The organism is Fodinibius sp. SL11, assembly GCF_052060035.1.
Classification (GTDB): Bacteria; Bacteroidota; Rhodothermia; order Balneolales; family Balneolaceae; genus Fodinibius.
In genome coordinates, this window is the sequence record NZ_JBPOEA010000003.1 from 115,344 (window position 1) to 173,014 (window position 57,671).

Sequence of the window (57,671 nt, forward strand, 5' to 3'; positions counted from 1 at the left end):
CCGTCGTGATGAGTTTGATTTTCCTCCCATCGATAAAGAGCAGGCTTTTGATATCGTTGATGTGATGGAAGAGATAGCCGATAATCATGATGCTACGGTGGCTGAGGTTGCCCTTGCCTGGGTTCGTTTACAACAAGGGGTAACCAGTACTATTATAGGGGCAAAAAATATGAATCAGCTGACCGCTAATATTAAATCGGCAAATATTGCCCTTACGGATGATGAACTGCAAGAACTTGATGAGGTATCTTCAACTCCATCTCGATACCCATTTTGGATGGTTGATCGTCAGGATTCAAATCGTATCCCAAATACCCTTGAAGAATAGTTCAGGATAAAACTTAAAAGTACTGCAAAAGCCCGTCTTAACTGACGGGCTTTTTTATATTTACCTCCTTTCCATAGCAATAAAAGCTAACCACCTATAGAATTTTGTAGTAGGTTAACGTTCAAACCTTATTATTTGGGAACATTATTTTTAATCTACGTGATGCGTAATCAACCTCAATCATTTTGTCACATCTTGATAATTGGATCTTCAATTGATCTAAAGAACCCCAAATAGAGACTTGATTGCCAAACCAGTTATTCTAAAAAAAGCTAACGTACTCATCCTATAAATTGAACATCCTCAATTTATTAAAGGGCTAAAAGTTTTTTTATCCCCATGAAAACCACTATGTTAGCCGTGCCCAAAAGATGGCTATATGCGCCATAAATGGCTTTTTCTGATTTTTAGACTAACAGAATATTTCAACTAATCTACTGTAAGTCTACCATCACCTGTTTTTAACATTCCCACCTCTACGGGGCTAGTCAACAAAAAAGTTTAGTATTTCCTACAAATAGAACCTCACACGTATAAACCAATAACAAGAGTATATGAAAGAATTTTTCGCAAATTTCTTTGACAAATATGGTCTATCATTCATTATGGTAGCCAGTTATTTTGGCTCAGGATCAATTTTCATCGCCAGTCAAGCCGGCGTAGAATACGGTTATGTTCTCATATGGGCAGTTATTGGAGCTGTATTATTAGGCTTTATGGCACAGGATATGAGTGCCCGACTGGGTATCTTTGGAGATACGCTGATGTCATTCATCCGCCAAAAGCTGGGGAAAAAGGGTGCGCTGACCATAGCACTTTTTCTATCTGTCGGATGTATTGCATGGACCTTAGGCTTAACAGCAGCCGTGGGAAAAAGTTTTGAAATTCTTTCCGGTGGAGCTGTGACCTGGCAACCGCTTGCCATCGTCACCGGCATCTGTGCCATATTGGTAGGCATACTCAACTACTCCTATGTTGAGAAAGTAATGACCACCATGATGTTCTTACTGCTGATTCTTTACTTGGTAGTGGCCGGAGCCAGTCAGCCCTCATTAGTTGATACAATGGCCGGCTTTATTCCATCCATTCCTGATACCGGAGCCATGGTAATGGGAGCTGCCATACTGGGAACAACAGCCTTATGGCCCAACTTCTTTCTGGAATCCATCTTGGTAAAACAGAAAGGATGGAACTCCCAAAAGCATGTTAAGATGATGCGTACTGACCTCAGCATTGGCTATACCGTAGGCGGTCTTATTACACTGGCAATTATCATTGTCGCTGCCGCCGTACTTCGTCCAGCAGGATATACTGAACTTTCTTCATTTATAGCACCGGGCGAAGCCCTTGAAATTGTACTCGGCCAATGGGCGATGATCGTTTTTCTTGTTGGCGTTATTGCTGCAGCCTTTAATAGTATTGTACCCATTATGTGGACCATTCCCTTTATGATTCTTGAGGCACTCGATATCGATCACAAAGAAGGGAGCAGCAAAACATTTAAAATGATTTTTGCGGGGTCTATTGTAATTGGTATGTTTTCGCCACTCGTTTCTGAAATTACAGGGCTAAGCGTTGTTGAAATGGTGACGCTATTCCCTGCTTATAATGGCGTCTTCGGACTTCCTATCACAGCTACACTACTGTTCTGGGCAGTAAATGACAAAAATTTAATGGGGACTAAAACCAACAACTGGCGATTAAATATTGTCAATATCGTATTAGTACTCTTTTCAATATATATAGCTATTAATTCGGGTCAGGGAGTGCTTGAAGCTATCTTTGGCGGAATGCTTTCATAACAGTTTTACATTTAATGAGTCTACTCACAACATTTTTTATTGGGGGCACCTCTGTTAGCATCACCATACTTGTTTTGCTCATCGTCATTGCCCTCATTGGCGGGATCTGCATTACCACCATTGGACCCGGCGGCATTTTTGTGACCATTGCCCTTTTTGTCTTACTCCCACTTGAGCCCGGTACCGTAGCAGGCACTGCAAGTGCCATGTTTATTGCAACCGGAATTTTAGGAAGTCTGGGATATCTCAGATCAGGCCAGTTAAAAGGAAAGGTTGCCTTTAAAGCAGCAATGGTACTCAGCTTGACATCGGTAGCCGGGGCTTATGCCGGATCAGAAATCAATAAGCTTTTAGATACCGCAAGTTTTGCTGTCATTCTGGGACTTTTTGTCTTTATAACCGGACTCATCATTCTCTATCGTCAATACAACGAACTTGCCCCCGATAAACGCTTAGATATAGACAGCCCAAAAGGACTCATTTGGATGGGGACAGTAGGCGTTGCTGTAGGATTGCCCGGTGGATTGTTAGGTGTAGGCGGTCCTGTGTTAGCCGTACCTTTGCTTGTAGTTTTAGGAGCTCCCATGCTTCTTTCAGTTGCCTTAGCGCAGGTACAATCCATTTTTATTTCCGGGATGGCCACCGTAGGATATACGCTGCAGGGAGCCATAGACTGGACATTAGCCGGAATTTTGGTCGTTCCACTGTTAATCGGCACGGCTGCAGGCTGGTATATTGCTCAACGCATCCAAGTTAAAAGACTTAAAGTTGCTTTAGCACTTGTGTTGGTAGCGTTGGGTATTTACCTAATTAGCGGCGGTGCAACGCCCGGAGGCTAATTCTTATTAATCTCCTGTGGGATGAATGCCCTCACGGTCTACGCGACGCGTTATCATCTTAATGCTTTCAGGCTGTTCATTCTTGATTGTAAAAGCATCCGCCAAATAATTTTTTGAGGGTTCAATCAAGTTCTCATCATTCATGTAGCCGGTTACGATCGGCTGACCTTTTTCAACCTTTGATCCAATTTTGTGATGTAACTCAATTCCCGCTACCGGATCAATATCATCATCCTTCTTCTTCCGTCCGGCTCCCAACTCTAACGATGCCATCCCGATACCATAGGCATCGATTTCGGTAATATAACCCGATTGAGGAGCTTTATACTCAAACGAATATTCAGCGTGATCATACGCTGAAAAATCTTTCAACACGCTTGCATCGCCGCCCTGTTCTTCGGTAAGCTCCAGCCATTTATCAAAAGCCTGGCCATTTCCTACTGCTTTATGGCTCATCTGAATGCCCTCTTCTACCGTTTTGGCCATACCGCCCAGCATAATCATTGTACCGGCCAGCATATGGGTGACCTCCATTACGTCATCGGGACCATCCCCTTGCAAGCTCTCCATCGATTCTTCGACTTCAAGCCAGTTGCCAACCTTATACCCCAAAGGCTGATTCATATTGGTCAGGTAGGCCACCGTTTCTATTCCAAAATCTTCTCCTATCGCAACCAAAGTTTCGGCAAGCTTCTGAGCATCTTCATGCGTTTTCATAAAAGCTCCGGAACCAAACTTTACATCCAGAACCAAAGCATCAATACCTTCGGCTAATTTCTTACTCATGATACTTCCTGCTATTAACGGGATAGATTCTACCGTGGCCGTTACATCACGCAGGGCATACAATCGCTTATCGGCCGGAGCTACTTCTTCGGTCTGTCCCGCCATCACCATGCCACACTTGGCTAAAATCTCTTGATATCGCTCCAGCGTCATATCTACATTAAAGCCCGGTATGGATTCCATTTTATCGAGCGTACCTCCGGTGTGTCCTAATCCGCGACCGGAGATCATTGGTACCGGAACATCGTAGCTGGCAACAATAGGAGCCAAAATAAGTGAAAGCTTATCTCCCACGCCCCCTGTTGAATGTTTATCCACTTTTGTACCAGCGATATCACTTAAATCAAGTACACGCCCCGAATGCAGCATAGAATGAGTCAAAGCCGAAGCTTCATCCTCATCCATACCATTTAAAAAAGAAGCCATTAAAAAGGCACTCATTTGATAATCAGGAACTTCATCTTTTGTATATTCATCAATTAGATACGAAATTTCATCTCTGGTCAGTGGATTTCCATCTCTTTTTTTACGAATTAAGGAAACAATATTATACCCTTTAGTACTCATAAAAGAATGCTGTTAAATTAATTTCTTTAGATCAAATCTCTGATGATCAACGTTTTAGCCGATCAATATCTATATAAAATACACTCTTATCTACCTGAAAGTGTAAACTTACAACTTTTTGACCCTGCTCAAGGTTTTCCCCCCAAGGTTGAACAAGCAGATGCCATGCTTATTCGCACGGTGATCCCCATAAACAAACAGACGCTGCCAAATATTCCAAACCAATTAACATTTATCGGAACCGGATCTTCAGGAACTGACCATGTGGATTTACAATATCTTGCTGACCAGAGTATCCACTTTGCAGATGCCGCAGGCTGCAATGCCCGATCGGTCGCAGAATATGTTGCCACAGGACTCCTGTGTTGGTCAGAAAAACGGAACCAGGATTTATCAGACCTTTCGGTCGGCATTATTGGCGTTGGGCATGCGGGCACACATGTGGTCAATATCCTAAAAAAAATGGGATTACAAATAGTGCACTACGACCCGCCCCGTGAACAACGCGAAGCTGACTTTACCTCAGCCACACTGGATGAAGTACTGGCTTGTGATATTTTGTCCTTTCATACTCCACTCACCAAAAAAGGACCTCATCCTACCTTTCACTGGTTAGATAAGACAAAGCTGGCAGATACTACTTTTAACTTGATTATAAATGCAGCTCGCGGGGGCGTAGTGGATGAGAGTGCATTACTTAACGCCATGAAACAGGGCAAAATACGAGATATTATTATTGATGTCTGGGAGAATGAACCTGACATAAATCTACGCACTGCACAACAAACATTTATAAAAACGCCCCATATCGCCGGTTATTCGGTGCAGTCCAAGCAAAATGCTTCAAAATTTATTGCCGATGCATTAATTGATCATTTTAATTTAAAACGCCCTCACTCAACAAATGAACCTACAAAAAAAGTTTTTGAAAAAGATGTGAATGAATTTGAATCACTAAGTTCACTGCTGGAGGAGCTTCATCCTATTGAAGAATATGAAAAGCGATTATCCCATATTTTAAAAGAGAACCCAGACAACCGGGGAGAGTTTTTCAACAAGTTACGGGCAGAATTTCCATTGCGACAGCAGTTTACGCATATAAAACTACCTGCCTCGTATTTTAAACGTTACCCTATTCTTAGGGTACTGGGATTTTCCGAAATTAATTAACCCCAAAAAGCTGAAGGGCATTTTCATCAGTGACGGACTCTACTTTTTGGAGTGACATATCCATCACTTCGGCCAAACGCTCTGCGGTATATGTAACGAAGGCCGGCTCGTTTCGCTTTCCCCGCTTGGGATGTGGTGCAAGGTACGGAGCGTCGGTTTCAAGTATCATGTGCTCAATGGGCAGCTGGGCTACCGCCTGATCAACATTGGCATTGCGAAAGGTGAAAATGCCACCGATTCCCAGTTCCAATCCTAAATCCAATGCCCGTTTTCCTTCTTCTACGCTACCGGTAAAAGAATGCCAAACTCCGGACAGACGTCCATCTTGTTCTTGCTCAATAACATCCAGCAGATCAGTAGTACTATCACGATTATGCAGAACTATCGGCTTCTGCACGGCTTTTGCCACGCGGCAATGCATCCGAAGACTTTCTTGTTGCTCGGTTTTATAATCTTCACTCCAATAATAATCCAACCCAGTTTCACCCACCGCAACAAAATCATCTCGGCTGCAAAGTTCTAACAACGTATCTTTGTTGGTGCCCTTGCCTTCATTAATACTGGTGGGATGAATACCCGCCATTTTATGAAAAGCGATATCTGGATATTCAAACTGATCCATTTTCGGCAGTGAGTTGAGATCGATGGCGGGCAGAAAAATATGTGATACACCAGCTTCACTCGCTCGTTTTAAAACCGCATCAATATCATTTTCAAACTGATCGAGATAGAGGTGACAATGCGTATCAATCACGATTGTTGAAGGGCTGAATCAGTGTGGAAAGTGACAAGTCGTTCCATGGGATTTTTCACAAAAAGTCCCGGTTTGAGATTGTACTTAGCCAGAATCTCTTTTATCAGATCCTGATGAGCAAAAGCCACAGAGCCAATAAAACGTACTTCGTAATCGGTTGCATTGGTGTAATTCAATAAGATACGTGAGATAAAGCTTTCAAATCCCTCGTATAGTATTTCTTTCACAAAAGGATGATCAGCATGTTCACCTAAAAAAGCACCATATGAAGCTATGAATCTACTTTTTTGGTCTCCGTCATACAATCCTTTTGTAATATGATCGAGCGACATATTATAATTTTGCTCAAGGTCTTGCTTTAGATCATCGGGGATTTCAAAACGGAAATATTTATTAATCAGCTTCTTGCCGAAATATCCGGCACTCCCCTCATCCCCCAAGATAAATGCCAGTGAAGGAATATGTTCAACAACCTTTTCACCGTCGTATAAACACGAATTGGAACCGGTTCCAAGAATGCAAGCAATACCGGGCTCATTCCAGAAACAAGCGCGTGCGGCTCCGAACAAATCGTGGTAAACATGATTTTCAGCATCAATAAAACAAGACTCAAGCGCCTCTAAAACTAATTGGTCTTTTCCTTCACTGTCGCAGCCTGCACCATAAAAGAAAACCTTCTGAATGGGCTCACTGAGCTTGGGTAACAAGTCTTGATTAATAACTTTTTTGATACTATCGGTAGAATGGTAGTAGGGATTTAATCCCTCGGTAAAAAAAGTTTGGGTATTTTCATTTACCAGACACCATTCGGTTTTAGTAGCCCCACTATCAGCAATTAGAATACTCATCATCAAATTTCTTTTATTAATTTCGCGCTAAATCTAAGCAATTTAACCTTCATACAACAACTCTGATCCAAGATAGAGACTAACGCAAATTCTACCTATTATTAGCTGCGGTCTAAATGTATAAAAATACTTTTTCGGGATGAAACTTACCTATAGCAACTATCTTAAAATTGATGAACTTCTGGAACTGCAGCAGCTACAATCTGATCCGGAAGAACATGATGAGATGCTTTTTATAATTATCCACCAAACCTATGAGCTCTGGTTTAAGCAAATTCTACACGAAATGGAAAAGCTTCGTGAGGATCTAAAAGCCGGAAAAACCTGGGCAGCTGTTAAAACAATGAAACGTGTTTTAACCATTCTAAAAACGATGGTTGCCCAAATTGATATCCTGGAAACGATGACTCCACTGGAGTTTGAGAGCTTCCGTGGATTTTTGGATGAGGCCAGCGGATTCCAATCAGTGCAATTTCGTGAGGTTGAAATTATATGTGGACATCGATCCGAGCATATTCTTAAAGTTCACGAAAATCAGCCGCAATATGTTGATCGCATGAAAGAACGAATGGCTGAATCTACGCTTTGGGAGTGTTTTTGTGAATTTCTCCAGACAAAAGGATACAAAGTCAAAATGCCGGAGCGGAAACACAACAATGGGTTGCTCCATGATCCATCGGAAAAAAACCAAGAAATTTTACTCGATATCATGAACAACGATCAAGAAACGGCTATGCTCTGCGAGTTGTTTGTGGACTTTGATGAGGGTATGCAGGAATGGCGCTATCGCCACGTAAAAATGGTGGAACGAACGATTGGCAATAAAATGGGTACCGGTGGATCGAGTGGCGTTGATTATCTTCGCAAAACGCTGCACCAGCGAATCTTCCCGGATCTGTGGGAAATACGATCAGACATATAACCGAATAGCACATATATTTTGCTTCCATGGCTCACAATATAGATCAACTTGCTCAAAAACTTGCACCACATTATTCCCATTTTGATGTTAGCAACAGGCTTCTCTTTACTGGTCATTCGCACCAAGCTTGGCCCAACGTAGCCAGAGAAGGTCTACAGGAATCATTTGATTTAGCAGCATCTGATGTTGACAAAAAATGGAATGCGGCATTTAGTAAAGTTGAAAAGCTTCGCAGTTATTTGCGCAACTTTTACGATGATCCCAACGGGTTGTATTGTTTGGGCCAAAATACACATCAGCTTCTTGTTTCGTGGCTTTCCAGCTTTGATCTGCGGGAAAATCCGAAAATTATTACCACCGACAGTGAGTTTCATTCAATGGCGAGACAGCTGAAAAGACTTAAAGAAGAAGGACTTCAGGTCGCTTATGTTAATGGCCATGTTGATGACATAACCGAACAGATTAAAAGCCAGATGGATGAGAAGGTATCGGCTGTAATGCTGTCGCGTGTTTATTTTAACAGTGGCATTATTAATCAACATATTACCGAGATAGCTGAGCTCACTCGTTCGCATAACGTTCCACTTATCATTGATGATTATCACGGGACAAACGTCGTACCGCTTTCGCTTACCAACAAAAATCTTGCTGATTGTTATGTTCTAATTGGCGGATATAAATACTTGCAGTGGGGCGAAGGGAACTGCTTTTTGCGGTACCCCAACGACTGTAACTTGCGTCCGGCCGTCACAGGCTGGTTTGCTTCTTTTAGCAAGCTCGACGCATCAAAAGACAAAAAGAAAGTCTCTTATGAAGATCCTAACCAACGTTTTGCAAGCGGAACATTTGATCCCACATCGCAATTCAGAGCAGCTAAAGTTGTTGATTTCTTTGAAACCATGGGATTAACCCCTCATGTTCTTCATAAACAATACCAATCACAAATATCCCTATTACACGATGAGTTTTTGAAGCGGGATTTTAATTCCGAAGTAATCACCTTAAGCCACCAGCGTGCCGTTGAAGAAATAGGTGGATTCTTAGCATTACGATCGCCTTTTGCTCGAGCAATCCAAGCTAAACTAATGGAAAAGGGCGTTTTTACGGATGCACGCGGAGACATTTTGCGTTTTGGCGTGGCTCCTTACATTACGACTCAACAAATTGTTCAAGCAATGGATGAATTAGACAATGTGGTATCCCATATCAATCCATAATGTAAGGATTCCCGATCTTAACGATCTTACTTGGTAGGCTGTGACTAAAAACACAATAGTATTTCAAAAAGATATACTGACACTACGTTGTCATTATTATTTAATATATTGCCCCTGAAAACTCAAAAACCTAATTACTCTTTCATTTATGTCTGAAAACAAAGATCGCGAAAAGGCACTGGAAATGGCCATCGGCCAAATTGAAAAACAGCACGGCAAAGGGACTATCATGCGGCTTGGGGATGAAGCTACTCAAGATGTTCCCAGCATTTCTACCGGTTCCCTCATGGTAGATTATGCATTAGGAGTAGGCGGCGTTCCCCGCGGGCGCGTTACAGAAATTTACGGCCCCGAAGCCAGTGGTAAAACAACGTTGGCTCTCCATGTTATTGCTGAAGCACAAAAAGCTGGCGGCTATGCTGCTTTTGTTGATGCCGAGCACGCTTTTGACCCTCGTTATGCCAAAAATCTGGGAATTAATACGGATGAACTGCTTGTATCACAACCTGATAGCGGTGAACAAGCCCTTGAGATTACAGAAACTCTTATCCGTTCCGCAGCTCTTGACGTCATTGTTGTAGATTCTGTAGCTGCTCTTGTCCCCCGTGCAGAACTTGAAGGCGAAATGGGAGACTCACACATGGGTTTACAGGCCCGACTGATGTCTCAGGCCATGCGTAAAATTACCGGTATTATCAACAAAACACGCACATCGGTCATTTTCATTAATCAAATTCGTGAAAAGATCGGCGTTATGTTCGGTAATCCTGAAACGACTTCCGGCGGGCGTGCCCTGAAATTCTATTCTTCGGTTCGTCTTGACATTCGTCGCATTGGCTCGCTAAAAAAAGGCGACGACATGGTTGGGAATCGTACTAAAGTTAAAGTTGTCAAAAACAAAGTAGCTCCCCCTTTTAAAGAGGTTGAATTCAATATTATTTATGGCAAAGGAATTTCACGTATGGCCGAAATCCTCGATATGGCTGTTGAATTTGATATCATCGAAAAACGGGGAAGCTGGTACCGTTACGGTGGTGAGCCTATTGGCCAGGGAACCGACAATGCCATCGAATTCCTTGAATCTGATCCCGAACTTACTGAAAAGATTGAAAAGCAAGTTCGAGAGCAGATGAATCCTACCGAAGAGAATGAAAAAGCGGAAGAAAATGGGCAGGAAAAATCCGAAGAGGAAGATGCTGACAGCGACGATTAGTGATGCCTGATGAATCAGACCAGCAATTACCCGGGGCAATAAGCTCCATCAGCGTTCAAAAAAAGAATAAGGAGCGCTATTCTATCTTTATTGATGAGGAGTTTCTGATCGGTGTTTCCGAACAGACACTCCTCAAATTTAATCTGGCCAAGGGGGACACTGTAACGCATGCATTGCTCAGAAAAATTGAGCGTGAAGAAGGGCGATTTGCGGTAAAATCGTATCTGATGAAGCGGTTGGGTAGCCGGGACCATTCCCGAAAAGAACTGTTTACCAAAGCCATCCGCAAAGAGTATCCCCAAAATATTATCGAAAACGTGCTCGATGAATTGGAAGAGAAAGGCTATTTAAATGATGTTGCCTTTGCCGAAAAATTCACGAAAGATAAAAGTCATCTAAATAAATGGGGGCCTAATAAAATAAAGGCCCATCTGTATAAAAAGGGGATTTCGGGTGACGTTGCAGAACAGAGCATTCAAAAAGTATTTGAGGATAAAAATTTAAAGGAGCTTTTTTTACATTTGGTTTTAAAACGAAAAAGACGCTTTTTGAGAGAAGAAAATCCCTATAAAAGAAAGAAAAAGGTAGTTGATCATCTGGCCAGAAAGGGATATCGAGCCTCAAATATCTATACTCATATAGATGAGCTAATGAAAGCTATTGAGCAATGAAAAACATCACCCTTGAACGCGTTATTAAATCGGTGCTGGGACTTGCAGGGATTGCCGTAGTCGGCTACCTGCTGTTACGTTATAGCACTCTCGTAGGATACGCGATTATTGCTATGATATTTAGCTATATCCTTGACCCGCTGGTAAACCGGATGCAGTCGGCCGGCATGAATAGAACCTTTTCTATTACGCTCACATTAAGCTCACTGGTTCTTATTCTTGTTTGGATTTCGACCAATGTTATCCCCATTGTTGCAAACCAGATGGTAGAGCTGGCCAGCCAACTTAGCTTCCAAAACATCCAATCAATCACGCAAAAGATTGATACTCAGCTAACTCAAAAATTTACTTTTCTTCCCGAAGGAATTCTAAGTTCTAACTTGGCGACTGTTCTCCAGGAGCTTTTCGATGTGGGGGAAATTCCTTCTGCACTGAGCAACATCATCGGTATTTTTACAAATATTTTTTCCGCCGCACTCATTATTCCTTTTGCCACGTTTTTCTTCCTGAAAGACGGTACTAAAATCCGTCGCGATATACTGAAATTAGTCCCCAATAAATATTTTGAAACTACACTTAGCCTTATTGACAAAATTGAAAGTCGATTAGGCCTCTATTTCAGAAGCGTAATGTTACAAAGTCTCATTATCGCTTTAGCTTCTTGGATAGGACTTAGCATGGTAGGTCTGAACAATGCCCTTTCGGTAGGTATTGCTGTCGGCATTGCCAATACAATCCCCTATTTTGGACCTATCATCGGATACATACTATCAATAGTGGTATCCATTATTGAAGTAGGAAATTTCTCCCTTGTACTGCCTTGCGTACTGGCCATTCTTGGCGTACAAATCCTCGATAATGTTGTACTCCAACCCATCATCTTTTCTCGATCAGCTGATATGCATCCGGTAGCCATTTTATTCATCATCATGATTGGTGCCGAAACTGCCGGAATTCTCGGCATGTTAGTTGCTATTCCTATCGCTACTATCATTAAGATTACTTTTAACCAGATTAGCTGGAGCTTTAATAATTATTACGTTTTTAGAGTAGGTAATTCTCCAGAAGCAGAATAAGCAATTTCAAATCGACTCTTAATCTGTCTGCTTTTTTATTTATCTTTGCAGAAAATTGATAACCATTTATTGGCCCCACTGTCTTGATCAACATTGTTGTCTTTGCCTCGGGATCGGGCACAAATTTTCAAGCTATCATTGATGCTGTCGAAAGCGGCCAGATTAATGGCCGTATCACTGGCCTTATCACAAATAAAAAAGAAATACAAGCCATTGATCGTGCTCAAAAACACAACATTGCTCACAAGTATTTAACCCCTTCTAACTTTTCATCCCATTCGAATTATGTTACAACATTGCTCAATCAACTTGAGGAATGGGACACCCAGCTCATTGCCCTGGCCGGTTATATGATCAAAGTTCCACCACAAATAATTGAAACATACAAAAATCGCATTGTCAACATTCATCCTTCTTTACTGCCGAAATACGGAGGAAAAGGATTTTATGGGATGAATGTCCATCGGGCTGTTATCAATAATGAAGAGCCGGAATCGGGCTGTACGGTTCATCTCGTTACGGAAGAATATGACCAAGGCCCCATCTTGGGACAACGTAAGGTACCGGTAAAACCATCGGACGATCCCGAAACACTGGCCCAACGAATTTTAAAAGAAGAGCACAAATTATTTCCCGAAGTAATTGCAAAATTAGCTAATCAACTTAACAAGAAATCCAACGCTTAATTTTACTTTTCAATCGTGTCATTACAACCCCTTGACTCTCTCCCCACTACCCCGTTAAAAATAAATAGAGCACTAATTTCCGTTTCTGATAAAACCGGCATTGTTGATCTTGCCCGTCAACTCCACAACGCTGATGTGGAAATTATTTCTACCGGAGGAACTGCCCAGAAAATACGTGAAGCTGACATTCCCGTGACCGACGTCAGTGATCTTACAGAATTTGAAGAATGCCTCGACGGTCGCGTTAAAACGCTTCATCCCTTAATTCACGGCGGCATCCTGGGACGCACCAGCCACCAACCTGATGTGGATGAGATGGAGCGGCTCAATATTGAACCTATCGAGCTTGTCGTCTCCAATTTATATCCTTTTGAAGAAACCGTTGCTAAATCCGATTGTACCCCCGCTATTGCAACCGAGAATATTGATATCGGCGGACCAACAATGATTCGTGCAGCGGCTAAAAACTTTGCTCATGTCTGCGTCTTAACATCCCCCAACCAATACCAAGAGTTCGCGAAGGGATTCAAAAAGCTATCCGAAATATCATTCAAGAAACGCCAAAAATGGGCTAGAACAGCTTTTAACCATACAGCCCGTTATGATACTGCCATTGCCAACTATTTTAATCATCTGGATAAAAATAATGAGGAGTTACCGCAACAGCTAAATATCTCATTGCCGAAATCACAAGCACTTCGATATGGAGAAAACCCGCATCAAAAAGCTGCTGTATATGGCGAACAGTCTCAATATATCGACTGTTTCCATGGCAAAGAGCTCAGTTATAATAATTTTACTGATGTCGATGCGGCCCTTAACCTTATAGCAGATTTTCAAAATGATAATGCCACCTGTGCCATATTTAAACACACGGTTCCGTGTGGCGTAGCGACCGCAGCAACGTTAGATACAGCCTGGGATAAAGCTTTTGCTACCGATACCATGTCTCCTTTCGGCGGTGTTGTCGTAGTCAATAAAGAACTGGATATCAATACGGCTCAAAAGATTGATGAAATTTTTACTGAAATTATCATTGCCCCATCCTACAGCGATGAGGCGTTAGCGTTGCTTCAACAAAAGAAGAATAGAAGACTCATCCGCATCAAAAAACTTCCGAGTACTGACCAAAACCTTAAGTTTAGATCGATCTTTGGAGGAGCCTTAAGTCAAGAAGCGGATGTAAAAACCATCACACAAGAACAATTAAAAACGGTAACCAAAAGAGAACCGACCAAAAAAGAACTAAAAGATCTCCTCTTCGCCTGGAAAGTTGTGAAACATGTTAAGTCAAATGCCATTGTATATGCAAGGGATGGTCAGACAATTGGTATTGGCACGGGACAGACGAGTCGTGTTGAAGCATCAGAAATTGCTATTGCCAAAGCTCAACAAGAAGGCCTTTCACTGGAAGGTACAGCTATTGCATCAGATGCTTTTTTCCCTTTTGCCGATGGTGTGGAAGCCGCAGCCAAAGCAGGCGCTACCTGCGTTGTACAGCCAGGTGGAAGCATCCGTGACGAAGAAGTAATTGAAGCTGCTGACAAACGGGATCTGGCTATGGTTTTTACCGGAAACAGACATTTTAGACACTAAATTAATCAACAATTTGGTTTTTACTTTTAATCCTGATTAATTCGCAAATAGACTTACAAAATTGTATTTTCATTCTTTGAAATTATTCAGGCGATCAACTTGATTACAATTAGCTCATCTACACTACATAATCATGGATAAACACGCATCTAAAAAGAAGAAAGATCAGCAAAAAGCAGGCTGGTTTGATTGGCTCTATACCGACATAGCTATTGACCTCGGAACCGCTAACACACTCATCTACTCAAGAGGCGAAGGTATTGTACTCAATGAGCCATCTATTGTAGCACTTAACTCCCAAAATGAGCCCGTAGCAACAGGTCACGAAGCACGGTTAATGCACGAGAAAACCCACAAAAATATTCGTACCGTTCGGCCCCTCCGCGATGGGGTAATTGCCGACTTTGAAGTAGCCGAACAAATGATCCGTGGAATGATCGACAAGGTTAAAATGAAGTGGTATTCCAGCACGCGTCAGATGGTGGTTTGTGTGCCCAGCGGCATTACCGAGGTAGAGCGCAGAGCCGTTCGCGATAGCGCCGAACATGCGGGAGCTAAACAAGTACACTTGGTTGATGAACCGATGGCAGCAGCCATTGGTATTGGACTTAATGTCCATGAGCCTATCGGTAATATGATTGTGGATATCGGCGGCGGTACTACTGAAATTGCCGTCATCGCCCTTTCAGGCATTGTTTACGCCCAATCTGTTCGCCTGGGTGGTGATGAACTGAATGATGATATCATCAACTACTTCCGGCGCAATCATAATTTATTAATCGGTGAACGTACAGCCGAAAAGATCAAGTGTGAAATTGGTTCTGCAGCTCCGTTGGATGAGGAACTGGATATGGAAACCAAGGGACGAGATTTAGTAAACGGTGTTCCCAGGATTCGTCATGTTTCTTCAAAAGACGTTCGGGAAGCGATTTCTGAGTCGGTTAATACTATTGTAGAATCTATCACTAAATCGCTTGAGCAAACGCCGCCCGAACTTTCAGCTGATATCCTAGATCGTGGTATCATGCTCACCGGTGGAGGTGCCAAACTCAAAAACCTGGACAAGCTGATCATCGAAACAACAGATCTTCCTGTTCATATCGCCGAGGACCCCCTGACAGCTGTTGTGCGCGGAACGGGAGCGATTCTTGAAGATATTGAATATTACAGAACTGTCATTTCTTAAACCCAGAAAAGGTGAATGCGATTCAAACTTCCCAGCATAGCTGATGCTAAAGATCATATAATCACAGCGCTCGTTCTGATTACAGCGGTAGCGCTGATGATCGGACGATATCAAGGTGGGCTAAATAACCTCCGTAAAGCATCAATAACCGTTTTCAGCTACTTGGAAGAACCGCTTTCAAATGTTCGAGTATACCGGCAAGCACTAAAAACGAATACCTATCTTCGCAAACAGAACGTATTACTGTTAGATGAACTAAGTCGTCTCAGAGCAGCAGGACAGCGAAACGAACAGCTCCGAGAGTTGCTGCAGTTTAGCAGTGAGAGTAATTTAAGCTTGTATCCCGTTCAAATAGTGGGCAAAGAACTTAACCAAGTTACTAATTCTCTCACCGTTGATGCCGGACGAGAAGAAGGAATTACCAATGGAATGCCCATGGTTTCATCGGAAGGGCTTGTCGGGAAAGTGATCCTAACAGCGAACGGTTATTCACAGGTCATGCCATATTTTAATACATTGTTTCGGGTAAGTGCCAAACTCCAGCAATCCAACGCCTATGGCATTGTTTCCTGGGATGGTGAAAGTAAACAGGAACTACAACTTAACTATGTTCCTCAAACTACGGATATCGACACCGGCGAAGTGGTAGTTACATCTGGATATAGTAATCAATTCCCCCCTGATATACCTATCGGTAAGGTACTCCGAACCGAACCACAGGAAGGCAAAGAAACCCAAAGCGTGTATATTGAACCTTTTGTAAACCTTTTTGAAATAGCTGAAGGCTTTATTGTGAAATTTGAACCAGATACCACTATCCAGAAACTAAATGAAGATTATCAAAATCTTTTGCAATGAATCCTGAACGTTTTAAAAATTTTGGCATCGGGTTTGGCTTCCTCTTGATACAAGTGATGCTTTTTCGGCATCTCAAAATAATGCAAGTTCAACCAGATCTGCTGCTTATTTTCTTAGTGTGGTATATGGCGCGTAAAGATCGAACCGCAGCTTTACTCATGGCAGCCGGGTTAGGATTTTTGCAGGATGCTATGCTCGATTTGTGGGGACTAAATATGTTTTCCAAAACGTTATTGGTATTCATGAGCTACAACTTTATCCCAAGAGGATCAAAAAAACAGTTACTCCTGGGACAGGTATTTCTAACTATTGCTATTGCCGCCCTTATTCATAATCTCATATTTCTGGGGCTTAATGCCGCTCTTCAGAATTATACAGGAGAGCTTTATTTCTGGCGATATCTTGTTGGAAGTAGCCTATATACGGCCTTTGTAGCAAGTTTTTTACAGTTATTTAGAACTAATTAAGCTAACATAATGCAATACCGAAGAAAGATACGTGCCAAGATCTCCCTGCGGGTACTACAGGTATGCATTATTATTTTAGGGCTCATTATTTTAGGTCGATTATTCCAACTTCAAATTCTCGACTACGATACCTATAACCCACTCAGCCGGAAAAACTCACTTCGGCAAGAGGTTATAAATCCAGCCCGGGGTTTAATTTACGATCGCAATGGTAACCTCATTGTCAATAATGAACCAATCTACACCATCACCGTAACTCCGGCCAGTTACGACCCCAAAAACACCCCCATTCTTGCTGAACTTATGGACGTGCCTGTCGAAGAGGTCGAAAAAAGAGTGCAGGAAGCCCGAGCCTATTCCTACTATCGATCATCCCGTATTTTTACTGAAATCGATTTTGAAACATTTTCTATCTTACAAGAAAGTATTTGGCAACTTCCAGGCGTAGGCCATCAAATTGAAAGTAAACGCGATTATCCCATAGACAGCCTGCAGGCTTCTCACATTTTGGGTTATTTACGTGAAGTTTCCAAAGAAGAATATCTGAAGACACAAAATTATCATCTCGGTGATAAAACGGGGAAAAGTGGCCTGGAAATGGCCTATGAAGAACAATTGCGTGGCACACTCGGTACCAAATACATAAAAATTAATGCGATGGGACAAAATCTGGGATCGTATCAAGATGGGGCAATTGATGAGAGTCCAAAGAAAGGATCGGATTTATATACGACCATTGATACTGAACTGCAACTGTTGGCCGAAGATCTCATGCAAGGTAAACGAGGGGCCGTAGTAGCATTAAATCCAGATAATGGAGGAGTGTTAAGCCTGGTAAGTGCTCCGGAATATGATATTCGAAAACTCTCAGGCCGGCTCGACAAAGCCTATTGGGATAGTATAAACGCAGATACTACCAATCCCTTGTATAATCGTGCCGTATCAGGCAAACAACCACCCGGTTCTACCTTTAAACCGCTTATGGCCTTAATGGGATTGGAGCTTGGTATTATTACTTCGGAAACAGAAATTAAAAATCCAGGCTATTACTCTCGCGGACGTCGATATAACGACTTGGCCGATCCCGGTAAATATGATGTTGGCAAAGCCCTCCAAGAATCCAGCAATACTTTTTTCTTTTGGCTCATGGATAAAATTGCCACCCAAAAGGGACTCAACAAATGGCACGAATTAGCCACTTCATTTGGTTTGGGGCAGTATAACAATATAGACATTCCCAACGAAGTATCCGGTACTATTCCCGACAGTACCTTTTTAAATCGCGTGCTGGGTGAAGGCAAATGGGGGATTGGCGACCAGCTTAGCCTGGGCGTTGGGCAGGGCTTTGTAGCCGTTTCTCCACTACAAATGGCTTTAGTAGCTGCCCAAATTGGCAACGGGGGATATAAGATCCAACCTCATTTTGTTAGTGCCATGAAACAAAATGATGGCACTATGATGTTAACCAATCCCAAAAAAGAAAAAATTGACTGGGTCGATTCGGATGAGATACAAGTAGTTAAAAATGGCATGCGTAGAGTCGTTACCGATGGCAGTGGTCGGTACTATGCAGATCTGGATAGTATACAAGTAGCCGGAAAAACAGGTACTGCCCAAAATCCACATGGTCAAGATCATGGCTGGTTTATTAGCTTTGCCCCAATGGATAACCCTAAAATAGCCGTTGCTGTTCTTGTTGAAAACGGCGGCTATGGATCCATTTCTGCTGTTCCGATCGCCTCACTCCTTATTGAACAATACTTAACCGGAGAAATAGATCGATCGTACGTTTACAACTATGTAAAAACCTTTGAACCCCGAAAACAGACAACTGATGAAGAAGAGGACGAAAATATAGATGATCAATCTCAAGGAACTTAGCTGGTCGCTTGTCATAATTTGGGCAGGCCTGATTGCTGTAGGACTGGTGGCTATCTATAGTGCTACACAGGGCCCCGTTGCCGAATTTTTACCCAGCTATATTCAATTCAATTTCTATAAACAACTGATCTCCTTTGGCATAGCCATACTTCTTTTGATAGGGCTACAATTTATCAATCCCCGGACCTTTCAAGAGGGTTCTTATATATTTTATGGCCTTGGAATTTTATTAATGATACTTACGCTCTTTATCGGTAAAGAAGTAAATGGTGCCAAAAGCTGGTTGTCATTGGGTCCGTTTAACTTGCAGGTAAGTGAATTAATGAAAATTGCCACCATCCTGGCCGTAGCTAACTATTTGACCAGCCGCCGCAATATATCTGCAGAGAATTTAAAATCAGCAATCATCGCTGTTGTCCTTATAGCCCTGCCCGGCCTCTTGGTTTTACTACAAAATGATACAGGGACAGCCATCATATTTTTTGCTTTGATTCCGGTTGTACTTTTTTGGTCGGGACTTCCTTACGGTATTTCTCTATTCATGATATCCCCTGCTATTATTGGCTATCTCACTATTATATCATGGTATTGGGGACTTATTGCCGCTGTAATTATCACACTGGCAATCTTTATGATACAGCGACGAACTTGGTTAACCTTCACATCCTTTGTTACCGGAATTCTGCTTGTTATTGGTATTCAAGTTGCTCTCTATCAAGTGTTACAACCTCACCAGCGTGCCCGGATAGAAGCCTTTACCAACCCTTCTTTTGATCCACAGGGAGCCGGCTGGAATGTTATACAGGCAAAAACAGCAATAGGTTCGGGCGGTATTTATGGCAAAGGCTTTACAGAAGGAACCCAAACACAACTGCGATTTTTACCCGAACAATGGACCGACTTTATCTTCTGTGTGATTGGGGAAGAGTTCGGATTCCTCGGCGCCGGATTTACAGTACTTTTACTGCTTACCCTGACCTTGCGACTGCTGCGTATGGCGGCTATTCATAAACATCCCTTTGCTCAACTCGTTATGGTGGGTGTATTAACTGTTTTCTTCACGCACTTCTTTATAAATATCGGATCGGCCACAGGATTACTACCAGTAATTGGCATTCCCCTGCCTTTTATTAGTTATGGAGGCTCAGCCCTTATTACTAATACCTTGATGTTAGGGATCTGTTTGAATCTTGATTTCTATAAGCGGCAGTTCAGCATTTACAGATAACTGCTATTCATCCAGCTTCTTATCCGTACGCAAGTTAAAACTCTGTCGGTGAAACTTTGTAGCCCCGTGCTCCTTTAAACCTTCAAAATGTTTGGCTGTAGGATAACCCACATTTGTATCCCATCCATAATGGGGATATTTCTCATGAAGGTCTATCATCCACTCATCACGGTATACTTTTGCAATAATTGATGCTGCAGCAATACTCATTGATCGGTCGTCTCCACCAACAATACATTTATAGGGACATAATCCGGCACTAAATCGATTGCCATCGACAAGCAAATAATCTGGATTTGCGTCTTCTGCTTCTGCACATTTAGTCATGGCTCTAATCGAGGCATGCAAAATATTTAGCTCATCAATCTCTGTTGGACTACACCATTGAATAGTCCAATACAATGCCTCTTCTTTGATCTGCCTTGTAAGATCCTTTCGTTCAAAAAGTGTAAGCTTCTTACTGTCACGGATGCCTTCTATGTAGGTTCCCGGTTCAAAAATAACCCCTGCCGCTACTACCGGTCCCGAAAGACATCCGCGACCAACTTCATCTAATCCCATCACACGCTCATAATCTTCTCCCCAAAGCTGACGTTCAAACATGATACGGTCTGTGGATTCAGGGTCATTTATATTACTCGAATTATTCATTACAATGAATTAAAATAATTTCTAAAGCGTTTGGGTTACTCAAGCTAAAGTCAATCTTTTTACTATGCATTTCAAGTACCAAAAATGGGACGAGCGATTCGCCAACGCTAAGGGAAAAACTCCTTTCGATTCCCTTTGGGATACCTTTCAAGAGCTACTCACCATTGCAAGCGGTGATGTTCAACAAGCCTTGCGTTGGCTTACTGAGCTTGATAATGATTACAAGCTCACTGACCAATTTGAAGATTATGATATTGGTGATTTCGTTGATGAACTAAAAGAACGCGGATATATCAAAGAAGATGACAATGAGCGACAATTTGTAATCACTCGCAAAACAGAACGGAGCCTTCGCCAACGTTCACTCGAAGAGATCTTTAACAACCTGAAAAAAGGGGCAGCTGGCAATCACCAGACCGATCATACCGGCAAGGGGTTAGAACGTCAACCCGAGACACGCAAATGGCAGCAAGGCGATGACCTTACAAATATCGATAGTGTTGGCACAATGATGAACATGTTACGGCATAGTAACATCGACCAGATGAAGCTGCATGAGGACGATATAAGCGTTCACGACACCGATCACTATACTTCTGTAGCAACAGTACTGCTAATCGATTTAAGCCACTCAATGGTGCTTTATGGAGAAGACCGCATCACCCCTGCTAAAAAAGTGGCTATGGCACTATCCGAACTCATCCTTAATAACTACGCCAAAGATTCGCTGGATATCATTGCTTTCGGTAACGAAGCCTGGAAAGTTGACATTGAAGATCTTCCCTACCTTAAAGTAGGTCCCTATCATACGAACACGCAGCAAGCTTTAGAAATGGCTCGTCACACGCTACATCGGCGCAAGTTTGCCAATAAGCAAATTTTTATGATTACCGACGGTAAACCCTCCTGTATCATTGAAAATGGCAAAATATACAAAAACAGCTTTGGGCTTGACCGCAAAATTGTGAACCGTGTGCTCGATGAGGGCGTTAAATGTCGACGTGATAACATTGACATCACTACATTTATGATTGCCAGAGATCCTTACCTGCAAGATTTTGTTCGAGAACTTACCGAAGCAAATAAAGGTCGTGCTTATTTTGCATCGCTCGATAACCTGGGTGGCTATATTTTTGAAGATTATATCAGAAATCGAAAACGGAGAGTAAAATAAAAAAGGCAGCTCTGTATGAGCTGCCTCAGAAATAATCAGAATACTTTTGCAATCTTAAATGCCCAGTTCCTGCATCACCTGGTTGGTAATGTTGTACTTTTCCTGAGCTTCATCAGAAGCGTAAAGAATAATCATATCACCTTGACTGGTGGTCGTATTAATCACGTACGTTAGTCCCATATCTTCAGCAACCGTTCCAACAGCGTTGTCAATCTGATCAAGAAGCGGACCTACTAACTCTTGCTGTTTCTGCTGTATTTCTTGCTGAATCTGTGTTTGATACTGCTGCAACTCGGCATTCAACTTGCCAAGGCGTTCTTCTTCGCGCTGACGAGCCGACTCATTAATAACATCAGCTTTCTGTTGATACTCCGTAAGCTGCTGTTGAAAGTCTTGTTGCTTATTAGTGAATTCTTGCCGCTTGCGTTCAATAAAGTTTTGCAAACGCTGTTGAACCGCCTTCATCTCAGGCATTTTATTCAATATAGACTGGGGATCAACATAACCGATTTCCATTTGTTGACCTTGAGCCTGTGCAGTGGTGAGGCCTGTAAAGCCAACAGCTAATAAACAAAGTAGCGATATCGATAGTATTCGTTTTAACATAGTATGATGTGTTTTCAATTAATTCTGGTCAGATGTTTCGTTGATATATTGTAAAACTTGCTGAGTAATATTCATTTTCTCACTGGCAGCGTAGTAAATAACATTTTCACCATTGCCAGTGGCCTCGTTAATAACAAAGTCGAGGTTATTTCTTTCCGCAACAGTGCTAATAGCTTCGTCCATCTTATTGTATAAAGGTTCTAACAGTGTAGCCCGCCGCTGTTGAATCTGTTGCTGAAGCCCCTGCCGAAACTGTGTCATCTCCGATTCCATCTGTGCGAGCTGCTTTTCTCTTTTCTGGATTTCAGAATCAGACATATTTCCCTGATTCTGCTGAAATTCAGCTACAGCATCTTGAAATTCTGTTGTTTTCTGTTGCAACTCTTCTCGCTTTTGCTGAACAAAGCTGTTCAATTCCTCCTCAATTTGTGAGCGCTCAGGCATCTGACTTATTACTTCCTGGGTATTAAGGTACCCTATGTTCAGTTGTCCAAATGCCGATGTACTTATAACAAAAAGTAATAGAAAAAATAAACTTGCTAACTTTCTAAACATCAGATCAAATTATCTTTAGGATTCAATTATTCGGCTGTGAGTATAAAAACTATTTTTATCAATTGCTTGGTTCATTTAACGTAATGCCAAGCTCTTGTAGTACATCTTTATTTAAATTCCATTCTTGTTGACCAAACAACATGTTTGAATTCTGGGAACGATCAAAAACAAAATCAAAATTTTGATCGTTAGCCACCTTATTTATTGCTTCAAAAACTTTTCGTTGAATGGGTTCAAGTAATTCTTTCTGTTTTTGAAAATATTCTCCTTTGGCGCCAAATTTTTCTTCTAAATACTGCTGGCGCTGCTGAACTTTATTTTGTATTTCCTGCTGTTTCTGTTTTTTAAGCTCTTCGGTATATAAAATCTCTTTCGCTTCAAAATCTTCCTTCAGTTGGTCAATTTCCTGCTCCATATTATCCAACTGTTTATTCCACTCTGAGCTGAACGTACTCAATTGTTCTTGTATCCCCTGATATTCCGACATCTGCCCCAAAATTTGATCGGTATTCACATAGCCAATCTTTTGATCCTGAGCCGTTGCAGTGCTGCCGAAAATTATCAGCAAACAACAGGCAATCACACTATGTGAAAGCAGTTTTTTCACTATTCAAAAGGGGCTCCAATGTTAAACAGGAACTGCCATTCGCCCGGCAGAATGGGGTTGTTCGGAACGGGGATTCCATCCAGACGATAACCATAACTAAGATCTACCAATCCAAGTATCGGCAGGTAAATGCGCGTTCCGAAACCAACAGAACGTTTTACATCAAAGGGTGAAAATTCCCGCGTATTTGCAAAAGCATTCCCAGAATCAAAGAACATATAAGGATGAACCTGCGCCTGCTGCTCGGTTATTGCAGGGTACCGGAGCTCAAACGAATACTTGGTATATAAACGTCCCCCAACGGGTTCTCCATTCTGTATTGGTGAAATAGATCCGTTTCGTCCACCCGGGAAACCACGAAGATCTATGTTATCATCCAAAAAGCTCTGGCGCTGCTGCATTTGCGTACCGCCCAGCTTAAAGCGTTGAAAGTCGCTTCGTTGACTATCACTGAGATAGCCCAAATAACCATATTCAACCGTATTCGTCATCACTAATTTTCCGGCAACGGTTGTATGGTTCTGATACTTCGTTTTAAGCTTATAAAACTGTGAAAAGCCTGGGAATGGGGGCGCAATTTCGCCGGAGATACTAAATTTCGAACCTGTTGAAGGCGCAATAGGGTTATCCACAGAATTACGTTCTAACACCTGCTTCAGACTTAGAATACTGGAGGTTCCTTCTGCCAAGAATGAAGCGCCGCCGGCAACATCATACAACTGATACGAAATTACAGAACGGTGCGTAAAATAATCATCCGGCCAGTTCAATCGCCTCCCGAGAGAGACTGAACCAGAAAGTAATTCATTTCGAGAAGAACTTCCTCGGTAACTGATTAAATCATAGCTCATATTTACGCCCAGTGACAACGGTCTCCCGCCTAGCCAAGGTTCTTGAAATCCGAGACTATAACTCTGGTATCCACTGCCGGTTACCTGCACACCCAGCGACAGTTTTTGACCATCACCCGATGGAATTGGGTTCCATCCCTTTCCATTAATTGCACGCTGGATAGAAAAGTTGTTGAAATTCAATCGCGCCGATAAAATGAGGCCAATACCTTGCCCCCCAAAACCGCCAGAGAATTCAAAGTTATCTGTACTCTGTGATTCATCAAGCTGATAATTAATATCTACGGTATGGTTTTCGCGATCAGGCGAAAGATTCGGTGTAATCGCTTGCGGACGGAAATATCCCAACTGTCCCAATTCACGGATGGTTCTTACAATAGCTTGTTGGCTGTATTTTTGGCCCGGCACTGTTCGCAGCGTTCGCCGGACAACATCATCGTGCGTTTTATTGTTGCCTGTGAAAGAAACCTCCTTGATATATGCAATTTCATCTTCGTAGATATTCATATTTAAATCTATAGAGTCTTCCCCGACAACTTCAATTTCGGGCTCTACTCTAAAAAACAAGTATCCTATATCCCGATAAAGACTTGTTATATCGGTACCTTCTTGAGAAAATTCTGTCTTATCCTGGAATTTTTTCTGATCAAAGATATCTCCCTTTTCAAAGCCCAGCACTTCAGTAAGTCGTTCATCAGTATAAACGGTATTCCCTTCCCAAGTAATGTCGCGTACTTTGTATTGGGGACCTTCATCAACTGTCATATTTACTTTAATACCTTCTGCGGGCGTTTTCAGAAATAACAACCTACGTTGCGTATAAGAAAAAGTATGAACAGTATCGCTTGTTATGCGGAAATCAAGAAATCCATGTTCACCGTAGAAATTCCGTAAATTTTCTTTAGCTGTTTGAAAATCCTCTTCCTTAAAAAGTTTTTTGGAGAAAAATTTCCACCAGCGATCTTCAGAAATATCGCTAAGTTCTTTTCTTAGCTTGCGGTCACCAAACTGCTCATTACCGTCAAACGTAATTTCTTTAACCTCTAACCTTTTGCCCGGATCAATGTTAAAATGAACGGTTAACCGATTTCGAACGGTATCTGGTTTAGACTTTTGGACTTCGATATTAGTATACCAATACCCTTTATCTCTGTAATACCGCCTTATAGTATTTTTTGCCTGTGCTAAAGATGATTCAGTAACCGCATATCCCCGAAGTAAGGTTATTTTTTCCTCCAAATCTTTACGATCTGATCGTTTCGCACCATGTATCTCAAAACGTTCCAGCCGCGGCTGTTCTTGGACTACAATTTTGAGATAAATACCACCCGGCTCACGATCTGTTTCCAAAATTTCAACATCAGAAAATAAACCTGTTCTATGAAGGCTTTTAATAGCTCTTGATAAATCCTGACCCGGTAAGGTGATTTGCGTACCAACTTGCAAACCGCTGGTCCCAATCACGAATTCCTCACGTGATGTTGTTAATCCCTCCACCTCTACCCCCAACACTTCGAACTGTTGGGGTCGATTGTTCATTGGGTTTTCAATATTTAAGGAAGTATCCTGAGAAAAAGCAGGATTATAGATAAAACAGAGAACGAAAAGAGTAACTAATAATTTCTTCACGTGGGTTTGTTGTTGAAACAAAATTGAGCTTACGATATTTATATGAAAGGTTAAGGTGTCAGCTCTTGAACGTATCGACTTGAAGATTTCTTTTGCGCATTCTCAGAAACTTTGCCAAATCTACGTTCTCGTTGTTGGAATGATTGGATGGCTTTATATAATTCATCTCGGCGAAAGTCTGGCCAATATGTTTCTGTAATGTATAATTCCGAATACGCAAGTTGCCATAGCAAAAAATTACTGATGCGATATTCGCCGCTTGTTCGAATAATTAGTTCAGGATCCGGGATATCAGCCGTTGACAAGTGAGCACTTATTATCTCATCATCAATTTCTTCGGGATCAACTTCACCGTCTTTAACCGACTGGGCTAACTCTTTCACTGCCTCGGTAATATCCCATCGCCCCGAGTAGCTAAGTGCGAGACATAACTGTAGCCGATCATTATCTTTGGTCATATCAATCGCTTCGCGTAATTCTCGCTGACAGTTTTTAGGGAACCGATCGATCTGTCCAATAGTCTCGAGCTTAATATTATTTTCATTTAGATTTTCTGCCTCGTTGCGCAGTGAGCGAGCTAACAAACGCATCAGGGCACTCACTTCCATCTTGGGTCGGCCCCAGTTCTCCGTCGAAAAAGCATACAGTGTTAAGTATTTAACACCAATTTGTGCGCAAGCTTCTGTAATATCCCGGACCGAATCTACGCCAACCTTATGACCATAGGAACGGATATTACCCCGACTTTTAGCCCAACGCCCATTTCCATCCATGATAATAGCAATATGCTCAGGAATTGCACCCTGATCTATCAGCGTGGACTGTGACTCCTTGTCACTGCTATTCTGTTCTTTATTTGTCAGCGAAATTGGTTTCAATGCGTAATACCCGTGTTTTATTAAGCTATCAATATTAGAGTTTTATCCCCGTTATTTCAAGCTTATAAGCATTATAATTCTTCAAATTTTTTAGTCACCGAAATCATTTCTAAAAGAGCAAGTGCCGCTTCTGCTCCTTTATTTCCTTTATTCCCTTCCAGCCCAGAACGTTCCTGCGCCTGAGCTACATTATCCGTTGTTAAAACGCCAAAAACCACGGGCTTATTTCCTTTTAAATTAAGATCGGTCACACCACGATTTACAGCATCACAAACATATTCAAAGTGCGGCGTATCTCCACGTATAACAGCTCCCAGCGTCATTACGCCATCAGTGTGGTCCAATAATTTTCGAGCTGTAAACGGCAGTTCGTAGGCTCCGGGACAACGAGCTATCAATATTTGTTCGTCACCAAACCCTTTACTTTTGAGCGTATTCAGAGCCCCTTCCAACAATTCATCGGTGATAAAAGAATTCCATTTCGCAACAGCAATCCCAATTCTGAATTCATTATTTTCGGTATCACCCTCTAAAATATTATTTGCCATAACTTAAACTTTTAGTGCTTTTCGTTGATCAGTCAACCGTATCAACCGGTGCACATATTTGGTATTAATAGTGACGACTCCAAAAAATTTCTGATAATCTTTATCCCCGCCGTGAAAATCACTGCCTCCGGTTTTCAATAACTGGTGTTTTTCAGCAAATGCCTCTATCTGTTTTTGCCGATCATAATCGTGGCTTGGATGAATAAACTCAATGCCATCAATCCCTGCCTTAACAAGTTCTTCAAGTTCATCTTCAGAATATAAATTCCCAGGATGTGCCAGCACAACCGCACCCCCGGCCTTTTTTACACTTTCGATCACCTTGTGATGGGAATAATATTCATTATATATGCTGCCCAGTGATTGATCACTTAAATAACGAATAAAGGCCTCCTTAAAAGAAGCAACATATCCCTTATCAATAAGTACAGCAGCAATATGCGGGCGGCCGATATTACTACCGTTTGCCTCAGCCTTAACCTCGTCGATATCAACATCAAGTCCTTTTTTTGAGAGTTCATGTACAATCCACTTTCCTCGCTCCAATCGAGAACGATAATGCTGGGCTAACAACTGAGTAATAACGGTATGATCAGGATCAAAACAATAGGCAAGCAAGTGGCACTCCCGGCCATTAAAATCTGAGGTAATCTCAACGCCCGGCAGCAAGATTATGTCCGTCTCTTCTGCTGCTGCTTCGGCTTTGCGATATCCACGAATAGTGTCGTGATCGGTGATAGAGATAATTTCCAAATTGTGCTTCCGGGCATTGTTGACGATTTGCTGCGGTGTTGAACGTCCATCTGATGCCGTTGTATGAATGTGTAAATCTGCCTTAGCCACTATTAATTAGATCCTGCTAAAATACTATTATACTGTCCGTTATTCCGTAATATCGTAATTGCTTGATTAACTACTTGGTCGTGGGGCAGCCATGCGGCTGCTTGACCCTGCTGGCCTTTGTAGCGGGCTATCAATTCCAAATATAATCTTTTTTCGAGATCAGATCGTTCTTGTTCAAACTGTCGCTTCTTTTTTTCTTCAATAATCTTTCCCAATTCCTGAAGCTGTTCCTTGCCATCTATCCCATTAAGTAAAGAATCAATTTTCGACAAATGTTGCTCGGATGGGGTTTGATACTGGAAATCTTCCTGAGAAACAAAAGCAGTAAATTGATTATATAACTCATCAGAGCCTAATGAGTCATCTAAACTATCATGCTTTGACGCATATTGGTTGGCAAAATTGAAAAACAGATTCTCCTTCAAGAGTGAAGTTACTAATAATGATGGCTCTTGATCATCCACGTTGATATCCGGTGCAATGCCATCACCATCATAAACGATTCTGCCATTGCGGGTTTTAAATTCCTTGCGGAGCGAATCAGGTTTCAGCACCGCGCTGTTGTCATCATCATGCGTGTAGGTTATCGATTGGATACTACGTCCGCTTGGAATATAATATCTCGAAATCGTCATCTTGAGAGCAGTATTATAAGAAAGCTGAGTAATAGTCTGCACCAATCCTTTACCGAAACTTTGCTCCCCCATAATTACCGCCCGATCCAAATCCTGAAAAGCACCGGCTACAATCTCTGACGCACTGGCACTCCCCCCATTTTGCAACACCACTAACGGCATATCGGGCAAAACTGGTGTTTCTTGGGTTTTAAATAAATTGTTATGCTTGCTTTGTCGGCCCCGCGTTTCAACGACCATCTCATTTTGGGGAATAAATTTATCAACTGTTGCCACCGCTTCTTCTAACAATCCACCTGGATTATTACGAAGATCTAAAATCATCCCATCGAGTTGATTGCCGGATGTAAGATCCTCAATCGCCTGGCGAACTTCGCCTGCTGCTCCTTTTGAAAATCGATTCAATAAGATATAGCCGACCTCCCGTGGATCCCCAACCAACCCTGCATAAGCTACATTTTTCACCTCAATCCGCTGGCGTTCTAACTCAAATTCAATCGGGTTCTCGAGACCATACCGTTCTATTGTTAGTGTAACGTTCGACCCCAGCTCTCCATTTATGAGCTCCTGCACTTCTTCAGGCATCAAATCCCGAACCGATACGCCATCAACCTCTACAATTACATCACCTGCTCGAATACCTTTCCGATACGCAGAATACCCCTCTATTGGTGCAATAACTACAATTTGACCATCTCGAAATCCGACATCCAATCCTACTCCCCCGTAACTCCCGCGGCTAATGATCTCCATATTTTGCTGTTGGGCTTCATCAACCATAACAGTGTAGGGATCCAGCGACTCCAGCATGGCATCAATCCCTTTTCGCATCAGCTTTTCAGGATCAACCTCATCCACATATTCCAAAGATATCTCCCGATAAACCTCGCTGAAGATGGTGAAGTTCTTTTTGATGAGGAAATAAATATCCGGATTACGTGCCACCCCTATAAGCGCTAAAGATGTTAGCGCCAGCAACCCGGCAACTAAAAATTTCCTCATCTTGCTCATTGAAGAATATTCTATTTAATCTTCAACTGTTGACCAACATAAATTCTTGATCCGTTGAGATTATTCAACCGCTTGATCTGATTAACCGATACGCCAAAAGAGTTGGCTATTTGAATAAGCGTATCATTAGATTGTACCGTATATGTTACTTGCCCCCCATCACCGGCAGATGCCAAGTAGGCTTCTGTTATATCTTTGCCGGAGCGTTGTTCTTGCTCTAACTCCTGCTTTTTACTAAACGACATGCTATTGATCTGACTATAATAGGAGCGTTTCGTTTGCGGAACATAGATAGTCAGATCCTGTCCGGGACGAATATAATTTGAGCTCCCATTCCAGGAACGTATTTGCCAAGCCCGAACATCGTACCATTCCGCAATATGACCAATCGTATCACCACTTTTTACCTCGTAAGTAAGCTTAGCAGAATTAGCCGGTGCTTTTGACTTAGACCGTCCCCGCTGTGTAGAAGTATTTCCCCGTGGTTGATGGGTGGGCCGGTTAACAGCTATTTTCTCACCACTGCCCGGCGCCAAGGGTACTACAATTTTTTGGCCCGGATAAATAGTGTTCGAAAGACTTTCATTCGTTTCATACAGTGCCCTTACCGAGGTTCCATATTTTCTGGCAATATACCCCAAAGTTTCCCCCCTATTTACCGTATGCATGGCTACATTCTGGCTACGTTTTTCTTTGGGGATGTCTTCGTAATTTGCGGCAAATTGCTCCTTCGTACCGGTTGGCAGTTTTAACGGATAACTCTTGCCCGGCGGGGTAGCCCAGCGTCGCAGCTCTGGATTATAATCTTTCAATTTCTCTGTAGAAATACCCGCAGCATCAGCCAAAGCATCAAGCGGCATCAACGGAGCCACTTCAAAAACTTCATAGTTATATTCTTCCGACTGGTATCTTCCGGTAAATCCAAATTGTTCGGGATTCATCTCGATCATTGTTGCTGCAATAAAACCAGGCACATACCCCTGGGTTTCACGTGGCAAATAAGGCAATGCAGCCCAATAATCTTCTTCACCGGCTGCCCGAATGGCTCTTTTCAAACCACGTGGACTAATATTATAATTGGCAATTGCCAAGTGCCAATCGCCCCAAATATTGTATAAATCTTTTAAATGTCGTGCCGCAGCCCGGGTTGCTTTTTCCGGATCGCGCCGTTCATCAATCCACCAATTAACTTCGAGCCCATACATCGAGCCAGTTGCCCGAATAAACTGCCACATCCCTACGGCTGATGCCCAGCTTCGAGCCTGGGGATTTAACCCACTTTCTACCATTGCAAGATGAATTAATTCAGTTGGCACCCCTTCTTCCTTAAATATCTTCTCCATCATTGGAAAATACTTCTTGGTACGCGTCAGCCACGTTTCCATTACTTCAGGACGCTTCAGCGTATAATACATCAAATGACGATTGACCTGGCGGTTTTGCACAAGTGGCACTTCGGTTTTAGGGGTTGTAATATTATCCGGAAGCACATACCCCTCTTTCATCCACTCATCATCGCCGGAGTACAGCTCTTTTTGGATGGCGAAAATTTCCCCCTTCACCTCTTTAGAAGAATCTTGCACGCCATAAAACTCACGATATTCCGTCATTACCGATCGATACAACGCACTAAATCGCTTGTTAGATTGTACCTCAGGATAGGTATCCAAAAGATTTTGCATAGCATTAAGAGCGTCAGTAATATGTGTTTCGGCACTTAACGGATCATCCTGAACCTGCGCCTCAATCGCGTTTACATGCATACGGTAAATATCAGCTATGCGTCGCATGAGATCTTTCTGAAAGTCATCAAGCTCAGTTTCCGGCCGGGCATCATCCCGGGCAAAATCCTCATCCGGTAACATTGGATTATTATAGGGAAGCAGTTTGGCAGGCAGCGGAGATTCTTTCAATTGTATCTCTTCACTCTGCTGCTGGGCCAATGCCGGATATACGCCTACAATTAAAATGATAACAAGTAAAAGCTGTAGCTTATTATGCATGGATTTCTTCAATATAAAGTTAAATTTGTTCTATATGCTTCTAACGCTCTTTACAATAACGTCAATTTCGATTGTTTGTCCAACGCTGAACCAACGGCCATCGCCTCCCCGTCCCAAAAGCCTTATCACTGACCTTTAGGGCCGGAACCGCTTGGAACCGTTTATATTCATTGCGATCAACCAACGAAACAATCTCTTGAACTCTCTCAATATCAAAACCCTGTTCGGCAATTTCTGTAACCGACAACTGCTTTTCAATATAAGCCTCCAGAATAGGATCTAAAATATCATATTTTGGCAAACTATCAGCATCTTTTTGGTCTGGACGTAATTCGGCACTTGGAGGTTTATTAATAATATCTACGGGAATAACTTCTTCACCGTAATATTCTTCATTTAACCAGCGAGCCATTTCATACACTTCCAACTTATAGAGATCTGCTATTACCCCCAAACCACCGGCCATATCGCCATATAAAGTGCAATATCCCGTAGCCAGTTCAGATTTATTGCCGGTATTTAAAAGCATATTGCCAAACTTATTAGAATAGGCCATTAACAGTGTACCACGAATACGGGGTTGTAGATTTTCTTCGGCTATCCCAAAAGCCAAACCTTCAAAAAGTGGCTTAAGGGCATGATTAAACTGATCATAAATATCTTTAACGGCAATCTCATGAAATTCTAAACCAAGATTTTTAGCCAGCTGTTGTGAATGAGTAACGCTTCCTTCTGATGAAAATTCTGAAGGCATGGTCATTCCAACTACATTTTGTGCTCCTAACGCTTCCGTTGCAATAGCGGCAACCAATGCAGAATCAATCCCACCACTTAATCCTAATACCACATCATCAGCAATACCTGTTTTGTTGAGATAATCTTTCAACCCCAATTTCAAAGCGTTAAACATCTGGACAATCTTGTCCGGTACTTCGGCCGGTGTCGGACCTACATTTTCTAATGAATCGTCCTCAGCTTGCCAGTGAAGATCAATATGGCTCTCTTCAAAAAGGGGCGCCCGTCCAACTATTTCTGCATCACTGTTCAAAGCCATCGAATCACCATCTGAAACTAACTCCGTATTTCCACCTACTTGGTTCGCATAAAAAATGGGAACATCTAATCTTTCAACATGCTGTTGCAACATTTTTTGACGACTCCGCGGTTTATTTCGGGCGTATGGTGATGCAGAAAGATTAAATATTGCTTCTGCTCCGCGCTCTACCAACTCGTTAGCAGGATTTATATCATATGTCAAATAAGGAAGCTCAAAATTATACCAGATATCTTCGCAGACCGTAATCCCGATTTTTGCCCCCTTGAACTCAATGCACTTGAATACATCGTTTGGCTCAAAATAGCGCAGTTCGTCATACACATCATAGGTGGGTAACAGGGTTTTATGGACTTCTGTTATCTTCCCCCCCCGGTGTGCTAATAGAGCACTGTTAAAACATTTTCGTCCGGTGCTATTATTGGGCGTAACCGTCCCAAACAAAACAGCCGTATCAGCTGAATTTGTTACAATTCTATCATTCGCCTGATAGATCGTATCCAGAAATGCTTGACGTTCAATCAAATCCATTGGTGGGTATCCACAAACCACTAATTCCGGCAACACAAGCAAGTCCACCTTGTCCGCTTCAGCTTTAGCCATGGCCTGTTCTATCAGCAAAATATTTCCACTGATATCACCGATAGTTGGATTTAACTGTTCTAAACGGATGATCATAAACCAATAATTACCCTATTTATTCGTCTGCAGAATATACTTTTTTGCCCGCGATCCAGGTTTCGAGCACTTTTGTTTGCCAGATCTCAATTTCAGGAACTTCGAAAAAATCGCGATCTACAAGAATAAAATCAGCCCACTTACCCGGCTCTAAACTACCAATTATATCCTCCTGATGGGCTGCGTAAGCCGCATCCAGCGTAAACGAACGGAGGGCCTGCTCACGCGTTAAACGTTCAGATGGATACCAACCGCCTTCGGGATTCCCTTGATGATCTTGCCGTGTTATCGCTGAATATAAACCAAAAAAAGGATTCACATGTTCCACCGGAAAATCTGATCCACCAGCTACAGTTGTGCCCTGATCAACAAATGTTTTCCAGGCATAACCGCCCTGTATTCGTTCAGAGCCCACCCGATCTTCTGCCATATTCATATCACTGGTAGCGTGAGTCGGCTGCATAGAAGCAATAATATTCAACTCATTAAACCGAGGTATATCTTGCTGAGAAACAATCTGTGCATGTTCAACCCTGTTTCGAAGCCCCTGTTCACCGAGGCTATCCTTTGCATTTTCAAACGCATTCAATACTTGCCGGTTGGCTGCATCCCCGATAGCATGGATATTAGTTTGGAATCCATTTGACATCGTTTTTAACACCATCTGGTTCATTTCCTCTTGGGAGTGGAACAACAATCCGGTATTCCCGGGATCATCGGCATAAGGCTCCAGCATAGCCGCCCCACGACTCCCCAATGCACCATCACCATAAATTTTCACACTTCGCAATGCCAGCCGATCCTCCGCGTATGACGTAATGGGACCATTCTTAGCAAGCTCATCAAAGGTATCGCCGGCACCACTGATCATCGCATAAATGCGTGTGGATAAATTACCTTCATCAGCGAATTTTTTATAAAGCTGCCAGGTTTGTAATGAAGTTCCGGCGTCATGAACACTTGTCATTCCTTTGCTGCGCATCCGTTCCAATGCCAATTCCAATGCCATCTGTTGTTCCTCAGCTGTTGACTCAGGAATATGCGAATTAACAAGTTGTTCAGCTTCATCTACAAAAACACCCGTAGGCTCTCCGTTTTCATCACGTATTATTTTTCCTCCTTCAGGGGATTTGGTCTCTGCAGTAATACCGGCTATTTCCATCGCCTTACTATTTGCCCAGCCGGCATGACCATCAACCCGACTCAACCAAACGGGACGATCGCTTACGACCTCATCGAGATCTTTGGCCGTGGGAAAATCGCCATCCCCCCAATGCGTATTATTCCAACCTCGTCCCTCAATCCAATTTAAATTTGGGTTTTCAGCAGCATATTCCTCGATATGTGCCAAAGCTTTATCCAGGGATTTAATCCCCATCAAATCTACATTCATAAGCATATTGCCTAATCCCATCACATGCGCATGAGCATCAATTAGACCGGGCAGCATAAACTTTCCTTCGCCGTCTATAACCTCAGTAGAAGCATCGTCAGTGAAGGTAGTATCACTATAAACATCTACTACTTTACCGTCTTTGAACTCAAGTGCCCCAAACTGCATCAGATCACCGTCATAAAAGGTATATCCTTTCACATTTTGGATCACTGTAGTTTTCGGACTTTGATTACTTTGGCACGAATATCCTACAAAGGCCACACACAAAATAGCTATAACTGGAAGGCGAAGATTGAACATAAGAACAGATGCAGTTAAAAATTAAGCTTCTAAATTTATGACAATACCATTAGGATTAAAAAACGGATTATCTATCCTAACTGATAAAGAGTCTTAGAATACAGGATACTTAAACCGTTGATCCCAATGCTGGAGTTTTTCTTCAAGTCCGGAAGGGGCAAACTCTATCTCTTTTAATTTATTGAGAGGAATCCATTCTAAATCGTGTAGCAGCTGGCGATCCCAAGATAACTCCGGATCTTTGCCGAGCTTTTCGTCGCCGCCTGTTTTTTTGACTTCGAAAAAGCACTCCACAGCATGATACGGCTTACGCAACAACTCATTCACATGTATCAACTCGTGGACTTCGACCGAAAGATTGGTTTCCTCTTTAAACTCCCGTTTCAAACAATCCTTCATCGGTTCGCCGAAAGTAAGTCCGCCACCCGGAGGCATCCAAACCAACTTATCGGTAATAGGAGAATGAATCTGTGCCAATAAAACTTCATCATTTTGAATCAGTAATCCGCAAATACGTACTCGTAACTTATTAATAAATCCCTGATCCAAAGACATAGCCGACCTCTTTTTTTAATCAATAACCACTTTTTTTCGTTTTACCGGCACACTTAAATCATGCTCTTTGGCATGTTCGAGGGCAGACTTTACAAAATCCACAAACAGCGGCTGAGGATTATTTACCGTCGAGCAATATTCGGGATGAAATTGTACTCCCACAAACCAGGGATGATCGGGTATTTCTACAATTTCCACAAGATCGCGCTCAGGATTAAAACCGACCAGATCCATTCCATCTTCCACCAATTTATAGCGCAGATTGTTATTCACTTCGTAACGGTGACGGTGACGCTCCTTTACAAGTTCTTCGCCATACGCTTCATATGCTTTAGAACCTTTTTTGATCTTGCAATCATAAAGCCCTAACCGCATCGTACCGCCTTTGTCTTCTATATTTTTTTGATCCGGCATCAGGTCAATAATCGGATACTCCGTGTCTTCATCAAACTCCGTACTGTTGGCTGTTTCCCATCCACATACATTGCGTGCAAATTCGATTACGGCACACTGCATACCCAGACAAATCCCAAGGTATGGGATATCATTTTTGCGGGAATGATTAGCAGCAGCCAACTTGCCGTCGATACCGCGCCCCCCAAATCCCGGGGCCACTAATACACCGGATATGCCTTCCAGTTTGGAACTAATATTTTCAGCTGTCAAATCATCGGATTGCAGCCACCGAATATTTACCTCACAATCGTTAACCGCCCCTCCGTGAATCAGCGCTTCCACTATAGATTTATAAGCATCGTGATGCTCCACATATTTACCGACAAGGGCGATGGTTATTTCGGTGGATGGATTACGAATGGCCTCAACAAAACCCTTCCACCGTTCTAAATCCGGATCACCGGCTTCAAGCTTCAGCTTTTCAATTACCCGCTCATCAAGTCCTTCATCCTGCATCAAAAATGGAACCTGGTAAATACTTTCAGCATCCAGCGACGCGATTACATCATCATACTCCACGTTACAGAACTGGGCAATTTTATTACGGATGGTATCATCCAGCTCGTATTCCGATCGTGCTACAATAATATCAGGTTGCAATCCACTTTCGGAAAGTGTTTTTACCGAGTGCTGTGTGGGTTTCGTTTTTAGCTCACGCGCTGCCGATAGATATGGTACCAACGTTAAATGAATAGAAAGCGTATTTTGACGTCCCACATCGTACCGAAGCTGACGAACAGCCTCAATATAAGGGAGACTTTCAATATCGCCCACCGTACCGCCAATCTCGGTAATCACTACATCGTAATCCCCGGATTCACCCAGTTCAACAATATGCGACTTAATCTCATCGGTGATATGCGGAATAACCTGCACGGTCTTTCCCAGGTAGGCCCCCTGACGTTCTTTAGAAATAACGTCGTTATAAATACGTCCGGTCGTTACATTGTTTTCTTGGGATGTTTTGATATCCAGGAAACGCTCGTAATGCCCCAGATCGAGATCGGTTTCTGCACCGTCTTCGGTTACATAAACCTCTCCGTGTTCGTAGGGGTTCATCGTGCCGGGGTCCACATTAATATATGGATCCAACTTCTGTACCGTCACGCTCAAACCGCGTGCAACCAACAGACGACCCAGCGATGCGCAAATAATTCCCTTTCCCAGTGAAGATGTAACTCCGCCCGTTACGAAGATATACTTGGTGGACATATCAGATCAGTTTGATTAGGTAAAACTAAAAATAGAATGTTTCCGCTCAGCATTCAAATGCGAATAAGTGATTTTTTAAATTAATCCCGAAATACTGCTTAATTTTGTCGGTCAGGAATAGTATTATTATTCCAATCTAAGGATCAACAGAAAAGCCTCCTCAATGAATTTCTCACACCTTCATAATCACACGCAGTTTAGTATGCTTGATGGTGCCGCGAGCATCGAGCAGCTGATTAAGAAATCCAAAAAACACGGTATGCCCGGGATCGCTATTACCGATCACGGTAATATGTTTGGGGTACCTGAATTTGTCAATACGGCCAACAAGCATGACGTAAAGCCTATTATCGGCTGCGAGTTTTATATTACCCCGTCGGGGATGGAAGACAAGAAAGATCGTACCCGATACCACCAGGTTCTTCTGGCTAAAAATATGACGGGCTACAAAAACCTATCTAAATTGTGTTCGCTGGGCTACACCGAGGGCATGTATTACAAGCCGCGTATTGATAAGCCGACGCTGGCCGAGCATTCTGAAGGACTTATTGCCACCACCTGTTGTATTGCCAGTGAAATTAATCAGACGATCATCAATAAGAGTGAAAAAGAGGCACGCGCCCTTTTTGAGTGGTATTTGAATGTATTTGGGGATGATTATTACATTGAGCTACAACGGCACGGGCTCAATGATCAAGACCACTGTAATGAAACTCTGGTCAAATGGTCGAAGGAATACAATGTGAAAATGGTGGCCACGAATGATTGTCACTATGTAAACGAAGAGGACTCCGAAGCCCATGATATTCTGCTGGCCCTGCAGACCAATGCCGATATTAACGATCCCAACCGATTTCGCTTTACGGATGATAACAACAACCTGAATACCGATTTCTACCTGAAAACGCCCGAGGAGATGGAGGAGTTGTTCAGTGATCTCCCCGAGGCTATAGATAATACCAATGAAATTATCGAGAAGGTTGATAATATTGATCTGAGCTCAGAGCTGCTTCTGCCGCACTATAGCATCCCCGACCAGTTTGGTTCGATGGATGAATACCTAAGGCATATGACCTATGAGGGAGCTAAGGAAAGGTACGGGGAAATCACCCAAGAGATTAGCGAACGTATCGAACAGGAGCTTGGCATCATCAGCCGGATGGATTTTTCCGGATACTTCCTTATCACCCAGGACTTTACCACCGAAGCTCGTAATCGGGACGTATTCGTTGGGCCCGGACGTGGTTCTGCCGCAGGCTCAGTTGTGGCCTACTGTTTGGGGATTATAAATGTGGATCCCATGCGGCATGATCTGCTGTTTGAGCGTTTTCTGAATCCCGAGCGGGTAAGTCCGCCGGATATCGATATCGACTTTGACGATAGTGGCCGACAGGAAGTGATCGATTATGTTGTAGAAAAGTACGGTCGGGAAAAAGTAGCACAAATCGTTACCTACGGCACGATGAAAGCCAAAACGGCCATCCGTGATGTGGGACGAGTGCTGGGCGTTCCTCTGGAGGAAGTCAACCGCATTACCAAACTGTTTCCTGATCAGCCCGGCGTTAATACCTTTGATAAGGTTCTGAATCCCTCGAAAAACCCAGAGTCGGCCAAAGATATTAAACAACTTTTTGATCATCCCGACCCACAAGTGCAAAAAATGATGCGTTTTGCACGAACGCTTGAAGGGTCGGCACGACAAACAGGTATCCATGCAGCGGGGGTCATTATTGCACCGGGCGAAATTAGTGAATACGTACCGGTGGCGCTATCTAAGGATAAGGAATTAATTACCCAGTACGACGGACCGCACGCTGAGGAGTGTGGCTTGTTAAAAATGGATTTTCTTGGGCTCAAAACTTTATCTATCCTCAAAACATCTATTAAGTACGTTGAGAAAAATCACGGCATTCACTACGAGCTGGATGAGATACCCGAGAATGATGAAAAGACGTTTGAACTGTATCAGAAAGGAAATACGGTTGGCACCTTCCAGTTTGAGTCGGACGGAATGCGGAAATACCTTCAGCAGCTGAAACCGACGGAGCTGGATGACCTTATTGCGATGAACGCACTTTATCGTCCGGGCCCCATGCAGTTTATTCCCGAGTATATCGATCGCAAACACGGACGTACAGAGGTCGAATATCCACATCCCGATCTCGAAGAACTCCTGGAGCCGACCTACGGTATTATGATTTATCAGGAGCAGATTATGAAGGCCGCTCAGAAAATTGCCAACTACTCACTCGGTGAAGCTGACTTGCTGCGACGAGCGATGGGCAAGAAGAAGAAAAAGGTAATGGATGAACAGCGCGCTATTTTTACTGAGCGTGCGATCGAAAATGGGGTCTCCGAAGAGAAGGCCGAGGAACTCTTCGATATTATGGCTGAGTTTGCCAACTACGGCTTTAACAAATCACACTCAGCGGCCTATTCCGTGGTGGCCTATCAGACAGCCTTTTTTAAGGCCAATTACCCGTCTGAATATATGGCAGCGGTGCTCAGCCATAACATGGGTGACATCGACAAGGTCTCGAAGTTTATTGAGGAGTGTAATCGTATGGGTATTACCGTGGATGCTCCCAATATAAATAGCGGCCAGGGTAAGTTTGTGGCTGTTGACGGTCGCATTCAGTACGGCATGGAGGCTATTAAAGGGGTAGGCTCTAATGTGGTAGAAGAAATTGTGAAGGAGCGAGAAGAAAACGGCAAGTTTGAATCCATTTATGATTTTGCACGCCGCGTTGATTCCAGCGTTTGTAATAAGAGAACACTGGAAAGTCTTTTCCAGGCCGGAGCTTTTGATGAGTTGAACCCCAATCGGCGACAACTGCTCCAACACATGGAGATCTTGCTCAGCTACGGATCGCGTGTTCAGGAGATGGAAAACTCCAATCAATCTGATTTGTTTGGCGGCGATGGAGGTAATGCTTCAGCGATTGACGAGCCTAAGCTGGAACCCGTACAACAGTGGTCAAATATTGAGCGGCTCAATAAAGAACGCGAGCTCATTGGTTTTTACCTGAGCGGTCATCCGCTGGATAAATTCCAAGAGGATGTAAATATGTTTTGCTCGCATACCCTTGATTCGGAAGAGCTGAATCAACTTAACGACGGTACAGAAGTGCGCGTAGCCGGTATCATTACACAAGTAAATCGCGTGACCGACAAAAAAGGGCGACCTTTTGCTTTCCTTGAGATGGAAGATCGAAATGGCAAGGTGGAAGTTGTTACATTTAATGAGGTTTATGATCGCTGCCTGGGTATGATTCAAGAAGATACTCGTGTGGTCGTTGATGGTAACTTTGATTCATCCCGCGGAAAATTGCAGGTTATTGCCAATGGTTTTGAACGTATTGAAAGCATGCGTGAGAAATATCAGGATCAGATTGAACTAAAGCTGGATATTGACACTAATTATATTGATACGAGTGATCTGGAGCAGATGGCAAAGCTCTTCAAAGAGAATCAGGGAGAAACCAATGTGCGTTTTAATGTGTTAAGTAGTGAAGCCAAACGTCCATTTGCCATGCACGTGCGCAAGTTTGTAATTGATCCCAATGAAGAGCTGCTGGATGGACTCAAATCCATCGTTGGAAAAGATGCAGTGGAACTTAATCGCTATAATGGGAATGGCAGGTAAGATAAATTTTGATAATGCGTTCTATAGTAAGAAATGATGTGATAATTGGATAAGATTATCCGATATTGGTATCGTTGTATTGAAGGCTATATAAATAACAATTAATGAAGATAAGATTATGAGTAAAGCAATAGAATTAACTGACGATTCATTTGAAGATGAAGTCATCAATGCTGATTCTGACAAACCTGTACTGGTAGATTTTTGGGCAGAATGGTGTGGCCCTTGCAAGATGGTTGGCCCTGTTGTAGAAGAGCTGGCTGGTGAGTTTGAAGGAAAAGCCAAAGTTGGCAAAGTAGATGTGGACTCAAATCCTGAAACTTCTACCAAGTATGGTATCCGAAGCATACCATCGCTGTTAATTTTCAAAAATGGCGAAGTGGTTGATCAAATTGTTGGAGCTGTGCCTAAAGCTCAGCTTAAAAAACAATTGGAAGCCCAGGTTACCAATTAACAACAGGCTAAATTTATCCTATTTAAAAGGCGATGAAGTTGAAATCAATTTCATCGCCTTTTTTATCTCTAATACCTGCAGTCAGCTTTAAAGCTGAAACGTTATCGTAGCCTTACTTCCGCCTTTCGAAAAGGTGAGATCATCGGCGTATTGTTCGATCAGATAAACGCCTCGTCCGCCTTCGTTTAATAAATTCTCCTCTTTAAGGGGATCGGGGATTTCTGTGGGGGCAAACCCTTCTCCTTCATCTTCCACACTAATAGTAAGTGTCCGCTTTTCTTCATCCAAGGTTGAAAGTACCACCACTTTTTTCTCCGGATTCTCATTATTGCCGTGCATAATGGCATTATTCACGGCTTCGCTAAGCGTAAGCATAATACGACTGGAATCTTCATCACTAAAACCAGCCCACTGCTTCAGCTCATCAATATACGGCTCTAACCGTTTCATCTCGTCAAACTTGGAATTTAAAACAAGTTTTTTTGAATCAGTTTTTGACATAAACGAAAGATATACGAAGGGATGCCGATCACTGAAAATCCCTAAATTGAAAAAACTACTAAGCGTAAAGTCCGCGCAGTTTCAACGTCATGGCCACTTTATTAATTCCGAAAACATAAGCCGCTTGCCGCAAGGTAATGTCATACTGGTTTCGTACTTCAAAAAGGTTATCAAAAGCATTGCGCATCATCCGATTAAGGCGACGATTAACGCGCTCTTCGGTCCAGAAGTATCCCTGGCGATCTTGCACCCATTCAAAATAGGAAACGGTTACTCCCCCGGCATTTGCCAAGATATCGGGTACAACCATAATACCTTTATCTTCGAGAATAGAGTCAGCATTTGCTGTAACAGGCCCATTAGCCCCTTCAGCAATAATTTTGGCATTAATATCACCGGCATTTTCACGATTAATCTGATCCTCTTTTGCGGCGGGGATCAATACATCGCACTCCAACTGCAATAATTCTTCGTTGGTAATTTTTTCAGCCTCGGAATACCCCTCAAGAGAATTATCATGATTTTTGGCATACTCCATCGCCTCAGGTATATCAATGCCGTTTTCGTTGTAATAACCACCTGTTATATCACTAATGGCAACAACTTTGGCCCCCTGCTCATACATCAGTTTGGCACTTACAGAACCGACATTACCAAATCCCTGAACGGCGACTGTGCACTTATTGGGCAAAATACCCATCTTATTAAGTGCGGCCAATGTAACCGTTACCACACCACGACCTGTTGCTTCTTTACGTCCGTGCGAACCGCCCAAAATAATCGGTTTCCCGGTCACAACTGCCGTTTCTGTTTTATGAGCATTCATGCTATAGGTATCCATCACCCAAGCCATAATCTGCTCATTGGTATTCATATCCGGCGCCGGGATATCACGATCAGGACCAAATACCTCAAGCATATTAGCTGTATAACGACGTGTCAACCGCTCCAGCTCACCGTCTGAAAGCTGTTTAGGGTCAACGCGCACCCCACCTTTGGCACCGCCAAATGGTACATTAACAATTGCACACTTCCAGGTCATCCAGGCCGCTAATGCGTTGACTTCTTCAAGCGTTACATCCGGAGCATAGCGGATGCCTCCTTTTGAGGGTCCCAGCAAATTATTGTGGATAACGCGATATCCTTCAAATACACGAATGTCTCCACTATCCATAACAATGGGAATGGAAACGGTAACCTGTTTAACGGGACTTGCTAAATATTGGAACATTCCCTCATCAAGCTCAAGAACTTCCGCGGCAAAACGGAAACGTTCTAACATCGATTCAAAAGGGGATTCCTCATCAAGCTTTGGTCCCGGCTCCTTATAATAACCGGTGGTATACATATTTTTGTTGTAAGGCATAAATTAAGATTAAAAAATCTGATCTTGTTTCTGTTCGATACTACAAAAAGTCAAAGTCTATGATGTTCATTGACAGTCAGCAATTTTGAGAGACGGAAAGGTATAAAAAAAATATTAGATGATATAGGTAAGATTTTTTTTAAAGCTTATTAGTTTTTCCGGCTTAAAATCATAAATCATTAAAAATTCATTCTCCGATTTATGCATGACAGCATGTTGCATTTGAATAAAATTTAATGTTGATTCTACACATTAAACATTCAAGATGAACGTTATTACAACTTTTTGGGTCAAATTTCATTGCTGTAATTTAAAATAGATGCTATGGACGCAAATGTTCTGGTATTAAATAAAGATTACCAACCGCTCAGTATTTGTTCGGTTCACCGCTCGGTAAAGCTTTTATTCTTGGATAAAGCCGAACTACTGCATGACTATCCCGAGCGAACCATCAGCACAGTTTCCGAGGATTTCTCCTATCCGTCTGTAATCAGATTGCGTCGATACATTAACATCCCCTACAACAAAATTGTATTGTCGCGTCATAACATTATGAAGCGTGATCACAAAACCTGTCAATATTGTGGATCATCAAAAAATCTAACCATCGACCACGTATTGCCTAAAAGTCGCGGTGGCAAAGATACGTGGGAAAACCTGGTTACAGCTTGTAATAGCTGCAATGTCGAAAAAGGAAATCGAACGCCCGAAGAGGCTAAAATGCCCTTAACCCAAAAACCTTTTCGGCCTATCCATATCACCTTTTTGCAATCTATACTCGGCGGGGTTCAGGACGACTGGAAGCCCTACCTGTACATGTAATATATCCCCCTTCTTTTCACCTTCTGCCCACAAATTCTCTTCATAAAAAATACATAAAAAAATCTTATCTTCGAGGTTCATTCACACTTTTCAGATTACAATTGAATCAATAAAATGAGTAGCAAAGGACGAGTATTAGTAGCTATGAGCGGAGGTGTTGACTCCTCAGTGGCAGCTGTTATGCTCAAAGAACAAGGATACGATGTCATCGGAATTACGATGAAAACGTGGGATTATTCCCGGGTAGGCGGCAAATCGGATAAAGAAACCGGTTGCTGTACTCTTGAATCTATGAACGATGCACGACAAATTGCTGTCAAGCATGGTTTCAAGCATTTTATCGTAGATATCCGTGACGAATTCGGAGATTGGGTCATTGATCGTTTTGTGGATGACTATATGAATGGACGTACACCCAATCCCTGCGTTTTGTGTAACACACATATCAAATGGGCCGCATTGCTACGGCGTGCAGACAACCTCGGTTGCGATTATATTGCCACCGGTCACTATGCAAATGTACGTGAAGAAAACGGACGATATGTTATCTCCAAAGGACTTGATCCCAAAAAAGATCAGTCTTACGCACTATGGGGCGTTGAACAAAAGCATTTAGCTCGAACTATATTTCCGCTGGGAAGCTACGAAAAAACAGAAATTCGCGATATGGCCGAAGAGTTTGGACTCACGAAAGTCGCTGATAAGCCAGACTCCTACGAAATTTGCTTTGTACCCGACGATAATTATCGGCGATTCTTAAAAGACCGCGTTGATGGACTTGAAGAACGTGTCAAAGGCGGTAAGTTTGTCGATCAGGAGGGAAATATTGTGGGCGAACACGAAGGATATCCTTTTTACACCATTGGCCAGCGCCGCGGTTTAGATCTGGCACTCGGCAAGCGTGTGTACGTCACCGATATTAATCCGGAAACCAATGTTATCACCATTGGTGAAAAAGAAGACTTGGTAGCAACTACCTGTAAAGCAAAAAATATCAACCTTAGTAAGTACGGTGAAGTACCCGGTGGCGAAATGGAAATTACCGGAAAAATTCGGTATAACGATGATGGTGTCATTGGCCAGCTAAAACAACTGGGCGATGACGAAATCGAAGTCACCTTCCCCACCGGACGCGAAGCCATTACTCCCGGTCAAGCGGTTGTCTGTTACGAAGGCGATGATGTTGTGGGTGGAGGCTGGATCCACAAAGTAAATGTGGATACCAACATTCTGCAAGAAGCATAATCTTTGTTATTATCAAACGTTAGATAGCCTGCTCGTTAATTCGGGTAGGCTTTCTTATTTTAGTGAAACTTGTTTTTCTTATTGGTGTAAAAAGATAAAACGTAATTACCATCTAACTTTTTTTGATCATGAAAAAAGCTTCCTATTATCTATCGGCTATGCTATTGGTTGCTTCTTTTAGCCAGCAACCTGCCTCTGCACAATTCGAAGGTAAGATAACCTTCGACAATTACAACTATTCATCAGAAGGCGTTGAGCAAAAGGACGATAATTTTACACTGTATGTAACTTCGGAGCGTATTTTACTGCAGGGCGAAAAGAAATACGACTTCATGGAATCTATTCAAACAGAAGGGGTATTGGTTCGCCTCGACTTCGAAGATTTTGTCTTTTTGACTGGCAGTAATGAAGCTCTCAAAATTTCCAAAACGGATATTACATCCATGATGAATATGTTTGGAAACGGCCAGAGCGCTAACAAAGCAGCTGACAAAGCCGACAATATTGATTATGAACGTACCGGTGAATCAGCGACTATTCACGGCTATCAGGCAGACAAATTTATCTTTCGTGATGATGACGAACCCAACGAACACACCGAAGTATGGATGACCAATGAGCTTGATGTAAACTGGGGCATGTTGGCCGAATCATGGACCGGCAGTGCAAAAACCATTATCAGCAGCCTGCCTACGAATCTTGTATTCAATGAAAAGTATTTCCCTTTAAAAGTCGAAGTGTTTGAAAACGATCAGCTGGTATCAAAATTGGAGGCTACCGAAGTAAACACCTCAACCATTGCCAAAGCCATGGTACAGGTTCCTTCAGGTGTTAAAGTACTTAGCTTTCAGGATTACCTCTTTCAAAAAATGAGCCGGCAGTAAAAATAGTTTTGAGATATGAGTATTGAGTAGCAAAACCCTTAGTTCACGGTTTTCTATTCAATACTCACTACCAACTACTTTCCGAAACTTCCCATCAGGTGCATTTCGCCATCCGGCTGAGAAGACTCACCATCAGACTCCAACGTAACAGCAAAGGAAAAATCCTTTCGATTATTCAAGCCATCCAAATTATCGGCTATAAATAAAGCATTTCCATTATTATCAATCGAAAATGACTTAATATTAATGGCTTTACTATCTAAAATAGCCCAAAACTGATATTGGGCATTTGGTCCAGGATCTGGGAGCTCAGCAAGGCGCACAATCGCCCTGTTATTTTGCGAATCCCAAATCACGTTTCCATAGCCGAAGGGATTCGCTTCCATGCCCAGTAGCCTCACCACATGCAGCTGACGAGATTTCGTCACCGCAAGCATCTCTTGTAGATCTCCGATCGTATTCTCAAGATCGGCAATCTGCTCCTCTTGTCTATCAATTATATTCTCTTGAGCACTAATCTCCGATCGCAGCGAAAAAGCATAAAACACCAAACTCAAGCAAATAAAACCCAGAACAATAGACAGAACTAACGTAAGTGATACGCTGGTTTCCTCCGCATCAACAACTTCATTTTCAACCTCCTCATCTGACTCTTCCTTCGTAACTGCATGTTGCTTAGAACGCTCCTTTGCCTTTCCATCCCAGTCCTCAACAGCTGCAAGCAACTGTTGCCTAAGATCCTCTGGCGAAGGATTATCCTTGTCAGAAAAAAGCAGTTCATTCCCCTTCGATCGCATCCGTTGGTATAATTCTCGCTGAGAATCAGTCGCCTCGTCCAGCATCTCCTCGAATCGCATGCGCTCATCCTGTTCAAGAATATTCAACACATAATCCGCACAAAGCTCTTTGAACGTTTCACTATCCGGTTGTTGTTTAGCCATCGCAAAATGTATATTTGATGAATATTACATAGGTCACTATTTACGTATAGATATCAGAAAATAACCAGAACCTAAAAACTATTTTTCGTGCCCTGGCTTCTAAGAATGACACTCGTGGTAGCCGTCATAATGCTACCCGCCATACTTTACCTATCATTTCGCTATTACGCAACAAGCAAATCATACATTCATTCAACCACCGCCAAGCTGCTGGCCCCGGCACTGTTTCTCTCCTTTTTCACCTATCCACTCGCGGGGATCATCGACTTTTACACCACCGGTACCATTGATCTACTCGGCTATCCCCAACCCCTAACATATTGGTTTTGGTTTGGTCTCATTTTCGTATTCCAGCTGGTAACCTGGGTCATCTTTTTTGATCTTATTAAGATGGCCATGAACAATTTTTATGGGGATAAAAACATCATTAGCCGGTGGCATCCTCATATAATCGTAACACTATTTGCAGCTATATTCCTGTTCACTGCAACAAAAACCTACCTCCACACAACCCAGGTAGAAGCAAAGCAAATCACCATTCCGGTAGAAAACCTACCCGAATCGCTCGAAGGATTTACAATTGTTCATATTACTGATATCCAGGGTGATGAATATACCGGTCGGACTGAGATCCAAAATTACATCCGAAAAGTAAACAATCAGAAGCCAGATCTTGTCATTTTTACGGGTGATCTCATTTCTTACGGCACCGATTTCATCAAGATGGCTGCCCAGGAATTTGGTAAAACCACATCAACCTACGGGACGTTCGCCATCGTGGGTGACCATGATTACTGGGCCGGAACTCCCCATGTAGAAAAAGCATTAACCAAAGAAAATATACCACTGCTGCAGGATGAAAATCACACGATCCCAATTGATAGTAGCAACAATATTACGATCACTGGTATAACCGAAGTGTACAGCAAAAAATCGAACCCCACTACCGTCGATTCATTAACCAAAAACAGCGCTAACAGTGTGCTTAAAATATTCGCCTCTCACCAAGTAAATGACCAATTAATTGCAAAAGCGCAGCAACAAAGCTACAATCTCATGCTGGCCGGTCACACCCACGGTGGACAAATTCATGTGCCATTCATGGGGATGAACTTCTCAGCCTCGCAGCAAGAAACCAAATACATACAGGGGCTTTACCAAGAAAACCATCTGCCGATCAATGTAAATAATGGGCTCGGCTTTACGCTGGCCCCCATTCGATACGGAGCTCCACCTAATATCTCGGTGATTACATTGCAAAAGAAATAAAATCTAACTTCGTACGCACCATAGAAATTAACCGGTTAAGCTTTCAAGAAGCGACAACTTTGATACTTAATCCTCTCTGATCAACCTCATCATTTTACGCGGATCATTTGTGGGCAGCTCACATGTATAATTTTGGCACACATAAGCAGTAGGCTCACCATTTTGCATCCCGAAATCTGATAGATACGGTACTAAGTCCTGTATAAGATCATCTTGTGGATCATTAAGTATCACTACCGAACGGGGTAAAAAATGATTGTACAACGGATGTATAAATGCATCAGAATAATCCCGAGAACCGGCAATGATGATTTCTCGGGAATCTCCTTCTACAAAATCCACACTTTGCAGAGCTGCCCCAAAGCTCGTTGGGGTCTGTTCAATACTTTTAGTAAATAATTTTAGCGATTCATCTGCCATCTGCTCCCACTCCGTATTCCCGATCATTCGTCCTAATCGCAGCAGATTCATCATAGCAATAGAATTCCCCGACGGCATAGCACCGTCATAAATCTCCTTCTTTCGACCCAGCAGCTCCTCGGCAGATTCATTGGTAAAGTAAAATCCTCCGCTTTCTTTATCCCAAAAGCCCTTGATAAGCTGTTGGTTCAATGAAACAGCATATTGTAAATATTCCGTTTTAAAGGTCGCTTCATATAACTCAATGAGCCCCCAAATCACAAAAGCATAATCATCGGCATGACCGTCAATGGCTACTTCTCCATTGCGATAACGATGTTTAAGACCACTATCCTCCACTAACAGCTTGTCTTTAATAAACCTCCAGCACTGCTCTGCTTTAGCAATATAATCTTGATTATCAAACACCGATCCCGCCTTGGCCAGTGCCGCCATTATCAATCCATTCCAATCGGTGAGAATCTTGTCATCAAGCAAAGGATGCACGCGTTTTTGGCGCTGCTTTAATAATTTTTCTCGAATTGCTGCTAAGGTCGAACGTAGCTTTCCAGGCTTCATCTCCCGCTCTTGGGCAAGTTCTTTAAACGACTTCTGAAGGTGCGGGATATTCTTGCCCGTTTTCCGACCGGTGGCCTCATCATGATAATTCCCCTCGTCGACCAGGTTATAAGCTTCGATAAAAAGCTCCGCTTCCGACATTGGTAACATTTCTCTGACCTCCTCGGTGCTCCACACATAAAACTTACCTTCCTCCCCTTCACTGTCAGCATCTTCGGCAGAATAAAACCCACCATCTTGATCCCGCATCTTTCGCATCAGGTAACTGCAGATTTCATCCACCGTCTGCTTAAATAAATCGTTCTTGGTAAACTGCCACCCTTCGGTATAAGCTATAAGCAGCATCGCTTGGTCGTAGAGCATCTTTTCAAAGTGTGGCACCAACCATTTCCGGTCCGTCGAGTAACGGTGAAATCCACCGCCCACCTGATCAAAAACGCCGCCCATTCTCATGCAGGTCAGCGTTTGCTCAACCATTGCCAACGCTTTTGAATTCTGATAACAATCTGCATAACGAAGCAAAAACATGAGATTATGTGGACTTGGAAACTTTGGAGAGGTACCGAACCCCCCAAATCGCTGATCAAACTGTTGCTCATATTGATAATATGCCTCATCTAAAATATCACTGTCCCAACGGTCTGATGCATCAAATACCGTAGATTTCTGAAAAGCAGTGACAATTTCATCGGTAGAATTTATAATCTTCTCCCTATCATTTTCCCAAAGCTTAGAAATCCATGGAATAAGCTCCCGCATCCCGGGCCGCCCTTGTCGTCCGACTTTGGGAATATAGGTTTCTGCATAAAACGGTTTTTTATCAGGAGTCAAAAAAACGTTGAGCGGCCATCCGCCACTACCGGTAAGCATCTGGCACACCAGCATATAGGTATTGTCAATATCAGGACGCTCCTCACGATCTACTTTTATATTCACAAACGTCCTATTCATCAATTGGGCAACCTGCTCATCTTCAAACGACTCATGCGCCATTACATGACACCAGTGGCAGGTCGCATAGCCAATAGATACCAGCACCGGCTTATCTTCCTCTCTGGCCTTTTCAAAGGCCTCATTACCCCACGGGTACCAATCTACCGGATTATCAGCATGCTGCAACAAATACGGACTGGATTCTTTTGCCAGGCGGTTTTGATTGCGACCAGAAGAATCACTCATCTACTTTTTATCTACATCTTTAGAAAAACGTTCGCTGTAATCTACAATAAACCGATCGTACTCTTCATCAATAAGCTCTGACGAAATAAGAAAGTCGGCCGAAGATCGGTTACAGGCCATCGGAATGTTATAAAGTACACCAATTCGCAGCAGCGCTTTAACATCTACATCATGTGGTTGAGCCTGCAAGGGATCCCAGAAGAAGATCATCATTTCGATCTTATTTTCTGCAATAGCGGCTCCAATCTGAAGATCTCCCCCTAACGGGCCGCTGTTAAAACGATTCACTTCCAATCCTACCGTATCAGCGATCATCTTACCCGTTGTTCCTGTCCCAAACAACTTGTGCTTTGAAAGCGACCCTTTGTTAAAATCACACCAATCGATCAAATCCTTCTTACGATGGTCATGGGCAATGAGAGCAATATTTTTCTTTTTTTTCATCTTTTTTGCTCCGGGTGCAACAGGCTGCTGAGATTTTGCTTTTACGTTCATATCAAATATATAATTTTAAAAATAGTAGATTCAGCGGTTAAGCTACGGTAAGTATAGATAGCTCTCAAATACAATTTTATCCGGAAAGCAAATACTAAATTGCCAATCGAAGAGGTGAATCACTGATTTGGAGACGTTTGATATCAAACGATTCTTTTGCGAATCCCTTAAGACGAATACTCATATCCTCACTCCTTTCCTTGTTGTCAAATTCCTCAAGCACATCTTGCAAACTATGCTTATTAAATACTTTCTGTGATATAATAAGCTCGTTTTCTGAGGCAGAATCTACAAAGCGTGAAGCAATATTAACCGTTGATCCAAAATAATCTATGCGGCTATTGAGATTAGCAGCCACACAACTTCCATGATGAATACCTGCCTTAAGTCGTAAATCATCGGTAAAGCGTTCATCATCCGATATTATTTTCTGGGCCCTGAGATAAGCTCGCAATGCCTGATCAGGTTCACAAAATACCGCCATTACCGAATCCCCAATAGTTTTAACAATGGCACCATTTTCTTTGGCAACCACCTGATGTAGTATTTCAAAGTGATCAATAACCTGTCCAACAGCTTTGTCATCTCCCTCCTCGTTATACATGCCAGTTGAATCAAACAGATCAGTAAACATAAACGTCAGATTATCCACCGAAATCTTCTCTCCCTTTCGTAAGACTTCATCCGCAAATAGATTGCGAAACAACTGTGACGAAGTAGCCTGGGCAGCACTTATTCCATGCAAAGACCAACTTTTGCGCTCCAGAGTGATTAGCTTATTTTCATTACTGGTATTCTCGATACTTAAATTCGGACTGTTCGAAATGTGTGCTTCCTCACCGGTCAACCCTGTAGCAGTGATGTTAATATGAATCGTATCATCCCCCTCTTCATCAACATATACCGTTGCCGTGCCCATTGACTTCGTTGACCGCAAAATATATTCACCGTCAGGTAAGTCTGTCATCAAATAGCGTTTTTCTCCGGGCTTTATATACTGCTGAAAAAACACATGCGATTTCTGTTGTGGACCGCGAATGCAATATTGCTCTTTGTTTATTTTACGTACCAGTGGATGTGGTCGAAAACTAAGCTGCACTGTTTTGTTGAAATTGACTTTAAATTCTTGCTCACATTCATCGCAGTAAATCGGCTCGTGAATCTGATTCAAGGTTTTAACCGACTCTTGAATACTTCTGCAAGAAGGACAATACAGGTCCCAGTTAAAATTTAGCAAATTAGCTTTGGCTGCATGGATAAAAACCTCAAAAACCTTCTCTTGGGGTACTTCCCACAGCTCAGCAAGTGTGCGTGGAGAAATTTGCTGCAGATCCAGATCATCAGCATGACAAATAAATTTTATTAACCGCCTCAACACTGCCGTATCTACCTGGCTATTATACAGCCCTTCCTTAATCTGCTCAAGACGTTTTTTACCACCACGCACCAGCCTTTTTTTCTTGGCAGTTTGATAGTGATGCCGATTACTTACGGCTAACCGATCGTAGGTATCAATTACATTCTTTAGCCGACGTTTTAATAACGTTTTAAGTTTCAGGGTAGTCCAAAACGAAAGGAACTTATTACGGGGAATAGCCCACAGCTTAACAATCAATCGGGTGCCCGTTTTAATTTCTTTTAAATCAACCTGCATTTTTAAATCCTTGTACGCTCCAGATTGGTAATGCCGAACAACGCCAAACCTATAGGGATATTCCCACTCAAAAGGTTCTTCTTCCCAAACCTCATAACGGTTGATACCATTGTAGGAAAGCTGAATCAAATCCTGATCCACCGACTGAGTAATATGAGCCTTCTGTATGCTCGGCTGTTTTAAATCCTTAAACAAACGGTTCGTATCAGTAATAAATGGCCAAATCTCACGTGGTAAAGCATTAACCTGCCAACTCCATGATAATTGTACCGTCTTCTGATCAACCATTGATGCCCGATTACTTTAGAAGTAAAAAACCATTCACAATCGACTTCGTGAATTAGTGTAGTAAGCGTTATATTTACGTCCTTTATTTAAAAGAGCACAGAAATCCTAAACTGTTACAAATTTACAATTACTTTATGGCAGTAGAACGAACTCTCACAATTCTAAAACCAGATTGCGTACGAAAAAATCTAATTGGCGAAGTTACCCAGCGTATCCAAGAGGCCGGATTTCGTATTGTTGCGATGAAAATGACTCGTCTGACCAAAGATACTGCTGGCGGATTTTATGCCGTTCACAAAGAACGACCTTTTTTCGATGAACTTGTTGAGTTCATGAGCAGCGGTCCCTGCATACCCATGATTCTCGAAAAAGAAAATGCGATCGAAGATTTCCGTGAATTTATCGGTGCTACCGACCCCAGTGAAGCCGAAGAGGGGACGATCCGTGCGGATTTTGCAGATAGCGTAGGAGAAAATATAATCCACGGTTCCGACTCTGTTGAAAACGGCAAAAAAGAAGCCGCTTATTTCTTTTCTGAAGCTGAAGTAGTGGCTAACAAAGCCTAACAAAATTTCGAGGATATGCGAGCTATTTCTGCCCTGCTTACCGTTTGTGCATGTTTAGTTCTTTTGGGATGTAACTTGACTCAGTCCCAGCCAACGGTACAAGTAGGAGGACAGGTATTGCTCAACAATCACCTTGACGACTTAGAAGGCAAACGTGTAGGATTGGTCATGAATCCCACGGCCCGCGTCGAAGGCTCGCATATGCTTGATACCTTACTTGCCCGAAATATAAATATTACCACCCTTTTTGCTCCTGAGCATGGCTTTCGCGGTGATATTGGAGCCGGTGAAACAATTGAAGATGGGATCGATCAATCTACTGGATTGCCGGTATTTTCTCTTTATGGCAAAAGCCGTACCCCAACTCCCGACATGCTCGAAAAAGTAGATGTTCTGCTTTTTGATATTCAGGATGTTGGAGCCCGATTCTATACCTATAATGCTACACTGGGAAATGTCATTGAAGCTGCGGGGGCTCAGGATATTCCGGTATGGGTATTAGATCGACCCAATCCCGCCGGTGATTTAATTTCGGGATGGATGATGCAGGACAAACACCAGTCATTTGTAGGCAAGTATCCTATCCCCATGGTACACGGAATGACACTCGGCGAATTGGCCAAAATGATGGTCGGTGAACAATGGGTCGACAATGCGGATCAGGCAACCGTTCGCGTGATTCAAATGGATGGATGGAACCGTTCAATGAAATGGCCTGACACCGGTCTTGACTGGATACCTCCCTCTCCAAATCTTCCCCGTTTTTATCATGCCTATGTTTATTTGGGAACCGTACTTTTTGAAGGTACAACAATGTCTGAGGGACGAGGGACGGATAACCCATTTCTTCGAATAGGGTCACCGAAAACTAAGCTGACCACCTCTCATATTGCAAAACTTCGTCGACAATTTTCGGGCGTTAATATTGAGCGGCGTTCTTTTACTCCGAAATCGATTCCCGGCAAAGCTTCCAATCCCAAGTTTGAAGGAGAACGGTGCCACGGTATTGCGATTCAGATCACCAATCCCGATGCATTTAACCCGGTTAAACTTGGAACTGAGCTACTATCAACGTTGCTTGATGCAAGCCCGGAAGCTTCATTCAATAATTATATGCCTAAACTCAGCGGCATAGATAATGCGCTACTGCAAGAGCAGTTAAAAAACGATTCGTACCTTAATAATTGGGAGAAAACAGCCCGAGAATTCAAGAAGCAACGAAAACAATATCTTATCTACGAATAAATTTGGGGCTACACTTTTCGTTTCCACTCGTAACAAAGTAGAGCCGCACTTACCGAAGCATTTAATGATTCTACATTATTTTCCATGGGAATACGAAATTTGTAATCACAGTGCTCCAAAGTTTTTTGACTGATGCCACTGCCTTCGTTCCCCACTACAAACGCCAGCGGACGATCAACCTCCAGATCCCAAAGATCTTGATCCCCATTCATATCAAGTCCGCAGATCCAAAATCCTTCCTCTTTAAGCTTCATGATAGATTGATTAAGGTTTCCAACCCGAACGATGGGAATACGTCCGGCAGTACCGGCTGAAGTTTTATGAACGGTTGCATTGATGGGCGCCTGCCGATGCTTCGGAACCAATACCGCTGCAATACCTGCTGCTGCCGCTGTGCGAAGCATAGCCCCCAGATTCCCGGGATCTTCGATTTCATCCAACAACAAAACAGCCGGATAGGTCGAGGTATCAACCGTATCGAGCCAGTTGCCAAAATCCTGATAGGATATCTGGCTCATCAGGGCCACTACTCCCTGATCGTTCACTTTTCCTACCAATTCAAAAAGTTTGGAACCCGGGACATGCGAAATAGGTATACGATGTTGTGATGCTAAACCAAAAATATCCGGGAGTTGCGAATCGTGCAATGAATCACGTACAAAAATTTTCTCCATACGCTCGGCTTCATTGTTCAATGCTTCTTTGATGGGATTGCGACCATAGATGTAAATATTGTTATCATTTTCTGGCATAATAAAGGCAGTAAGTTGAAATATTAATAATTTCGTTTAACTTATAAGTACTAACGGCTTATTTAAAAAAGGGTAGACCTATGAAAAACAAGAACCGAAAAGATGATTCCTTTCCATTCTCTGAGTCATCCAATATAAAGGATTCCATACATAATTCTGCCATATCACATTATGTAGAACAAACCCATTCACTTTCTACATTCTATATGATTGCCGCAGTATCACAAATATTCCTGGGCTTGACTGTTGTAACTGTTTCTGTCTTGGGGCTAATCCAGCCACAATGGCTTTCCACATCGCTAATAATGATCGCCAGTGTAACAACTATGATTGGTCTTTATCTTCTGTATATTACGGCTGCAAAAAGAAGTAAGCACAATTCATTGCTTCGCAACGCAATGCAGCGCATTATGCAACACAAAAATTGATATGACCGATTTTAGCGATTCTAACACCCAGAACCGACTTCAATCATACCTGAAAGTTCATCTTAAGAAAGAAGAACTTTCGCTATCAGAGACTGAGCAAATAGAGGCCCTTCAAAAAAGAAAACGTAATAAATGGATTCAACTTGCCGTAAATATTGCGGCCATCCTGTTTTTTGGATACTCCTTTTATTTTGATATCACCCAGCTCAGCCAAACCTTTTTTATCATCATTTTTGCTGTTTTTGTAATAAATATGGGTTTAATCTTTTATCAAAAGAATCAACTTGATGAGCTGCTGGAATACCTGCAATGGAAAATACAGCATGGGAATTAGGGCTCTCTACCTTATCTTGGTTTTTGTTCCTATTGCAACTGTTAATGGTCCGGCTCAGCCTTCTATGATACAAAAGCACAGTTTGCCTACACTTTATAACGACGATGGTGACAACTTCATCATCATTGCCCATCGCGGTGCCAGCGCTTATTTTCCTGAAAATACCATGATTGCGTTCAAAAAAGCGATAGAATTAGGGGCCGAAATGATCGAGCTGGATGTTGCTCTAAGTAAAGACGGTGTGCCTGTTGTTTTTCATGATGCACGACTCAATAAGCATACCAACGGACGTGGATACCTAAGTAATTATACACTCAATGAACTAAAACAATTAGATGCAGGCTCGTGGTTTGATCCACAGTTTTCAAATCAAAAAATTCCCACGTTAGAAGAAGTGCTGAAATTTGCATCGGGTACTATTGCTATTAATATCGAAATTAAAAGAGAAGCTGTTTCTGATTCTATTTTCGGGGGCATTGAACAAAAAGTAATCCAGCTGGTCAATGAATTTGACATGCAAAATCACGTCCTCTTTTCGAGTTTTGATTATCGAGCATTGCTTCATTTAAAACAACTGGCCCCCGATATTCCTGTTGCCTTACTGTATAACCGAAGGCAATCAAATCGCTTACTGCCAAATCAACTGGTAAAAAAATATGGTGTAGATGCTTTTAACTGCAGCTACCGGCAGTTAAGCAGAAAATGGATCGCCAACCTCAACAAATACCGCATCCCGAGCTTTATTTATACGGTTAACAGCAAAAAACGTATGCAAAAATTGATTGAAGGTGGTGTGAATGGCATTTTCACCGACAAACCAGATGTGTTGCAAACTGTTGTGGAACAATATCATTCCCAGGCTCAATAACTGCTTTACTTTCCCATCA

Annotated in this window: 53 protein-coding genes (2 of these 53 cut by a window edge); 28 read left to right on the forward strand and 25 right to left on the reverse strand. The window is 42.5% G+C overall.

Annotated features, from left to right (window positions below; translation table 11 throughout):
- The 3 genes from ACQ76V_RS05975 to ACQ76V_RS05985 all read left to right on the forward strand — a co-directional run.
- Positions 1 to 328: the 3' portion of an aldo/keto reductase gene (locus ACQ76V_RS05975; protein ID WP_440999575.1), read on the forward strand. The gene continues 710 nt to the left of window position 1, outside the view; 328 of the gene's 1,038 nt are visible here — the last part of the coding sequence; its start codon lies off the left edge, out of view; the stop codon is at positions 326 to 328.
- 554 nt (positions 329 to 882) lie between these two features.
- Positions 883 to 2,130, forward strand: a complete 1,248-nt coding sequence (locus tag ACQ76V_RS05980; RefSeq protein WP_440999576.1) for an Nramp family divalent metal transporter — start codon at positions 883 to 885, stop codon at positions 2,128 to 2,130.
- Positions 2,131 to 2,144: 14 nt separating this feature from the next.
- Positions 2,145 to 2,969 (forward strand): sulfite exporter TauE/SafE family protein, encoded by an 825-nt coding sequence (locus ACQ76V_RS05985; protein WP_440999577.1) that lies wholly within the window; start codon positions 2,145 to 2,147, stop codon positions 2,967 to 2,969.
- A gap of 6 nt (positions 2,970 to 2,975) precedes the next feature.
- On the opposite strand, the gene ACQ76V_RS05990 is transcribed toward ACQ76V_RS05985, so the two are convergent.
- The gene (locus tag ACQ76V_RS05990; RefSeq protein ID WP_440999578.1) at positions 2,976 to 4,322 is read right to left on the reverse strand and encodes a thymidine phosphorylase; all 1,347 of its coding nucleotides are present in this window, start codon (positions 4,320 to 4,322) and stop codon (positions 2,976 to 2,978) included.
- A gap of 42 nt (positions 4,323 to 4,364) precedes the next feature.
- Here ACQ76V_RS05990 and ACQ76V_RS05995 point away from each other — a divergent pair, with 42 nt between their 5' ends.
- A complete protein-coding gene (locus ACQ76V_RS05995) occupies positions 4,365 to 5,492 on the forward strand; it encodes a 4-phosphoerythronate dehydrogenase (protein WP_440999579.1) in 1,128 nt (375 codons plus the stop codon).
- Here the strand turns inward: ACQ76V_RS05995 and ACQ76V_RS06000 are convergent.
- Entirely contained in the window at positions 5,485 to 6,246 is a 762-nt protein-coding gene (locus ACQ76V_RS06000) for a TatD family hydrolase (RefSeq protein WP_440999580.1), read from the reverse strand. The genes ACQ76V_RS05995 and ACQ76V_RS06000 overlap by 8 nt on opposite strands.
- A complete protein-coding gene (locus tag ACQ76V_RS06005) occupies positions 6,243 to 7,097 on the reverse strand; it encodes a hypothetical protein (protein WP_440999581.1) in 855 nt (284 codons plus the stop codon). The genes ACQ76V_RS06000 and ACQ76V_RS06005 overlap by 4 nt, the downstream gene beginning before the upstream one ends.
- Before the next feature lie 136 nt (positions 7,098 to 7,233).
- On the opposite strand from ACQ76V_RS06005, the gene ACQ76V_RS06010 reads away from it, so the two are divergent.
- From ACQ76V_RS06010 to rodA, 12 genes are all read left to right on the forward strand, one after another.
- The gene (locus ACQ76V_RS06010) at positions 7,234 to 8,016 is read left to right on the forward strand and encodes a tryptophan 2,3-dioxygenase (RefSeq protein ID WP_440999582.1); all 783 of its coding nucleotides are present in this window, start codon (positions 7,234 to 7,236) and stop codon (positions 8,014 to 8,016) included.
- A 26-nt stretch (positions 8,017 to 8,042) separates the two neighbouring features.
- Positions 8,043 to 9,233, forward strand: a complete 1,191-nt coding sequence (locus ACQ76V_RS06015; RefSeq protein WP_440999583.1) for an aminotransferase class V-fold PLP-dependent enzyme — start codon at positions 8,043 to 8,045, stop codon at positions 9,231 to 9,233.
- 148 nt (positions 9,234 to 9,381) lie between these two features.
- Complete coding sequence (recA, locus tag ACQ76V_RS06020) at positions 9,382 to 10,446, forward strand: recombinase RecA (protein ID WP_440999584.1); 1,065 nt, start codon at positions 9,382 to 9,384, stop codon at positions 10,444 to 10,446.
- Positions 10,447 to 10,448: 2 nt separating this feature from the next.
- Positions 10,449 to 11,117, forward strand: a complete 669-nt coding sequence (locus ACQ76V_RS06025; protein ID WP_440999585.1) for a regulatory protein RecX — start codon at positions 10,449 to 10,451, stop codon at positions 11,115 to 11,117.
- Positions 11,114 to 12,193, forward strand: coding sequence for an AI-2E family transporter (locus ACQ76V_RS06030; RefSeq protein WP_440999586.1), 1,080 nt, complete (start codon positions 11,114 to 11,116; stop codon positions 12,191 to 12,193). The genes ACQ76V_RS06025 and ACQ76V_RS06030 overlap by 4 nt, the downstream gene beginning before the upstream one ends.
- Positions 12,194 to 12,276: 83 nt before the next feature.
- Positions 12,277 to 12,879, forward strand: coding sequence for a phosphoribosylglycinamide formyltransferase (purN, locus tag ACQ76V_RS06035; protein ID WP_440999587.1), 603 nt, complete (start codon positions 12,277 to 12,279; stop codon positions 12,877 to 12,879).
- A 15-nt stretch (positions 12,880 to 12,894) separates the two neighbouring features.
- The gene (gene purH / locus ACQ76V_RS06040) at positions 12,895 to 14,475 is read left to right on the forward strand and encodes a bifunctional phosphoribosylaminoimidazolecarboxamide formyltransferase/IMP cyclohydrolase (RefSeq protein WP_440999588.1); all 1,581 of its coding nucleotides are present in this window, start codon (positions 12,895 to 12,897) and stop codon (positions 14,473 to 14,475) included.
- 133 nt (positions 14,476 to 14,608) lie between these two features.
- Positions 14,609 to 15,661, forward strand: coding sequence for a rod shape-determining protein (locus ACQ76V_RS06045; protein WP_440999589.1), 1,053 nt, complete (start codon positions 14,609 to 14,611; stop codon positions 15,659 to 15,661).
- A gap of 15 nt (positions 15,662 to 15,676) precedes the next feature.
- Complete coding sequence (mreC, locus tag ACQ76V_RS06050; RefSeq protein WP_440999590.1) at positions 15,677 to 16,519, forward strand: rod shape-determining protein MreC; 843 nt, start codon at positions 15,677 to 15,679, stop codon at positions 16,517 to 16,519.
- Positions 16,516 to 16,986, forward strand: coding sequence for a rod shape-determining protein MreD (gene mreD / locus ACQ76V_RS06055; protein WP_440999591.1), 471 nt, complete (start codon positions 16,516 to 16,518; stop codon positions 16,984 to 16,986). Before mreC ends, mreD begins: the two co-directional genes overlap by 4 nt.
- A gap of 9 nt (positions 16,987 to 16,995) precedes the next feature.
- Complete coding sequence (gene mrdA, locus ACQ76V_RS06060; protein ID WP_440999592.1) at positions 16,996 to 18,867, forward strand: penicillin-binding protein 2; 1,872 nt, start codon at positions 16,996 to 16,998, stop codon at positions 18,865 to 18,867.
- Positions 18,845 to 20,095 carry a rod shape-determining protein RodA gene (gene rodA, locus ACQ76V_RS06065; protein WP_440999593.1) on the forward strand — a complete coding sequence of 417 codons (1,251 nt, stop codon included), beginning with the start codon at positions 18,845 to 18,847 and terminating at the stop codon, positions 20,093 to 20,095. Before mrdA ends, rodA begins: the two co-directional genes overlap by 23 nt.
- A 3-nt stretch (positions 20,096 to 20,098) precedes the next feature.
- On the opposite strand, the gene ACQ76V_RS06070 is transcribed toward rodA, so the two are convergent.
- Positions 20,099 to 20,698 carry a ribonuclease HII gene (locus ACQ76V_RS06070; protein ID WP_440999787.1) on the reverse strand — a complete coding sequence of 200 codons (600 nt, stop codon included), beginning with the start codon at positions 20,696 to 20,698 and terminating at the stop codon, positions 20,099 to 20,101.
- Positions 20,699 to 20,810: 112 nt separating this feature from the next.
- On the opposite strand from ACQ76V_RS06070, the gene ACQ76V_RS06075 reads away from it, so the two are divergent.
- Positions 20,811 to 21,920 (forward strand): vWA domain-containing protein, encoded by a 1,110-nt coding sequence (locus tag ACQ76V_RS06075; RefSeq protein WP_440999594.1) that lies wholly within the window; start codon positions 20,811 to 20,813, stop codon positions 21,918 to 21,920.
- 54 nt (positions 21,921 to 21,974) lie between these two features.
- On the opposite strand, the gene ACQ76V_RS06080 is transcribed toward ACQ76V_RS06075, so the two are convergent.
- The 13 genes from ACQ76V_RS06080 to ACQ76V_RS06140 all read right to left on the reverse strand — a co-directional run bounded on the left by ACQ76V_RS06080 (position 21,975) and on the right by ACQ76V_RS06140 (position 37,737).
- The gene (locus tag ACQ76V_RS06080) at positions 21,975 to 22,526 is read right to left on the reverse strand and encodes an OmpH family outer membrane protein (RefSeq protein ID WP_440999595.1); all 552 of its coding nucleotides are present in this window, start codon (positions 22,524 to 22,526) and stop codon (positions 21,975 to 21,977) included.
- 18 nt (positions 22,527 to 22,544) lie between these two features.
- The gene (locus ACQ76V_RS06085) at positions 22,545 to 23,081 is read right to left on the reverse strand and encodes an OmpH family outer membrane protein (RefSeq protein WP_440999596.1); all 537 of its coding nucleotides are present in this window, start codon (positions 23,079 to 23,081) and stop codon (positions 22,545 to 22,547) included.
- 58 nt (positions 23,082 to 23,139) lie between these two features.
- Positions 23,140 to 23,595, reverse strand: a complete 456-nt coding sequence (locus ACQ76V_RS06090; RefSeq protein ID WP_440999597.1) for an OmpH family outer membrane protein — start codon at positions 23,593 to 23,595, stop codon at positions 23,140 to 23,142.
- Positions 23,596 to 23,687: 92 nt separating this feature from the next.
- A complete protein-coding gene (bamA, locus tag ACQ76V_RS06095; RefSeq protein ID WP_440999598.1) occupies positions 23,688 to 26,078 on the reverse strand; it encodes an outer membrane protein assembly factor BamA in 2,391 nt (796 codons plus the stop codon).
- A 140-nt stretch (positions 26,079 to 26,218) separates the two neighbouring features.
- Positions 26,219 to 27,046, reverse strand: a complete 828-nt coding sequence (locus tag ACQ76V_RS06100) for an isoprenyl transferase (RefSeq protein ID WP_440999599.1) — start codon at positions 27,044 to 27,046, stop codon at positions 26,219 to 26,221.
- A gap of 71 nt (positions 27,047 to 27,117) precedes the next feature.
- Positions 27,118 to 27,594, reverse strand: a complete 477-nt coding sequence (ribH, locus tag ACQ76V_RS06105; RefSeq protein ID WP_440999600.1) for a 6,7-dimethyl-8-ribityllumazine synthase — start codon at positions 27,592 to 27,594, stop codon at positions 27,118 to 27,120.
- A gap of 3 nt (positions 27,595 to 27,597) precedes the next feature.
- Positions 27,598 to 28,437 (reverse strand): PHP domain-containing protein, encoded by an 840-nt coding sequence (locus tag ACQ76V_RS06110; protein ID WP_440999601.1) that lies wholly within the window; start codon positions 28,435 to 28,437, stop codon positions 27,598 to 27,600.
- A 2-nt stretch (positions 28,438 to 28,439) separates the two neighbouring features.
- Positions 28,440 to 30,083, reverse strand: a complete 1,644-nt coding sequence (locus tag ACQ76V_RS06115; RefSeq protein WP_440999602.1) for a S41 family peptidase — start codon at positions 30,081 to 30,083, stop codon at positions 28,440 to 28,442.
- Between the two features lie 11 nt (positions 30,084 to 30,094).
- A complete protein-coding gene (locus ACQ76V_RS06120) occupies positions 30,095 to 32,086 on the reverse strand; it encodes a LysM peptidoglycan-binding domain-containing protein (RefSeq protein WP_440999603.1) in 1,992 nt (663 codons plus the stop codon).
- A 61-nt stretch (positions 32,087 to 32,147) separates the two neighbouring features.
- Positions 32,148 to 33,818 carry an NAD+ synthase gene (locus ACQ76V_RS06125; protein ID WP_440999604.1) on the reverse strand — a complete coding sequence of 557 codons (1,671 nt, stop codon included), beginning with the start codon at positions 33,816 to 33,818 and terminating at the stop codon, positions 32,148 to 32,150.
- 19 nt (positions 33,819 to 33,837) lie between these two features.
- Entirely contained in the window at positions 33,838 to 35,514 is a 1,677-nt protein-coding gene (locus ACQ76V_RS06130; RefSeq protein ID WP_440999605.1) for an amidohydrolase, read from the reverse strand.
- A 93-nt stretch (positions 35,515 to 35,607) separates the two neighbouring features.
- Positions 35,608 to 36,069, reverse strand: coding sequence for an NUDIX domain-containing protein (locus ACQ76V_RS06135; protein ID WP_440999606.1), 462 nt, complete (start codon positions 36,067 to 36,069; stop codon positions 35,608 to 35,610).
- 15 nt (positions 36,070 to 36,084) lie between these two features.
- Positions 36,085 to 37,737, reverse strand: a complete 1,653-nt coding sequence (locus ACQ76V_RS06140; RefSeq protein ID WP_440999607.1) for a CTP synthase — start codon at positions 37,735 to 37,737, stop codon at positions 36,085 to 36,087.
- A 163-nt stretch (positions 37,738 to 37,900) separates the two neighbouring features.
- Here ACQ76V_RS06140 and dnaE point away from each other — a divergent pair, with 163 nt between their 5' ends.
- Together dnaE and trxA are read left to right on the forward strand one after the other, a co-directional pair.
- Positions 37,901 to 41,383, forward strand: coding sequence for a DNA polymerase III subunit alpha (gene dnaE, locus ACQ76V_RS06145; protein WP_440999608.1), 3,483 nt, complete (start codon positions 37,901 to 37,903; stop codon positions 41,381 to 41,383).
- Between the two features lie 118 nt (positions 41,384 to 41,501).
- The gene (gene trxA / locus ACQ76V_RS06150; protein WP_440999609.1) at positions 41,502 to 41,837 is read left to right on the forward strand and encodes a thioredoxin TrxA; all 336 of its coding nucleotides are present in this window, start codon (positions 41,502 to 41,504) and stop codon (positions 41,835 to 41,837) included.
- Positions 41,838 to 41,924: 87 nt separating this feature from the next.
- Here trxA and ACQ76V_RS06155 read toward each other — a convergent pair whose 3' ends face one another.
- Positions 41,925 to 42,338 (reverse strand): ATP-binding protein, encoded by a 414-nt coding sequence (locus tag ACQ76V_RS06155; protein ID WP_440999610.1) that lies wholly within the window; start codon positions 42,336 to 42,338, stop codon positions 41,925 to 41,927.
- A 58-nt stretch (positions 42,339 to 42,396) separates the two neighbouring features.
- The gene (locus ACQ76V_RS06160) at positions 42,397 to 43,704 is read right to left on the reverse strand and encodes a Glu/Leu/Phe/Val family dehydrogenase (RefSeq protein ID WP_440999611.1); all 1,308 of its coding nucleotides are present in this window, start codon (positions 43,702 to 43,704) and stop codon (positions 42,397 to 42,399) included.
- A 324-nt stretch (positions 43,705 to 44,028) separates the two neighbouring features.
- On the opposite strand from ACQ76V_RS06160, the gene ACQ76V_RS06165 reads away from it, so the two are divergent.
- The 3 genes from ACQ76V_RS06165 to ACQ76V_RS06175 all read left to right on the forward strand — a co-directional run bounded on the left by ACQ76V_RS06165 (position 44,029) and on the right by ACQ76V_RS06175 (position 46,655).
- Positions 44,029 to 44,526, forward strand: coding sequence for an HNH endonuclease (locus tag ACQ76V_RS06165; RefSeq protein ID WP_440999612.1), 498 nt, complete (start codon positions 44,029 to 44,031; stop codon positions 44,524 to 44,526).
- A gap of 114 nt (positions 44,527 to 44,640) precedes the next feature.
- Positions 44,641 to 45,771 (forward strand): tRNA 2-thiouridine(34) synthase MnmA, encoded by a 1,131-nt coding sequence (mnmA, locus tag ACQ76V_RS06170; protein WP_440999613.1) that lies wholly within the window; start codon positions 44,641 to 44,643, stop codon positions 45,769 to 45,771.
- A 128-nt stretch (positions 45,772 to 45,899) separates the two neighbouring features.
- Positions 45,900 to 46,655 (forward strand): DUF4412 domain-containing protein, encoded by a 756-nt coding sequence (locus ACQ76V_RS06175; RefSeq protein ID WP_440999614.1) that lies wholly within the window; start codon positions 45,900 to 45,902, stop codon positions 46,653 to 46,655.
- 74 nt (positions 46,656 to 46,729) lie between these two features.
- On the opposite strand, the gene ACQ76V_RS06180 is transcribed toward ACQ76V_RS06175, so the two are convergent.
- The gene (locus tag ACQ76V_RS06180) at positions 46,730 to 47,596 is read right to left on the reverse strand and encodes an anti-sigma factor (protein ID WP_440999615.1); all 867 of its coding nucleotides are present in this window, start codon (positions 47,594 to 47,596) and stop codon (positions 46,730 to 46,732) included.
- Positions 47,597 to 47,683: 87 nt separating this feature from the next.
- On the opposite strand from ACQ76V_RS06180, the gene ACQ76V_RS06185 reads away from it, so the two are divergent.
- Complete coding sequence (locus ACQ76V_RS06185) at positions 47,684 to 48,865, forward strand: metallophosphoesterase (protein ID WP_440999616.1); 1,182 nt, start codon at positions 47,684 to 47,686, stop codon at positions 48,863 to 48,865.
- Positions 48,866 to 48,931: 66 nt separating this feature from the next.
- On the opposite strand, the gene ACQ76V_RS06190 is transcribed toward ACQ76V_RS06185, so the two are convergent.
- The 3 genes from ACQ76V_RS06190 to ACQ76V_RS06200 form a co-directional block, all read right to left on the reverse strand.
- Positions 48,932 to 51,022, reverse strand: coding sequence for a thioredoxin domain-containing protein (locus ACQ76V_RS06190; RefSeq protein ID WP_440999617.1), 2,091 nt, complete (start codon positions 51,020 to 51,022; stop codon positions 48,932 to 48,934).
- Positions 51,023 to 51,466 carry a methylglyoxal synthase gene (locus ACQ76V_RS06195; RefSeq protein WP_440999788.1) on the reverse strand — a complete coding sequence of 148 codons (444 nt, stop codon included), beginning with the start codon at positions 51,464 to 51,466 and terminating at the stop codon, positions 51,023 to 51,025. It abuts the gene before it with no gap.
- A gap of 145 nt (positions 51,467 to 51,611) precedes the next feature.
- A complete protein-coding gene (locus tag ACQ76V_RS06200; protein WP_440999618.1) occupies positions 51,612 to 53,459 on the reverse strand; it encodes an adenylate/guanylate cyclase domain-containing protein in 1,848 nt (615 codons plus the stop codon).
- Between the two features lie 134 nt (positions 53,460 to 53,593).
- Between ACQ76V_RS06200 and ndk the strand changes: the two genes are divergently transcribed.
- Complete coding sequence (ndk, locus tag ACQ76V_RS06205; protein ID WP_440999619.1) at positions 53,594 to 54,025, forward strand: nucleoside-diphosphate kinase; 432 nt, start codon at positions 53,594 to 53,596, stop codon at positions 54,023 to 54,025.
- 15 nt (positions 54,026 to 54,040) lie between these two features.
- Positions 54,041 to 55,270, forward strand: a complete 1,230-nt coding sequence (locus ACQ76V_RS06210) for an exo-beta-N-acetylmuramidase NamZ family protein (RefSeq protein ID WP_440999620.1) — start codon at positions 54,041 to 54,043, stop codon at positions 55,268 to 55,270.
- 8 nt (positions 55,271 to 55,278) lie between these two features.
- Here ACQ76V_RS06210 and rlmB read toward each other — a convergent pair whose 3' ends face one another.
- On the reverse strand, positions 55,279 to 56,022 hold the full coding sequence (gene rlmB / locus ACQ76V_RS06215) for a 23S rRNA (guanosine(2251)-2'-O)-methyltransferase RlmB (RefSeq protein ID WP_440999621.1): 744 nt from the start codon (positions 56,020 to 56,022) through the stop codon (positions 55,279 to 55,281).
- An 80-nt stretch (positions 56,023 to 56,102) separates the two neighbouring features.
- Between rlmB and ACQ76V_RS06220 the strand changes: the two genes are divergently transcribed.
- From ACQ76V_RS06220 to ACQ76V_RS06230, 3 genes are read left to right on the forward strand one after another with little or no spacing between them, the layout of a single operon-like run.
- Positions 56,103 to 56,450, forward strand: a complete 348-nt coding sequence (locus ACQ76V_RS06220; RefSeq protein ID WP_440999622.1) for a hypothetical protein — start codon at positions 56,103 to 56,105, stop codon at positions 56,448 to 56,450.
- A gap of 1 nt (position 56,451) precedes the next feature.
- Positions 56,452 to 56,784: a hypothetical protein gene (locus tag ACQ76V_RS06225; protein WP_440999623.1), complete on the forward strand. Its 333-nt coding sequence runs from the start codon at positions 56,452 to 56,454 to the stop codon at positions 56,782 to 56,784.
- Positions 56,774 to 57,652 carry a glycerophosphodiester phosphodiesterase gene (locus tag ACQ76V_RS06230; protein WP_440999624.1) on the forward strand — a complete coding sequence of 293 codons (879 nt, stop codon included), beginning with the start codon at positions 56,774 to 56,776 and terminating at the stop codon, positions 57,650 to 57,652. Before ACQ76V_RS06225 ends, ACQ76V_RS06230 begins: the two co-directional genes overlap by 11 nt.
- Positions 57,653 to 57,657: 5 nt before the next feature.
- Here the strand turns inward: ACQ76V_RS06230 and ACQ76V_RS06235 are convergent, their stop codons facing one another.
- Positions 57,658 to 57,671: the end of a secondary thiamine-phosphate synthase enzyme YjbQ gene (locus ACQ76V_RS06235; RefSeq protein ID WP_440999625.1), read on the reverse strand. 406 nt of this gene lie beyond the right edge of the window; only the last 14 of its 420 coding nucleotides appear in the window; its start codon lies beyond the right edge, outside the window — the gene reads right to left on this strand; it ends in the stop codon at positions 57,658 to 57,660.

Coding starts and splice junctions, on each gene's coding strand:
- mreD (WP_440999591.1), top strand. CDS start 16,516: ATGAATCCTGAACGTTTTAAAAATTTTGGCATCGGGTTTGGCTTCCTC.
- ACQ76V_RS05985 (WP_440999577.1), top strand. CDS start 2,145: ATGAGTCTACTCACAACATTTTTTATTGGGGGCACCTCTGTTAGCATC.
- ACQ76V_RS06075 (WP_440999594.1), top strand. CDS start 20,811: ATGCATTTCAAGTACCAAAAATGGGACGAGCGATTCGCCAACGCTAAG.
- ACQ76V_RS06010 (WP_440999582.1), top strand. CDS start 7,234: ATGAAACTTACCTATAGCAACTATCTTAAAATTGATGAACTTCTGGAA.
- mrdA (WP_440999592.1), top strand. CDS start 16,996: ATGCAATACCGAAGAAAGATACGTGCCAAGATCTCCCTGCGGGTACTA.
- ACQ76V_RS06085 (WP_440999596.1), bottom strand. CDS start 23,081: ATGTTTAGAAAGTTAGCAAGTTTATTTTTTCTATTACTTTTTGTTATA.
- rodA (WP_440999593.1), top strand. CDS start 18,845: ATGATCAATCTCAAGGAACTTAGCTGGTCGCTTGTCATAATTTGGGCA.
- ACQ76V_RS06005 (WP_440999581.1), bottom strand. CDS start 7,097: ATGATGAGTATTCTAATTGCTGATAGTGGGGCTACTAAAACCGAATGG.
- ndk (WP_440999619.1), top strand. CDS start 53,594: ATGGCAGTAGAACGAACTCTCACAATTCTAAAACCAGATTGCGTACGA.
- ACQ76V_RS06225 (WP_440999623.1), top strand. CDS start 56,452: ATGACCGATTTTAGCGATTCTAACACCCAGAACCGACTTCAATCATAC.
- ACQ76V_RS06160 (WP_440999611.1), bottom strand. CDS start 43,704: ATGCCTTACAACAAAAATATGTATACCACCGGTTATTATAAGGAGCCG.
- ACQ76V_RS06025 (WP_440999585.1), top strand. CDS start 10,449: ATGCCTGATGAATCAGACCAGCAATTACCCGGGGCAATAAGCTCCATC.
- ACQ76V_RS05990 (WP_440999578.1), bottom strand. CDS start 4,322: ATGAGTACTAAAGGGTATAATATTGTTTCCTTAATTCGTAAAAAAAGA.
- ACQ76V_RS06045 (WP_440999589.1), top strand. CDS start 14,609: ATGGATAAACACGCATCTAAAAAGAAGAAAGATCAGCAAAAAGCAGGC.
- ACQ76V_RS06230 (WP_440999624.1), top strand. CDS start 56,774: ATGGGAATTAGGGCTCTCTACCTTATCTTGGTTTTTGTTCCTATTGCA.
- ACQ76V_RS05995 (WP_440999579.1), top strand. CDS start 4,365: ATGATCAACGTTTTAGCCGATCAATATCTATATAAAATACACTCTTAT.
- ribH (WP_440999600.1), bottom strand. CDS start 27,594: ATGGCAAATAATATTTTAGAGGGTGATACCGAAAATAATGAATTCAGA.
- ACQ76V_RS06130 (WP_440999605.1), bottom strand. CDS start 35,514: ATGTTCAATCTTCGCCTTCCAGTTATAGCTATTTTGTGTGTGGCCTTT.
- rlmB (WP_440999621.1), bottom strand. CDS start 56,022: ATGCCAGAAAATGATAACAATATTTACATCTATGGTCGCAATCCCATC.
- mnmA (WP_440999613.1), top strand. CDS start 44,641: ATGAGTAGCAAAGGACGAGTATTAGTAGCTATGAGCGGAGGTGTTGAC.
- ACQ76V_RS06030 (WP_440999586.1), top strand. CDS start 11,114: ATGAAAAACATCACCCTTGAACGCGTTATTAAATCGGTGCTGGGACTT.
- ACQ76V_RS06155 (WP_440999610.1), bottom strand. CDS start 42,338: ATGTCAAAAACTGATTCAAAAAAACTTGTTTTAAATTCCAAGTTTGAC.
- ACQ76V_RS06190 (WP_440999617.1), bottom strand. CDS start 51,022: ATGAGTGATTCTTCTGGTCGCAATCAAAACCGCCTGGCAAAAGAATCC.
- ACQ76V_RS06195 (WP_440999788.1), bottom strand. CDS start 51,466: ATGAAAAAAAAGAAAAATATTGCTCTCATTGCCCATGACCATCGTAAG.
- recA (WP_440999584.1), top strand. CDS start 9,382: ATGTCTGAAAACAAAGATCGCGAAAAGGCACTGGAAATGGCCATCGGC.
- ACQ76V_RS06120 (WP_440999603.1), bottom strand. CDS start 32,086: ATGCATAATAAGCTACAGCTTTTACTTGTTATCATTTTAATTGTAGGC.
- ACQ76V_RS06175 (WP_440999614.1), top strand. CDS start 45,900: ATGAAAAAAGCTTCCTATTATCTATCGGCTATGCTATTGGTTGCTTCT.
- ACQ76V_RS06220 (WP_440999622.1), top strand. CDS start 56,103: ATGAAAAACAAGAACCGAAAAGATGATTCCTTTCCATTCTCTGAGTCA.
- mreC (WP_440999590.1), top strand. CDS start 15,677: ATGCGATTCAAACTTCCCAGCATAGCTGATGCTAAAGATCATATAATC.
- ACQ76V_RS06200 (WP_440999618.1), bottom strand. CDS start 53,459: ATGGTTGATCAGAAGACGGTACAATTATCATGGAGTTGGCAGGTTAAT.
- dnaE (WP_440999608.1), top strand. CDS start 37,901: ATGAATTTCTCACACCTTCATAATCACACGCAGTTTAGTATGCTTGAT.
- bamA (WP_440999598.1), bottom strand. CDS start 26,078: ATGAACAATCGACCCCAACAGTTCGAAGTGTTGGGGGTAGAGGTGGAG.
- ACQ76V_RS06140 (WP_440999607.1), bottom strand. CDS start 37,737: ATGTCCACCAAGTATATCTTCGTAACGGGCGGAGTTACATCTTCACTG.
- ACQ76V_RS06015 (WP_440999583.1), top strand. CDS start 8,043: ATGGCTCACAATATAGATCAACTTGCTCAAAAACTTGCACCACATTAT.
- ACQ76V_RS05980 (WP_440999576.1), top strand. CDS start 883: ATGAAAGAATTTTTCGCAAATTTCTTTGACAAATATGGTCTATCATTC.
- ACQ76V_RS06165 (WP_440999612.1), top strand. CDS start 44,029: ATGGACGCAAATGTTCTGGTATTAAATAAAGATTACCAACCGCTCAGT.
- trxA (WP_440999609.1), top strand. CDS start 41,502: ATGAGTAAAGCAATAGAATTAACTGACGATTCATTTGAAGATGAAGTC.
- ACQ76V_RS06135 (WP_440999606.1), bottom strand. CDS start 36,069: ATGTCTTTGGATCAGGGATTTATTAATAAGTTACGAGTACGTATTTGC.
- ACQ76V_RS06210 (WP_440999620.1), top strand. CDS start 54,041: ATGCGAGCTATTTCTGCCCTGCTTACCGTTTGTGCATGTTTAGTTCTT.
- ACQ76V_RS06070 (WP_440999787.1), bottom strand. CDS start 20,698: ATGTTTGAACGTCAGCTTTGGGGAGAAGATTATGAGCGTGTGATGGGA.
- ACQ76V_RS06180 (WP_440999615.1), bottom strand. CDS start 47,596: ATGGCTAAACAACAACCGGATAGTGAAACGTTCAAAGAGCTTTGTGCG.
- ACQ76V_RS06125 (WP_440999604.1), bottom strand. CDS start 33,818: ATGATCATCCGTTTAGAACAGTTAAATCCAACTATCGGTGATATCAGT.
- ACQ76V_RS06080 (WP_440999595.1), bottom strand. CDS start 22,526: ATGTTAAAACGAATACTATCGATATCGCTACTTTGTTTATTAGCTGTT.
- ACQ76V_RS06115 (WP_440999602.1), bottom strand. CDS start 30,083: ATGAGCAAGATGAGGAAATTTTTAGTTGCCGGGTTGCTGGCGCTAACA.